This window comes from Methylovulum psychrotolerans, assembly GCF_002923755.1.
GTDB classification, from domain to species: Bacteria; Pseudomonadota; Gammaproteobacteria; order Methylococcales; family Methylomonadaceae; genus Methylovulum; species Methylovulum psychrotolerans.
Genome location: NZ_PGFZ01000016.1, coordinates 1 through 52,837, shown reverse-complemented (window position 1 = coordinate 52,837; position 52,837 = coordinate 1). Strand labels below are relative to the sequence as shown.

The following is a 52,837-nucleotide window of genomic DNA, read 5'->3' as shown; positions in this document are numbered from 1 at the left end:
ATTCCCCTTTGATTTTGATGTACGTCTCGTCCATACGCCAAGAGCCGGCAACCGTCCGTTTGCGGCTTTTTGCCGCCAAAGCGATCAGTGGCGAATAGCGGACAACCCAGCGGTTCAGGGTCGCATGGTCCACGGCGACACCGCGCTCCGCCAGAATTTCTTCCAGGTTGCGGTAGGAAACGCCATACCGGACATAGAAGAAAACCGCGTGCAGGATAACGTCTTTCGGATAGTGGGTGCCTTTAAAGCTGATCTTCATAGTCTGGCAACAAAAATTGGCGGATTATCCCCCAAAATTAGAAAGTTTGCGACAGAACCGAGCGGTGTACGAGGCTCCCCGCGTAGCCGTAGAGGCCGGGCGTGTTGACGGAGTTGGAGTGCGAGCGGAAGCGCAGTCAACATGCAAGGCCATCTCGAAACGGCATCAAGTCATTTGCGCAGACCAGTGGTGCACAGCGTACCGAAGGGGAGTTGTGTACCGCGGCCGGAGCAGGACGAAGGCGGGCAGCCGAAGGCAATAATCGCCAGGAAAATTTTTCGCCGCTAAAATCGGATGGATCCCATTTTAGCTTTCGCGAAAAATCCTGGCGCGCTTGTTACGTTTTTCACAATGCCACCTTTGGATAACCCGGATAATTGGGTTTTGCCAGGATGTTGAATTTTAAAATCGTTTTTCTTTGGCGCAGTGTAATTATATTTCGCAAAAATACTTGATATTAGCGATAATACATAAAAATATAAATAGGGGCGGGGGCGTACCGTCAAGTGTATAACTGCTGGTTAAGGGGATGGTGTCATGCCCTGAAAACCACAGGGTTTGGCAAAAGTCTCCCCCTGACAAACCACAAACAAGGGGTTTTGTGGTTTATTCGCCTACTTCCAGCCTAAAACTGCCCATTAATCATAAGCCATCCAATCCCCGTTTCCTGAGCGTCGCCGAAGGGCGGCATGGGCGGGTGTTCCTTTGGCCTTACCTGTAGCGGCTAAGACGCTTGCGCCCTTGTTAATGGGAAGGCGTGTGGCATTGAATTTATTAGTATAGTATTGAAATAAAAAGATATTTTTAATGGTGGTTAGGGCGGTGGGTGCGGTTAAAACACGCTTTGGTGTTGGGGTGTATCCTTTATGCAGACGGCTTGACTGAGCTTACAAAAATAATAAACGCCTACTGAAAGGGTCTACGCTTTTATCGGAAACGACAACAATGAAAAAACGACTGGATTATTATTGGCGTTTGTTTGCTACGGGTCTGAGCTTTAGTGTTTTTGGCATAGGTGGTTTTTTATTATGGGTGCTGGTTTTTCCTGTACTTAACGCCATTCCTGGTAGCCCTCTTAAGAAAAGGGGGCGGGCGCAAAAATGTGTGCATTACAGCTTTGGCATTTTTATCGGTTTGATGCACCGGATCGGGATTATGACTTATGAAGTTAATGGCTTGGAGAGGCTGAACCGGCCAGGCCAATTAATTTTGGCTAACCACCCGACCTTGATCGACATTGTATTTTTGCTTAGCCGCATCCCTTATGCGAGCTGCATTGTTAAAAGTAAGCTGTGCCATAACCCTTGTATGAAAGGGTCTATCATCAATGCCGGTTATATCAGTAATGAGGATCCCCAACAGATGATCGACCGTTGTGTGGCGTATTTGATGTCCGGCGGCATTATGATTATTTTCCCCGAAAGTACGCGGACAGTACCCAATACCGAATACCATTTCCAACGGGGTGCGGCGGCGGTCGCATTGCAGGCTAATGCTATAGTGACACCTGTTACGCTGCATTGTTCCCCCAGTACCTTAACGAAGGCGGAAAAATGGTATCAAATACCTGAGCGGCGGTTCCATTTGTCGATGACGGTAGGCGAGGATATGGTGCTGGATGATTTTCGTGCAATAACGCCAAAAAGCATTGCGGTGCGCCGCTTCAACCATTATTTACAAGATTATTTTACTCAACAACGGAGCAAACATGAGTAGCAGTTTGGAAAATGAGCTAAAGCAAATGATTATTGACACTTTGTCTTTAGAGGATTTGAGTGTTGCCAGTTTTAATAGCCATGAGGCTTTGTTTGGTGGCGGTTATGAGCTGGATTCAATTGATGCTTTGGAGTTGGGTTTGGCCATAAGAAAAAAATATGATGTCAAAATCGATGCGGAAGCCGACAACGTTAAGGATATATTCGCTTCGGTTTCCCATTTAGCCGCTTTTATTTATTCCAAACAACTTGAATTAAAACGGATTTGAATCGGGGGGTGGTATGAAAGATCGCGATGAGATATTGGGCGTTATCAATAAAATAATGTTGGAGATGTTTGAAATTGAGGCGGAGCAGGTAACGTTGGATGCCCGTCTGTACGAAGACTTGGATTTTGACAGTATTGATGCGGTCGACATGATAGTGAAGCTGAAAGAAATTACCCAACGGGAGCTTAAGCTTGAGGATTTTAAAGCCGCTAGGACGGTGGGCGATGTCGTTGAGTCTATATTCAGGATCATGAATCCCTGATGCTTCGGGTTATTTTGGCTTGCGCCTTGTTGTTGTATCCCTTGGCGGTCTATTTGGGTATTCAGGTGTTGGCGCCTTGGAAAATGGCTCTGGCGTTGCTAGTAGTGTTAACGGCGCGTTTTTTCTTGTCCCCTGCGGACAGGCAGTTGGGCTGGCCTTTAATGGGTTTTGGCGTTTTATATTGTGCTTTTGCCATTTGGCAAAATAGTGCGTTGGGTTTGCGGCTTTATCCCGTAGGGGTGAACGCTTGTTTTTTCTTGTTGTTTGCGCTGAGTTTGTTATATCCGCCGCCTATTGTTGAGCGTTTGGCTAGGATGCAAGATCCTAATTTGTCGGCTCAAGGCGTTATCCATACCCGAAAAGTAACCCAAGTTTGGTGTGTGTTTTTTATCGTCAATGGCCTGATTGCCGCAGGCACGGCGTTATGGGGCAGTTTTTTCTGGTGGAGCCTCTACAATGGCTTCATTTCCTATATGTTGATAGGTTTGTTAATGGGGATTGAATATCTTATCCGCATCAGGATGCAAGCGCGTGAGCAATGAATTGAAACCGACACCGCTTGCCGAATGTGCTTTGGGCTTAAGCCCTAGGGCCCCGGTCGTTTTTTATCAAGGGCAACAGATCAGTCATATCGGTTTTTGCCAGGATGTGGCGGACAGGGCGGGGGTTTTTGCGCGGCAAGCACAGACGGATTATGCCTTGTATTATGAAGAGGCTTATCCTTTTGCCGTCACGCTGTTTGCCTTATGGCATACCGGCAAGGCGGTTTGGGTTGCCGCCAACAACAGGCCGGCGACCGCTGAGACGCTGATGCGGCAAGGTTGCGCTTTGTTGGGCGATTGGCCTTCATGCCATCTGAAACCATTGTTTGAGTCAGAGGCTGAGGTCTCACAGGTTTTAGTGCCATTGGATTTGCGGCAGTCACGATTAACCTTTTTTACCTCTGGTTCTACGGGCCACCCGCAAGCTATCCAAAAGGAATTATGGCAGTTGCAAACTGAGGTGGATACTTTAGAACGGCAGTGGGGAGAAGGCTTGGCGCAATCCCAGGTGTTGGCGACAGTCAGCCATCAGCATATCTATGGTTTGTTGTTCAGGGTATTGTGGCCGTTGGCGGGCGGGCGTTGTTTCCATAGCCAAACCTATCTAAGCCCGGAGTCGTTGTTAAAATCCGCAGTGCGGTCTTTATGTCCGTCCTATTGGGTGGCTAGCCCCGCCCAGTTAAAAAGGCTTGATGAAGATTTGACACCGTGGTCAGAAATGCGTCTTTTAAAAGCCATTTTTAGTTCCGGCGGTATGTTGGATGCGGATGTCGCAAGGCAAATTGCCGCGCATGGTGGCCCCAAACCGATAGATATTTACGGCAGTTCAGAAACGGGCGGCATCGCTTGGCGCGAGCCGGCGACGGAAGGGCGTTGGTTGCCTTTTCCTGGTGTCGGCATAACGGCCATAGGCGAGCGGCATTTGTTGCAATCCCCTTATTTGCCTCCCTCCCCGCCTTATTTGTTGCAGGATAGGATAGAACTGCATCAGGATGGGCGGTTTTGTCTGTTAGGCCGAAATGACCGCATCGTAAAGATAGAAGAAAAGCGTTTGTCGCTGACAGAAATGGAGCAGGCTTTACAGCAGTCAGACTGGGTGGATCAAGCGCATTGCCGCCTTTTTGGGGATGGGCGGGTACGGGTTGCCGCTCTGATTGTTTTAACCGCCAAGGGGTTGGGGCATTTAAGGCAAGAGGGGCGGGGCGCTGTTATCGGACAGCTGAAAATGCGTTTGTCTGATACGTTTGAAAATCTTGTCCTGCCGAAAAAATGGCTGTTTATGGACAGTTTGCCTTTGTCAGCCCAAGGCAAAATCGATCATGAGATGATCGTCGGTTTGTTGGCTTTGGACAGACGGATATTCCCAGAACTGCAATTGCTCAGCCAACAGGACGGCGCTGTGGAGCTTTCTTTGCGTATGCAAGCGGGCTTGTTGTATTTTGCCGGGCACTTTCCCGGCCAACCGATTTTGCCGGGTGTTACCCAGTTGGTCTGGGCGGAAAAGTATGGCAAGCTGTTTTTTCCTATTGCCAAAGGGTTTTTATCCATGGAAGTTGTCAAATTTAAAAAGATAATCCGTCCTAACGATGAATTGATTTTGCATCTGAGTTGGAATGCGGACAGCGGCAAATTGTATTTCGATTTTAGTTCCCGTATCGAGTCGCATAGTTCCGGCAGGCTTTTATACGGGGCTAGTCTATGAAAACGTGCATTGTCATTCCGGTTTATAACCATCATGAGGCTATTGGCCAAGTGACGGAGGCGTTGCGGCCTTTCAAGCTGCCTTGTTTGTTAATTAATGACGGCAGTTCGGCGGCGTGTGGGGCGGAATTAAGGCGGTTGGCCGCGCAGGACAGCACTTGGCTGACTTTGCATGAGAGGGAGAAAAATGGCGGTAAAGGCGCGGCGGTTATCACGGGTTTGCAGTTGGCCTTGGCAAAGGGTTTCACCCACGCTATCCAAATCGATGCTGACGGCCAACACTGTTTGGACGACATTCGCCTATTTCTGTCCGCCAGTGCGGCAAATCCCGATAAATTGATTTTGGGCGCGCCCCGTTTTGATGGCAGCGCTTCTAAAAAAAGGCTGTATGGACGGCAGTTTACTAATCTGTGGATTTGGATTAATACGTTATCTTTCGATATTAGGGATGGGATGTGCGGTTTCCGGTGCTATCCGCTTGCCGCTGTCGGTAAGATAGTGCAAACGACGGCTTTGGGCCAGCGTATGGATTTTGATATAGAAATTGCCGTGCGCCTACATTGGGATGGTGTTGGGGTGGTTAATATAGATACGGATGTCCGTTATCCTTTGGATGGCGTTTCCCATTTCAGGATGCTGGACGACAATTTGCTGATTTCCAAAAAGCATGCGCAATTGTTTTTTGGCATGTTGTGGCGCTTGCCCAGGATTTTGGCGAGGCGGATCCGATGAGCCATTGGGCGCAGATTGAAGAAAGCAGCTTTGTTTGGGGCATGAAGCTGCTGTTGAAGATTTACCTGTTGTTTGGCAGGCGGCTGTTACAGTTTTTTTTATATCCAGTGGTGAGTTACTACTGGTTGGTAAACCGGACGGGGCGGCAAGCCAGCCGACGCTATCTGGAAAAGGTGGCGGCGTATTTGCCGGACGCGGGTTTGCAAGGGGGAAATTATGACAGCTATCGGCATTTTCTCAGTTTTGCCAATGCCATTATCGATAAGTTGGCGGCTGTGGGCGGGGCAATATCGCTCCAAGACATTGGCTATAAAGGCCGGGAGGCCATTATTGGGCATGTCGATAACGGGCAAGGCTTGGTGTTGCTGGGTTCCCATCTCGGCAATATAGAGGTGTTACGCGCCATTGCCGGTTTACGCAAAGATGTGAACGTCAATGTATTGGTGCATACCCGCCATGCCGAAAAATTTAACGCCTTATTAAACAGCGCGGCCGGATCTAGCCGTGTCCATTTGATTCAAGTGACCGACATCAATGCCGCGACTACGATGCTGTTGATGGATAAGGTTGATGCAGGGGAAATTGTGGTGATTGCGGCGGACAGGACACCCGTGGGCGGACAAAACCGCGTTTCCAGCGCCGTTTTTTTAGGCCATCCTGCTTTGTTCCCGCAAGGGCCTTACATTTTGGCATCTTTGCTTAAGTGTCCTGTGTACACGTTGTTTTGTCTCAAACATCAGCGTTGCCAAACCATTTATTTCGAACATTTTAGCGACACTATCGTTTTGCCGCGTAAAAACCGGGACGGCGCCATAACAGAGTATGTTCAGGCCTATGCCGACAGGCTACAGTCTTATTGCTTGAAAGAGCCGTTGCAATGGTTCAATTTCTATGATTTTTGGCAGGAAGGCCATGGCTAATAATACGGTGCTTGTCGATGGCGGACAGTTAACGATAGAAGACATTTGTCATATCGCCAAACAAGCCAAGTCCCTTAAGCTGGACGATACAGCCTTCTTTAAGGCGAGGATCAATAAGGGTGCGGAGTTTATCAATACCTTATTGCGTGAAGAGGGTTTTGTTTACGGTGTCACCACGGGCTATGGCGATTCTTGTACCGTGTCTATCCCTATGGAGCATGTCGCCGACTTGTCACGGCATCTTTATACGTTTCATGGCTGTGGCTTGGGCGCGCATTTTGACCCCGCCCAAACCCGGGCGATTATGGCGGTGCGTATCAATAGCCTGGCGCAAGGGTTTTCTGGGGTACGTTATACATTGTTGGAGCGCATCAGCGGTTTGCTCGACCATGACATCCTGCCGTTAATCCCGCAAGAAGGTTCGGTCGGTGCAAGCGGTGATTTGACACCCTTATCTTATCTGGCGGCGGTGCTGGCGGGGGAAAGGGAGGTTTGTTACCAGGGGCAAGTCCGGTCGGCGGCCAGCGTTTTTAAGGCGTTGTGCATTACGCCGCTTACGTTAAACCCAAAAGAAGGTTTGGCGATTATGAACGGGACGGCGGTCATGACCGCCCTCGCTTGTTTGGCGCATCAACGGGCGGCTTATTTGGCGCAGTTGAACACCCGCATCACCAGCTTGGTTTCGATTGCGCTGCAAGGCAATGCCGGGCATTTCGACGAACGTCTGTTCGGCGTCAAACCCCATGCCGGACAGATTAAGGTTGCGGGGCGTATCCGTGGCGATTTGCCGGTTGCCGCGCTAACTGGCCGCAATGACACCCGTTTACAGGACCGTTATTCTTTGCGCTGTGCGCCGCATATTATTGGGGTATTGGAAGACGCGTTGCCTTGGTTCCGCCAGTTTATAGAAAATGAACTCAATAGCGCCAACGATAACCCCATTATTGATGCCGAAAACGGGCGGGTGTTGCATGGCGGGCATTTTTACGGCGGCCATATCGCTTTTGCAATGGACAGCATGAAAACCGCCGTGGCCAATCTGGCCGATTTGATGGACAGGCAATTGGCGCAACTGGTCGACCCCAAATTTAATCAAGGTTTGCCCGCCAACCTTTCCGGGGCGAAAGCCGAACACGCCATGTTGAACCATGGCTTTAAGGCGGTACAGATTGCCGTTTCCGCATGGACGGCGGAAGCCCTGAAATTGACCATGCCCGCGAGCGTGTTTTCCCGTTCCACAGAATGCCATAATCAAGATAAGGTCAGCATGGGGACTATTGCGGCGCGTGATTGCATACGGGTGCTGGAGTTGACCGAGCAGGTGGCGGCCGCGACGTTGATCGCCGCCGTTCAGGCGGTTGAGTTGCGGGGCGCAGGCCAACCGCTGGTGTTGGGGGCCAATGTCAGCCTGACCCTATCCCAAGTGAGGGAACATGTGCCTTTTTTGGAATCCGACCGGGCATTGGAACAGCCATTGCGCTTATGTTTGGGGCTGATACGCGACGAGTACTGGAGTTTGTATGAATAAAAGCATTGTAAGCTCAGAGACTGAAATTGACGTGCCGTTTTTTGATGTCGATTTAATCGAAATCGTTTGGCACGGCAATTACGCCAAGTATTTTGAAATTGCCCGGTGCGACTTGCTCGACAAAATTGGCTACGGTTACATGGCGATGCGGGATTCAGGCTATGCTTGGCCAGTCATTGATTTGCGCATCCGCTACGCTAAGCCGGTTATCTTCAGACAAAAAATTATTGTGCAGGCGGATCTGGTCGAATGGCAAAACCGCCTGAAAATTAACTATCAAATTATTGATAAAGTATCCGGTGTCCGGTTATCGCGCGGCTACACTTCTCAAGTCGCCGTCGATATGGCAAACCGTGAGATGTGTTATGAAAGCCCGGCGATATTATGGCAAAAATTAGGTTTTGAAAAATCTTGAATACTTACGATATTATCATTGTCGGCAGCGGGATTGGTGGCCTGACCTGTGCTGCTTTATTAGCCAAAGCTGGTAAATCGGTGCTGGTGTTGGAGGCTCATGACCGCCCAGGCGGCTATGCCCATGGCTTCAAGCGGAAAAAGTACCAGTTTGATGGTGGCGTGCATTTGGTCAGCGGCTGCGGCCCTACAGGGTATCAGGGCGGGCAAGTCATTTATAAGTTGCTACAAGCGCTCGGTGTTGGCGATGAGCTTGAATTTATCAATGCCGACCCGTTCAGCCATGTCTATTATCCGGGGTTTGCCAGTGCTTTGCCGCAGTCGGTAGCGGCGTTTGTCAATACGCTGGCCAAGCATTACCCCCTGCAACGGCAAGGCTTGGCAAATTTAGTGCGGCTTTGTTTGCAAGTCACTGAAGAAATAGCCTTGGCCAGCGAAATGGCGTTAACGGACTATGATACCGCCAGCCGATTAGTGCCCGCCTTATGCCAATACCGCAAATCGACCTTGGCCGAGGTGATGGCAGAATATATCGACGACCCCCAATTATGCAGCGTTTTTGCCAGCAATTGGCCTTATTTGGGGTTGCCGCCTTCCAAGCTGTCCTTTATTTATTGGGCGGCCATGCTGATGGGTTATATGGCTGACGGCTCATACTATTGCAAGGGCGGCTTTCAAAATTTTGCCGATGCCTTAGTTAAAGGTATCCGTCAGCACGGCGGCACTGTGCGGCTGCGTTCGCCTGTCGGAAAAATCATTATTGAAGACAAGCAAGTGGCCGGCGTTATGGTTAATGACACCCGGTTCGACGCGCCTGTGGTGGTTGCCAACGCCGATATGCGGCAAACGGTTTTCGATTTGGTCGGCGAGCGGCACTTCCCGGAACGGTATGTGCAAAAGATTAACAAAATGCAGCATTCCGTGTCCATTTTTGTGGTTTATATCGCGACCGATTTGGATTTGGTGCAGTTGAATATGGCCCATGAATCCTTTTATTATCGGGATTTTGACCATGACCGAAATTTTGCGCAAACGCTCAATGGCAAAGTGGACTGGATAGGCATCACAGTACCGACTTTGTTGGATCCGGGATTGGCCCCTGCTGGGGAACATTTGCTGGTGTTGACCGCGTTGTTGCCTTATAGCGTTAAGGATTCCTGGCAAGAGGCTAAACAGGGGTATATGGATAGTATTGTGGATATTGCCGCGGACTACATCCCTAACTTAAAGCAACATATTAATTTTATTGAAGGCGGGTCGCCCGCCACATTGCACCGCTACACACAGAACTACCAAGGCGCGGCCTATGGCTGGGATGTCATACCCTGCCAGATAGACCCTGTCCGTATCAGAAATGCGTCGCCTGTGGCAGGCCTGTATTTTGCCGGGCATTGGTGTTCCCCTGGTAGCGGTATATACGGCGTGAGCATATCGGGTATGCAGGCCGCACAGCACATTTTGGGCATAAAAAGGCCGTCGGAATTATGGCAAGCGCTCTTATGACCGCCCGGAAAGGGATTTAAGACAACGCCAGTCGCTCCGCTCTGTTCCTATTAACGATAAGCGGCTGATTTTATATTATTTTGTTAATTATAGAGGAGTTAAGCGATGCGTCTATTTTTTCGCGGCATGATTGTTATCATGCTCAGTTTGTCATTGGCGGCCTGCAAAAAAAAGCTAGAGGCGGACGAATTAGGTGTTGCTATCACAGAGGGCGGTATTTATTACACCCAGGTCTTTATGCACTATGAAAAAAATATTTATCCGACGACCAATTACCAAGTGGGTGTCCCTGTCCCTGTCAATACCCAAATTAAGCTGTTAGGCATTGATGATGCGACCATCAATATAGAAATCGGCAACCCCGGCCAAAAAGTGGTGGTCAAAAATATACAAAAGCATACTGGCGACACTACCCAGCAGGCATTTGGCAAATTGTTCGCTAAGCAACAAGTCAACCTGAACCAATTCAGTGCTTTGGAAAAAGAGAACATCAATAAGGGCACGGTTAGCGTAGGGATGGGCAAAAAAGCGGTGACGACCGCCATCGGTTATCCGCCGATCACGCGGACACCGAACTTGAGCGCCAATGCGTGGGTGTTCTGGCGGAATAAATTTAATACGTTTATCGTTAACTTTAAAGACGGCAAGGTCTCTGATATTATCGATTAAGCAGGCTTACCCCTATAAATTAACGGCGATGTTGCCGGTACTTAAAGGCGTTGCCGCCTCAATCTTGTTTATCAGTTACCCTTATATGGTTTATAAGGGGATGGAAAGCGGCATAGATTGGTTGGCGCCATTGATCTTTTCGGGCGTTTTTTTACATCGGGCGTGGTTTGCCCGGACATTGCCCAAACGGGTATTGAATATGCTTGTTGCGCTGGCCTTGTTGTTGGGGGCTTATTATGTGCAGAGCGTCACGGCTAAGATTTTACCCGTGTTGGTGCAGTTGGCACTGATGGTTTTTTTTAGCCGCGGGCTGTTCGGCGTGAAGGATCTGACTTTTATTGAACGGGTGGTGCTGTTGCAATTTCCCGAATCCCCCCCCGCAATTAGCGGGTATTGCCGACGGCTGAGTTGGGTATGGTCGGCTTTTTTTGCCTTCAATGCTTTGGTGTCCGTACTACTGGCGACGGCGGGAGCCGATTATTGGTGGGCTTTGTACAATGGTGTGCTGATCTACGTTTTAATGGGCGTGTTGGGCATTGGGGAATATATTTACCGGCGCATCTATTTTGTTGGCCCCCGTATTTTGCATCAAGGCATACCGGATCCGGTAACAACAATGAAAGCGCTGTTTATTAATGGCCGAAAGGTTTTTCTGGAAATGAAGGAACGTTAAATGCGAACAACAAACACGATTGTTTTTAGTGTGTTTGCCTTATTTTTGCTGGCTATGGGCAACGCTTATGCCGAAGATTCCCTGCTAAAATTAATGCAAAAACTCAAATCCGAGCCCATGTCTAGGGTTGCTTATCAGGAAACCCGAAACCTGAAGTTAATGGCGGAACCTTGGCATGGCAGCGGTTATTTGTATGCGTTGCCGCCGGAGCTGATGATTCGGGAACAACTGCAACCCGAACGGGTACTGATGGGGGCTAAAGGGAACCAAGCCTATTATTTTGATCCGGGTAAAAGTGAACGGCATCAGGCAGATTTGAATGACGGCAATGAATTAAATGCGCCGCTTACCGTATTTAAGGCTTTAGTGACCGCCGACGAAGCATTGTTACGCAGTGTATACCATATCGTTTTTACTAGCCATCCTCAGGATTGGCTGATGGAATTGTCCCCTAAGCAAAAAGCAGGAACCGTCGCTAAAATTTTTGTTTCGGGACGGCCAGGCGGGCAAATCGATAAGATCACTATCTTGCAAGAGGAAGGGGACAGCAGTGAATTTACCTTGCAGCCTACCCCAGGCGGCGGCCAAAACAATGCCGCCATAACGGGCCTGTTTCAAGAATTGGCCGGAGAATAATTTGTTTAACTGGCGCACAACGGGCTTTTATCTGCTGCCGCTCTTATTGGCATTGGCGGTGATGGCGGGCGTTAATTTCAAGACCGACCTGTCGGCATTCATTATTGCCGGCGACAATGCCGAAGAAACCCTGCTGGCCAGTGAAATGCAGTCCGGTGTCTTATCGCGGCGTTATCTGCTCGCCGTTGATGCGCAGCAGCCGGACGGTGTGCCGGCGGCGCTGATACAAACGCTGAAAAACCAGTTAAAAGCCATTGACGGTGTGACTGGGGTTTGGTCGCCGGAAGACAATACAGAAACCCCGGAATCCTTGCTGGCGTTGTACGGCCCTTATGCGGGCGCGTGGTATAGCCTAGATGACCAACACGGGTTGGCTGAGCTCTTTTCCGAAGCGGGCTTGCTGGCCCGCGCCGGGTTACTGAAAGAGGCTTTACTGTCGCCACAAGGCCCGGCAGTTAAAAAAATGGTGCTTCAAGACCCCTTGTTGTTGACGTTAAATGCGGTGAAAACGCAGGACATGCCTAGGCGGCAAGCCGGGTCGGCGGCGTATCGGAATCTAATTTTGGAAACGGCGATGTCAGGCTTGGACGTGCCGCAACAAAAGCGTATCCAAAAGGCCATTAATGATGTTTTTAACCGCCTTGATAAGCCTAACCATGTCTTGGCAGCCCACTATCGGCTGTCCATGACCGGGGTGCCGGTATTTGCCGTCGCGACGCAAGTGCTGATCCAAGGGGATATACAATGGGTCAGCCTGTTATCCGTTATCGGCTTACTGAGTTTGTTTTTGGTGGTTTTCCGCTCATTCCCCGCATTGTTGCAGGTGTCCGCCATGTTATTGATCGCCATTTTGGCGGCGATGCTTACGACACAGGGGGTATTTGGTTATGTGCATGGCATGACGGTTGCCATAGGCGCTACCTTGGTCGGGATTTGTATCGACTATCCCATGCACGCCATCGCCCATGCCCAAACCGTTAAGTCCGGCCAAAGGTTGGCGGTGATAGCCAAAATATGGCCCAGTATGGTGTTGGGCGGTATCACCACGTTGATCGGGTATATGGCGTTAGGCGCATCGGGTTATCCGGGCTTTAAACAGGTGGCTGTTTTTGCGGCCAGCGGCATTATTGTTAGCCTGTTGCTGACCCGGTTCGTGTTGCCGGGGTTGGTGAAAAACCAAACGGATAGGCCGTTGAACGTGCCGTTCGTAGGGGCGTGGGCGGTATTTTGCCAACGCTTTAGGCCGGCGTTATTGGCGGTGTCGGCAGTCATCTCGGTGGCCTCGCTGTTTGGCGTTTCATCGTTGCATTGGATGGCGGACATGCAAGCGTTAACGCCCGAATTGGATTATCTTAAGCAAAATGACCAGCGTATTCGGGAACGTATGGCCAATATAGAACCCGGACGCTTCGTATTGGTTACTGATAGTACGGCCGAAGGGGCTTTGCGGCGTAGCGAGGCGGTTTATAAGGTGTTGGACACGCTTAAGCAAGCCCGGCATTTGACCGGCTATTACGGGCTTTATCCTTGGGTTTTGTCACAACATCAGCAACAACTTAACCAGAACGTATTGCAGGATTATCTTACCACTGATAACTTGTTACGTTGGCAACATGCCTTAACGCAACAAGGGTTGTCGGTTGAAAAGCTGGGGTATTTTAATTATCCTTCTATCCAACCCATGACATTTGGGCAAGTGCTGGCAACCCCGGTAAAAAAATGGCTCGATAACCGCATCATTCAAGGCAAAGACCAAACCCTTATCATGATCTGGTTGTCAGGACACGATCCTGACGCGGTCAAAGCGGCCTTGGCGCATCAGGAAGGTGTGCGGTATTTTAGCCAACGCGACTTGCTCAACACGATGATGCGTGATTTTACCGGGCGGGCGCAGCACTTGTTGTCGGTAGGGTTAATCATCATCTTCCTCTTACTGATGGGTCGTTACAAAAGCCTGTTTAAAACCGCGCAAACCTTGTTGCCGGCGGTTTTGGCCGCCGTCATGGTGTTAGGGTTTTGGTCATTTACCGGGGTTGCCATCAGTTTTCTGCATTTGGTGGGTTTTTTGTTGGTGGTCGCCATCTGTGTCGATTACGGTATTTTTTATCAGGAAAACCGGGGCGGCGACAGCGCTTTGACTTACCAAGCCATGGGTGCGGCAATGCTGACCAGTGCCTTAGCTTTCGCCTGCCTGATGGTGTCGGACAGTACCTCGCTCAGAATTTTGTCGGGCGTGGTGGTGTTGGGCGTGGTGCTGGGGTATTTGCTGTGCCCAATCATTATTAAACCTCAACAGCCGTCCATAACATGAACCATACCCAGCTCCATACCCTGTTTGTGCAAATTAGCCTGATGTTGGCGGTTGCTTGCCTATTCGGCTATGTGATGAAAAGGCTGGGGCAACCTGTCGTGCTAGGCGAAATCATCGGCGGTATCCTGCTCGGCCCCACTGTTTTCGGCGCGGTTTTCCCTGACATTCATGCGGGCTTGTTTCCGGCCGACAAAACGATTGCCACGGGCATTGATACCCTGCTGAAGGTTGGGATGATGTTTTTTATGTTCGCGGCGGGGTTGGAAGTCAACTTAAGCCACTTTAGAAACGGCAAATGGCCTATTATATTTACCAGCCTGTTTGGCGGCGTATTGCCCTTCGCCTTAGGTTTTGGCATGGTGTTTCTGTTCCCCAGCTTGTGGGGGCAAGCCGCCCCGCCCACTGACAACCTGTTGCTGGCACTCTTTATGGGGACGGCTTTGGCCATTTCCGCGTTGCCTATCATTGCCAGGATATTAATGGAAATGAATTTGCTGGGCAGCAGGGTCGGCATGACAATTATGACCTCGGCGATGATTAACGATTTGGTCGGCTGGGTGCTGTTTGCGTTCCTGTTGCGCAACTTTGGGCGCGAAACCGTGGGCGGAAACGTTTTTACCGCGTTGGCCTTGGTGCTGGGCTACGCACTGCTGATTTTGGCGATAGGCCGCTGGTTGTTGCGCCCGATATTGAAAAGCGGCTGGCTGTTCAAAAACTGGCCGGGGGGCGTGTTGACTTTTATTGCCTTGCTCATTATGTTGGCGGCGGTCGGGGCGGAACATATTGGCATACACGCCATTTTCGGCGCGTTTCTGGTCGGGATGGCGCTCAGCCAAGGCCACGACCCCGAACAGGAAAAAACCATTAATGCGATCATCCAGCCGTTTGCCCTCAACTTTTTTGCGCCGCTTTATTTTGTGTCCGTAGGTCTTAAGGCGAATTTTAGCAGCCAATTTGATGGCCCTTTATGCCTGCTGATTTTTGCGCTTGCCTGCGTGGGGAAAATTATCGGTGCGGGTTTGGGCGCAAAATTGGGCGGGATGTCTTGGCGGGAGGCGGCGGCTGTTGGTGTCGGCCTAAATTGTCGGGGGGCGGTAGAAATCATTTTGGCATCGGTGGCCTTAGAATATCACCTGATTGACCAGCGCATTTTTGTGGCGTTGGTGTTGATGGCCTTTTTGACGACACTGTTAAGCAGCGCCTTATTGAAACCTTTGTTGAATAAAGGCCGCCAGTTTTCATGACCGATAGCACGCCGGGCTTACGTTTTGTCTTAAAGGCTTGGGCGGCCTGGCCGCCATTACCCGCACCGGATGATATGGCATTGGCAGCAACGCAAAAAAACCTCTTGTCCGTTATCCCTAATCATTTAAAACGGCGTTTGTCGCCGTTGGCAAAAACCGTTTTTTGCGCGCTTAGCCAATGTGCCGGCACAAAAAGCCAGTCGCCCGTGGTGTTTAGTTCCACACACGGTGAATTGGGCAGGTCTTTGGAAATGATTAAGTTGATTGAAGCGGGCGAGGAGATTTCGCCTACGGCATTCAGCCTGTCCGTACACAATGCCATTGCCGGCCTGTTCTCGATTGTTTACGGCAATACCTGTGAAATCACGGTCTTGGCATCCGGTGAGGATGGTGTGGGATCCGGGTTCCTTGAGGCATTAGGCTTACTGCAAGAAGGTGCGGCGGAGGTGTTGCTGGTGTTTTACGACGAACCGCTACCGGATTTTTATCCTGCCGCCCCGTTTCGCTTGAGCGCCGACAGCGCAAGTGCGCTGGTATTGGCTATCGGTAAAGACGGTGACGGGCAAGCGATGCAGTTCAAACGTGATGGGCAATGCGGCTATGCAGGTGAACAGCCGGTGCAGCTCCCCCTATTGCTAGCCTTCTTATCCGGTGCGGACACCAGTTTACAGATTACAACGCCCAGACAAACTTGGCATTGGCAAAAGTTGGCAAGCTTGGCCGAAATCACCTGATACCTAGGGTCGCCCAAGCGAATAAACGGCCTAAAACCTCCACAGCTTAAGAGAATAACCATGCCTTCTATAAAAAATGTCGCCATTATCGGCGGCGGCCCTGCATCCAGTGCCTTAGCGATACATTTGTGCCGCCAAGGCTGCAAGGTAGCCATTTTCGCCATGCCGGAACGTGCGTCTATTTTAGTGGGGGAATCGTTAGTGCCTATGATCGTCCCCTTATTGCAAGAATTGGATGTGGAAGCGGAAGTTGCCAGTTATAGCCAGTATAAACCGGGCGCCTGTTTCACTTACAATGCCGATGAAGTCTTTGAGTTCCGCTTTGCCGACACCCCCAGCGACTTGCCGTCTTATTCGTATAATGTCCCTAGGGACCGCTTTAATGCGACCTTACTTGCCGCCGCGCAACGGGCAGGCGCGAAACTGATTGCGCATCATGTGCAGTTAAGCCGCGTGGCCGACACTGACTGGCTTACATTCGATGCACAATCCTTGGCCGCAGCGGCGGGTTGTTGGGATGCGGCAGAACCGGATTTGATTGTTGATGCCGCAGGCCGCGCCAATCTGATTGGTAGGCTGCTCAATATCCCCATGCAAAAAGGGTTACGGCAAGATGTCGCGCTGTTTGCCCATGTGGACAAAACCGAATTGGTCGATCCGGGGTATGTGCATAATGACCGGATGGATCAAGGTTGGTGTTGGCGCATCCCGTTGCCGGGGCGGGTGTCTTTTGGCTTTGTGGTGCCGGAGGCTTACGCCTTCCAACACGGGGAAACGCCTGAAGAGCAATATGAGCAGCTATTAAAAACCGATACGGTGCTACGGCGTTTGGCTCCCGAAGCCAAGCGGGTAACGGAGGTGTTGTGCTTTAGGAACTACCAATCTATCTCGGACAGGATATGCGGTGAAAATTGGGTCATGTTGGGCGATGCGGGCGGCTTTGTCGACCCGGTGTTTTCCAGCGGCATGTTAATCGCACTGGACAGCGCAAAGAAATTGTCGGCCATTTTATTGGCCAACAAACCCTTGGCGGATTACGAAACGGTCACCCGCCGCCATTTGGCGGCGTGGTTTGAAATCGTCAGCTATTACTATGATGGCCGCTTGATGGGCAGCATTAAGGCCGGGCAAACGATGCCCGTCAACCGTTTCACCCGCTGGTTGCTGGCTTGGGTCAGCGCCCGTGTCAGCCGGATTTTTAGCGGTGCGGCGGCAAGCAACCCATTCTGCCTAAATTTGCTGCGTTTCTTGGTGAAGTACACGCTAATAGGACTGAGTCCTGAACGTTATAAAATCAACTAGGTGTGTTGGCTAAAATGACGGCCCCTTATTAAAAAAGTTGGCTCTATATGTGTTTCAGGGTCTTTTGCTAAGGGTGTACGGTAAGGCGTTAGTAAGCATGGCAACCTCTAAAATACCCGTCATTCCGGCAGGGATTGCCGGAGCCGTTAGACCGCGTAAGCGAATCCAGATGCCATGGATGGCATCTATGCAATTTTTATGTGTCAAAAATAGCCGAATATCTATTTTTTGACGTAATTGCAATCGTTCACATCCCTGTAAACTGGATTCCGGCAATCCCTGCCGGAATGACGGGTAGATTTATGGTCGCTATATTTATTAACGGCAAAAAGACCTTGAACCCCATATAGAGCCATTAGAGATTACTATGACGTTATTATTTTGCAATGTTGGTTGGATGAACAATTACGATGGAATTGATGGTGATTCCATCGTTCGGGGCGGTGCATACAACCAACATTCAGTTGGGTCGGAAGTCTGCAATTTCACCAATATTGACGGTACTGTATATGGCTATGTACAGCTTAAGGGAGAACAAATAAGGATTGAACGACTAGGTGCCAGTAAAAATGACAACTCAATAGATGGAATAACCGTTGTCTGGTTAGCCAGTTCAGATAGCAGCGGCACTGTCGTTATAGGGTGGTACAAAGACGCTACGGTATATCGCTATCCTCAAAAAATAAAATCGCCTACAAAACTACAGAAAAACAACCGATTGAAATTCTATCGCATTAAAGCCCAGACCGATAAAGCCCTACTCCTTCCTGTGGAACAACGGGAGCTTACTATTCCACGTGGTGTTAAAGGCGGTATTGGACGAAGCCATGTCTGGTACGCAGATAAAGAGGAAAATAAAAAAACCGTAAACGCCGTAACAAACCTGATTGAGAATGGCGATAAGTTTTACTTGCCTGATATTGATGGTTATTTATTTGGCTTTGAGGGCAATCCCCGTCTAGCGGCACATCTTAGGCGTGAACGAAATGCAGCACTTGTCAAGGCAAAAAAAGAATCCACACAAAAAGCAACAGGAAAATTATGTTGTGAAGTTTGCGAATTTGATTTTTCAGTAACCTATGGCAAATATGGAGAAGGTTTTTGCGAAGTTCACCACCTTAAGAAACTAGCAAAATCTGATGGCGTAGTTAAGACTGAATTACAAGACTTAGCGGTTGTATGTTCAAATTGCCATCGAATTATTCATCGCACTGAGCCTATGCTTAATATTGCAGATTTAGTAAACATTGTTCGGCCGAGGCGCGTCTAACTTAAATTTCTTGCATAGGTTCCATTGCACTACCCTTTACATAACTTTAAAAGAAACGAGAAATGACCACTAACCCTACCCAAGATGACATAGAAAGCCAATTGTGCGAATTTTTACGCACCAATGTATTGGCGGGCGATGTGGCTGTTTCTCCTGAAACCCCCTTGTCGTTAATCGGTGTGGATTCGTTTGCACTGATGGAATTGGTGTTGTTTATTGAGCGCCGTTTCGGCTTGGAACTGCCGGCGGAAGCGTTGACTCCCGAAAATATTGCCAGTGCCGGGGCATTGGCCGGGTGTTGCGTGGTTTTGCTGGCGCAAAACCGCCATGCTTGAAACCGCTAACCCTTTGCCTGAACATATCGTCCTGAATGGGGCGGATTATTTCTGTTTGCAGTTGGACAGGCTCATGTGGCAAACCAGCGGCAAACGCAATGTCTGCGTTTTGGTGGTGACGTTGGCGGAACGGCTGGCGCTGGCGGATTTACAGCAACAGTTGGATCAGCGTCCGGCTTATCAATGGCTTTGCCGCTTGCGTTTGCGTGAAGGTCTGCCGTTCAGTTTGGCACAATGGGTTTATGAGCCCAAGGCGGCTATGCCGGTCGTGAGCGAATATCCGCTGGCGGCTTCCGGTAAGCTACCTGACGGCCTATTGTCGGGAGGGCTGGACATTAAAAAACAAGCCCCCTTTAAAATTGATTTGTTACAGTCAGGTGATGCGGGGTCGGTGTTGGTTTTCACTTGGCACCATGTCTTAATGGATGCGCACGGTGGCGAGCTGTTTATCCGGTACTTAGGCATGCCGCCCGCCGTAAGGCAAGCTAGCTGGGTAGCGCCTGAAGAGCCTAAGCTGCCGCTAAAGGTTCGGGGCAAGATTGCTTCGGATATGAAGCAATTCCTTTACGACACCTCGTCTTTGCCCTTATTGTCGCTGTATAAAAGCAATCTGGACAAACCGCAGGCGTGTTACCGCGTCCTGTCGTTCACGCCCCAGCAAACGCTTATGGTTAACGGAGAGGCCAAGCGCTTGGACGCGGGCTTTTTACCCAGTGCGTTTTATCTGGCCGCCACCACTTATGCAGTGGCACAAGTCCAGAAAAAACGCGGGGAGATTGACGGTGACGCGCTGGTGCCGGTTCCCGTTGACCGCCGCAAGCGGGGCGCGCCCGGGGCAATCTTGGGGAATCAGGTCAGCTTTCTTTTTTATCGCCTGCCAAAGGCCATTTTAGAAGACGTGCCGGCCATGACGGGGGAGTTAATGACGCAAATGAAAGCGCTGATGCGTGCCGAAAGCCCCGCACACTATACCGTTATGATGGATTTTTTGCGGCGGCTACCGGGCTTTATCTATCGCCGCGTGTTAAAAGCCCCGACCCAAGGGCTGATGGCGAGTTTTTTTTATTCCGATACCGGGGATTCATTGCAGGATTTTACCGGGTTGTTCGGCCAACCGGTCAAGGGTGCTGTCCATTATCCGCCCAATATGTACCCGCCCGGCCTGACCTTTATTTTTAGCCGTTACCAAGGCGCGTTGCAAATCACGTTGTCTTATATGCACGCGGATCTCACGGAATTTGAGGCGCAACAGTTGTTGGCGACGGTGCATAGCGTGTTGCTGGGTGATAAGGGCTAAGTATGCGCTGCGATGTCGCGGTGATAGGCGCGGGGGCTGCCGGTATTGCCGCTGCCGTGGCGGCGGGGGAAGCGGGGGCTAATGTTGTCCTTGTGGAACGCCACGGTTTTACTGGCGGTTTGGCCACTGCCGCCTTGGTGGGGACTATTTGCGGGTTGTTTTATCGCCACCCGACCACGGCGCGATATGCCGTGCAGGGGTTTGCGCGGGAATTTGCCGACGCGGTGCAAACGGCCAGCCAAAGCCAAGTCGCCACTTTTGGCGAAGGCTTACATTTTTTGCCTTACCGCCCTTCCGCCTTCCATCACGTGGCGGTAAGGCGGCTACAACAGGCTGGGGTGCGGATAGTGTTGCAAGGCTACGTTAGCGGCGTTTGCCTGAGCCAAAAGCGGGTAGGCGAGCTGCGCATCCAAACCCCGGCGCAGATACTGAGCCTTTATCCGGCGGCGGTCGTCGATTGCAGCGGCGGCGCCCAAATCTCCCTGTTGGCGGGGCTGGACAGGATAAGGCAAGCGCATTACCAAGCCGGGGCGTTGGTGTTTCAGGTTAGCGGCTTGCCTGAGATAGCGCCTGACGCACTGTCTTTAGCATTAATTCGCGGGCTTAAGCGGGGCATTCAATCGGGATGTTTAGACCCGTATTGCGACCGCCTGTCTATTATTCCGGGGTCAAATGCCCAAGGCCAAACGCTGCTCAAATTGGGGATGCCGGTACCGTTCGACGGCTCTATCGGTTGCCTAAGCCAGTATGAGTTGGAGGCGCGTGAACGCAGCAGCAATATTGTGGATTATCTGAGCCGCAACGAACCGTCCTTGGTAAACTTACGCATCACGGCTATGGCGGCTGAAGTGGGTATACGCACCAATGAACGCTCTCAAGGGCTCGCGTTATTAGATGAAAACCATGTCCTGGCTTGCCGAAAACCTGACACGGGTGTGGCTATCGGCGCTTGGCCTATCGAATATTGGGGGGAAGACCGCAAACCGACGCTACGTTATTTTCCTATAGATGACGCGTATTGGATAACGGCAAAAATGCTTGTGTCCTGCCATTTGGACAATCTTTTTTTTGCAGGCCGGGGCTTATCGGCGACAGAAGCGGCGATAGCCTCGGCGCGTGTGATCGGCACTTGTTTAAGCACAGGCTATGCGGCGGGTGGGTTGGCCGCCGAATTCAGCGCGACAGGCGGCTGGCAAACTGCCGTTAACAATATCCGTCACCGACAAATTATGGCTAAAAACTTATAGTAGGCCATTGTTTTTTAAATTATTTTAAATGTAGCCATTTTATGGATTCTGCCTACCAGTTACTTGAAGCCGCCGCCCAGGCTTGGCCTGACCGCCCGGCGTTAGTTGATGACTATGGCACGATGCGTTATCACGAATTATATGCGCAAACGGAAACCCTAAAAGCCCAGTTGCTGCAAATGGGAATAAGCAAAGGCTTGGGCTTGGCGGTTATGGGACGCAATGGCCGCGCCTTTGTCGCCGCCATGTTAGCGGGGCTGGGATGTGGCGCGGTGGTCGTACCGTTATCGCATCAACTGAAATTGGCGGAAATAACCCAACTATTGCAGGATACGGGCGTACACGCCGTATTGGACGATCAAACGGGTGTCATGCCAACGGGGGGCAATAGCCTGCTGATAGCTTTTTCGGCGCAAACATTACGCTTTGCCTGGACTGGCGCAGACACTGGCCAAGCGATGACCCCCTTACCAGACGCGGCTTTTATCCGTTATACCTCAGGCACGACGGGGAACAGCAAAGGGGTCGTGCTGAGGCACCACAGCATTTTGGCGCGGGTCGAACACGCCAGCAAGGCTTTGCGGCTCAGTTCTGAAGACGCGGTGTTATGGGTTTTGCCGATGGCATTTCATTTTTTGGTCAGCATTTTGGTTTATATCCGCGTCGGGGCGAAAATTATCGTTTGTAAAGATATATTGGCAAGCACGTTACTTCAGGATGCCGACCGACACCGCGCCACCCTGCTGTATGCCGCCCCCATGCACTTCCGTTTGTTGGCGGCGGATACATCGGGGATGCTGATGCCCGCCCTTAAAGCGGCCATTTCCACATCATCGGCCATACCGCCCGCGATTGCCGAGGCTTTTACCCGGCGTTTCCGGGTACCGGTGAGCCAGGCCTACGGCATTATTGAAGCCGGATTGCCATTATTGGACAGCCTGACCGGGCTACCTGACCCGCACAGTGTAGGCTTTCCGACCGATGGCTTTAATGTGGCGGTACTGGACGATAATGGCTTGCCGATACCTGACGGGCATATCGGGCGGTTGGCCGTTTGTGGGCCAGGCTTATTTGACGCTTACCTAAAACCTTGGCAAACAGCCGGGGAAGTCATGCGGCAAGGTTGGTTTTTAACTGGCGACCTTGCCGTATGCGGGGGTGATGGCCGCATCACTATTTGCGGGCGCGAAAAGGCTATGATTAATGTGTCAGGTAACAAGGCTTTTCCTGAAGAGATCGAAGCGGTATTAAGCACGCACCCTGACATTGTCGCCTGCCGTGCTTTCGGGCAAGCGCATCCTTTGTTTGGGGAAGTGGTTTGTGCCGAGGTGGTCTTAACACAGCAGGCTGCATGGGATGTGGAAGGGCTGTTGCAATTTTGCCGACAACGGCTGTCCACCTATAAAGTGCCGCAATACTTGCAAAGGGTGGCCCAAATAAACCACACGGCAAGCGGCAAGGTAAAAAGGTAAGGGCTTAATTTTTAGTGAGACGGTGTTTCTAAGTACGCTATAATCATAACCTATTAAAAATAGGTGTTTGCCGTTAATACACCGGACTTAAGCACAATATTTTTATAAAAACGTAATACCACTACTCGGTGCGGACAATAATGGATCAAAAAAAAGTAATTATTATCGGGGCAGGGCCATCGGGCAGCATCGCGGCAGCTTTATTGCAAAAAAAAGGCCATCAGGCCATTATCTTGGAGCGGGAAGTCTTTCCGCGTTTTAGTATTGGTGAAAGCCTGTTGCCGCAGTGTATGGCATTCATTGAAGAAGCCGGGATGTTACAGGCGGTTATTGAGGCCGGTTTCCAGTTAAAAACCGGCGCCGATTTTTTATGCGGCGACAAACGCTCAGAATTTTATTTTGCCGACAAATTTAGCCCTGGCTTTGAGACGACGTTTCAGGTGCAACGGGATCGCTTTGATGCCTTGCTGGCTACCGAGGCGCAAGCGCAAGGCACGGTCATTCAATGGCAGCACCAAGTATTAGGCGCGGATTTTTCGGGTGCAAAACCCGTTTTGACCGTATGCGACGAACAGAAGGCGACCTACCAAACCGAAGCGGATTTTGTTTTAGATGCCAGCGGCTTTGGCAGGGTGTTGCCGCGTTTGTTAAATCTGGAAAGCCCGACCAACTTCCCGGTCAGACAGGCATTGTTCACCCATATTGAAGACCGGATTAGCGGTGCAGATTATGACCGTAAACAAATAAGCATCGTCATCCATCCCAAAATGGCCGACGTTTGGTACTGGCTTATCCCGTTTAGTAATGGCCGTTGCAGTTTAGGGATTGTCGGGGAGCCCCGCTTATTCGACGGCTTTGCAGATAACCAACAGGCTTTCCACGCTTTAGTGGCGGAAGAGCCTAATTTGTCGGCCTTACTGGCCAATGCCGTTTACGACACGCCCATTAACGGTATTAAAGGCTATAGCGCGAATGTCAGCGCATTACACGGCAAAGGCTACGCCTTGCTGGGTAATGCCGGCGAATTTTTGGATCCGGTGTTTTCTTCGGGTGTGACCATCGCGATGAAATCGGCGAGTTTGGCCGCTGACGTACTGGACCGCCAATTTAACGGCCAAGCAATCGATTGGCAACGTGACTATGCCCAGCCGTTACAAAAAGGTGTGGACACGTTTCGGACTTTTGTTACATCATGGTACGAAGGCGGTTTACAGGATGTGATTTTTTACAACCAACAACAGCCTAACATTAAAGCCATGATCTGCTCTATTTTAGCGGGTTACGCTTGGGACGAACGTAACCCTTATGTTAAAAATTCACAAAACCGCTTGAATACCTTGGTGGAACTTTGCAGAATAACGGCTTAATGGATGAAGTTTTACCTGAACGACCTTGGTATAGTATCGCCTTTAGGTGATTCTAAAACAGAAAATCTCAAACGCGTTTTAGCAGGCGACCAGACCGGGTTTGTGCTGGCAGAGCGTTTGTTTGCCAAAAGGCCTGCTTATGTCGGGGAAGTGCAGGCAAACTTACCCAGGGTCGATACATCTGCCCACGTTTACTATGATTGCCGCAATAATCGGCTGTTGCTGGCCGCACTCGACCAAATTAAGGGTACGGTAGATGGCATGATCCGCCGCTTTGGGGCAAACCGGATCGGCGTGGTGATAGGCACCAGCACTTCCGGGCTTAGCAATACCGAATCGGCTTGGGCGGGGGTCGCCCAAAACGGGCATAAACCGGACGCATTTCATTATAAGCAACAACAGTTGGCAGGCGGCGCCGACTTTCTGGCGGCGTATTTAGGCCTTACAGGGCCTGCTTACGCGATTTCCACGGCCTGTTCATCCAGCGGCAGGGCTTTAGTGTCGGCACGCCGCCTGCTGGCCTTAGATATATGCGATGCGGTCATCGTCGGCGGGGCGGACAGCTTGTGCCGCTACACGGTGCATGGCTTTGCCGCCTTAGAATCGGTTGCGGCGGGCTTATGCAAGCCATTTGGCCTAAATCGGGACGGCATCAACATAGCGGAGGCCGCCGCCTTATTTGTGATGAGTAAAGAGGCGGGGCCGGTGCAGTTATCCGGCATCGGCGCGAGCAGTGACGCATACCATTTCTCCGCCCCGGCGCCTGACGGCAAATCTGTCATAAAAGCGATGCGCATGGCCTTGCAAGAAGCCGGAAAAGCGGCGGGCACTATCGATTACCTCAACCTGCACGGCACCGCCACCCCATTGAACGACGCAATGGAAAGCCGTAGCGTGTTTGACGTTTTTGCAGACGGGACAGCGGCCAGCTCGACTAAAGGCATGACCGGACACGCATTAGGGGCCGCCGCCGCTCTGGAACTGGGGTTTTGTTGGCTGTTACTGACCGCCGACGACCCTTCCGGGGAATTGCCGCCCAATATCAATGGCGACGAATTCGACCCGGCATTAGCAAAACTCAACTTCGTCAAACCAGGGCACTATTTGGGACGTAAGATCAATGCCTGCCAAAGCAATTCCTTTGCTTTTGGCGGCAATAACCTATCCATTGTCGTAGCACGTACATGAAAGGATATACACTGGGCGAATTATTGCCCCATGATGGCGGCATGATGCTGTTAGATAAAATCGTCAGTTTTGACGGGCAGTCCATGGTGTCTGAGGTCATTGTCCAAAGCAACGGCTTATTTGGCGACGGTGACACCGTGTCCGCGCTGGTAGGCATAGAATACATGGCGCAAACCATATCGGCGCACAGCGGGATGATGGATAAAATAGCGCAACGGCCTAGTTACTTGGGCTTTTTACTGGGGACACGCCTATACACCAGCAACGTAGGCAGTTTCTTGATGGGGTCGCTATTGACGGTGACTGTCAAAATAATATTACAGGAACAAGGGCTAGGTGTGTTTGATTGCAAAATTACCGCACCTGGCGTGTTGGTCGAGGCCAAATTAAATGTTTATCAACCACAATCAGAACATAATCGTGTACTTACAGAATAGATGGCCGGATGTTGCACAATGAGTGAAACCATTTTAGTGACAGGTTCCAGCCGCGGTATCGGCAAAGCGATAGCCTTGTACTTAGCTGACAAAGGCTTCGATATTGCCGTCCATTGCCATAGCCGCAGAGCCGAAGCCGAAACCGTCGCAGAGGCCATTTCAGCAATGGGGCAAAAAGCCCGCGTCTTACAGTTTGACTTGGCCGACCGCCAGCAATGCGCCGATTTGCTGACACAAGATATTGCCCTGCACGGCGCTTACTACGGCGTGGTCTGCAATGCGGGCATCACCGCCGACAATGCGTTTCCGGCATTGACCGATACCGACTGGGATACGGTGATTGCAACCAATTTGGACGGCTTCTACAATGTCTTAAAACCGTTGGTTATGCCCATGATCCAACGGCGCAAACCCGGACGCATCGTTACTGTGGCTTCGGTTTCCGGCCTCATGGGCAACCGCGGGCAAGTCAATTACAGCGCCGCCAAAGCCGGCATAATAGGCGCCACCAAGGCGCTGGCCTTGGAACTGGCAAAACGCCATATCACTGTGAATTGCGTTGCGCCCGGCCTGATTGAGACCGAGATGCTGGAAGGCTTGCCGCTGGAAGACATTAAACAACTGATCCCACTAAGACGGGCGGGGACAGGCAAAGAAGTCGCCGCCGCCGTCGCCTTTTTAATGTCCGAGGATGCCGCCTATATTACCCGCCAAGTCATTTCGGTCAATGGGGGGTTATGCTGATGAAACGGGTAGTCATTACGGGCATGGCGGCGATTACGCCATTGGGCGACAACTGGGCCTGCGTGGCTGAAAAACTCAAGTCCCAGACCACAGGCATCCAAAAAATGCCCGACTGGAGCAAATATAAAGGCCTTAACACCCAATTGGCGGCACCCACAAACTTTGTCAGGCCGGAACATTATTCGCGTAAACAAATACGCGGCATGGGGCGGGTGGCGATGCTGGCGACCTACGTCACCGAACGGGCGTTGCAAGATGCCGGGCTGTTGGCCGACCCGATATTGAAAAGCGGCCGCGTCGGCATTGCCTACGGCAGCTCTTCCGGGAGCTTTGACGGCCTGATAGATTTCACCAAAATGCTGCTGAACTGCGATAAAGGCAGTTTGGACGCGACATCCTATATCCGCATGATGGGCCATACCTGCCCGGTCAATATCGGGCTGCATTTTGGCATTACCGGACGGATTATCCCGACCTCCAGCGCCTGCACGTCCAGTAGCCAAGCGCTAGGTTATGCTTATGAAACCATTAAGCACGGCATACAAACTATTATGATAGCGGGCGGCAGCGATGAATTGTCCCCCTCCCAACCTGCCATTTTCGACACGTTATTTGCAACCTCGCAACGCAACGACGAGCCGCACCTTACCCCAAGACCTTTCGACAAAAACCGCGACGGTCTGGTCATTGGCGAGGGCGGGGCAAGCCTCATCCTCGAAGAAAGGGATTACGCCCTTAGCCGAGGCGCACCCATTTATGCCGAGGTCGTCGGCTTCGGCACCAACTCCGACGGCCTGCACATTACAAAACCGGATTGCCAAAGTATGCAAACCGCCATGAAGCTGGCTCTTCAAGACGCGGATTTGGCAGCCAAAGCCATAGGCTATGTCAGCGCCCACGGCACGGCCACCGAGTTGGGCGATATTGCCGAAAGCCATGCGACAGGGGCTGTTTTTGGGCATAACATCCCCATCAGTGCAATGAAAAGTTATACCGGGCATACCTTGGGGGCGTGCGGCGCCATTGAAGCATGGGCGGCAATACAAATGATGAACGAAGGCTGGTTCCACCCGACCGCCAACCTGGACACGATAGACCCGCTGTGCGCCGAACTGGACTATATAACGGCGGCCACGCGTCTGCTGGAATGCGAATATCTGATGAGTAACAATTTTGCCTTTGGCGGCATTAACACATCGCTTATTTTTAAACGCTGCCTGTCCTAGGCAGATGGGAGATGTTTTTTTAACCCCCGTGAATTCAACCCTTTGCCAGCCGCTTCCCCTGGCAAAGGAAAAGCCGGGATGGGGGTGCCTGCTTGACCATACCACAATCTTACCCACTCTCTGGCAGATACCTGTTATAGGGGCTGACATTAACGCACAGGCCCAAAATGGGCTTTGAAGCCAGAAAAGCTGGTTTAATTTTAGTTGACACCATGCTACCAAAAATGACGATCCCATACAGCCGTTTCTTGCCTCTCAGTTTCTGCATTAGCGCCCTATTGGCAGGGTGCGCGCCAACCAGACAACTTGCCGTCAATTATCCCAGTACCGATGAGGGCGACCCTAAGGCCGCACAAGCGACTAAGACGCGCCCGTTTCAGGCCTTGCCTAATTTTCCTTCCATAGACGGCGACGATTATTATGTAAAGCTGATTGCCGAATTTGCTTTTAAAGGCGACACCGCCTTAAAAAGCGGATGTAACAGCTTAATCGCGTCTTTTAGCAAAAATGATTTGTCGTCAGCGCTGATTTTTAACGTCCGAAACAGCATCCTAAAACTGGATACCGAAGCTGTCGGCTATTCTTACCAGTCCACAACCGGAAAATGCAATTTTAAATTCGAGGCCAAAAAGCAAAACTTAACCCCTTGGATGCGCTTAGATTCGGGTACAGAAACCCAAGTGGACTACAGCCTTTATTCTAGCGCCAATAGCGATGTCGATGTGGCCGGGTTGGTCAGCAAAACCACAGCGGCCAGCAGCTTACTGGCATTCACCGGGGTGGGTTTGGGCGTTGCCGTGTTGGGCCAGTTTACGGGCCAATTGCTCAACACAAGCCAACAAACTCCAGCCTCACAAGCGGTAACGCCGCCCGCAAACCAAAGTGCGGAAACCCACTCCTTACCCGCCTTTGTGAGCTACACCGATAAAAGCGGCACGCTCAAGGAAACCGCATTTAAAGTTAATGCGGTCACTGAAGGCGGCGTTAACCCACTGAATGAAGACATCAAACCTATCGGCGAATTAAGGGTTTACCCAGAAATTACCCCCTCTTTGTTGCTAAGGACAAAAGCCGACGGCTTACCTGATGCACGCGATGTTTCCTGGATGGAAATCAGCCAATCACCGATGAAATCGGCGACAGGCGACATCAAACTGCAACAAGTGATCGAACAGTCCAAGCACCCCGAAAAACCTAATTTGCAGCCAAACTGGAACGATTACGAAGATGTACAAGTCAATTGCCGCAAAATAAAAGTGGTCATGAAAGACCTGGGATTTAATAAATTCGACCGTAACGCGTATATTTACTACTTTCTCTTAAACAGTGCCGATTGGAAAAACTACAACATCCCGGCACAAAAAGCGCAAGCCGAATCCGTCAACACCAAAACCCTGCAAAACTACCGCCGCAACAATTTTGGCGCTTGCCTGATCTCCGACGACATTGCCGCAATGAAAGCTATGGGGCTGCCCGTCAACACGGAATCCGATTGGGCGCAGATGGGCGATTCCAGCCAAAAGAAAGAACAGTTCTTCATGCCGCTTAAATCCATTGAACGCCAACTTCTCACCGTACTAAAAAATACTAACCAGGCGAAAATGGAAAGCCAGATATACCCGCTATTAACCACCGCCGGAAAAGGCGATGGTACGGTGCTGTTGCAAAATCATCTCGGCGATTTTGGCCTGGAAAAACTGTTGCAGCAACCTGCGGCCCCTGCCGCGCCGACATCGGAGCCGACACAAAATCCAGAAGCCGCCACCAACGCAGTGACAATAGCACCCTCAGCGCCACTCCCCCCCCCCATTCCCGGCGAAGGCATAATTATTACGGCCCATCAGCTAGTACAAGTGTTTTTAGGTTTGGCTTTCAACGAATTCAGTTGCGCCAGGATTATCCCGGAACAGATGGGCAAACCAACGGCGAACGCTGGCATACTGCTGTTCACCACCCAGGCAGGCGGCCCGCGCGCCAAGGGCGGCGCTATGGAATTTGAGTTTTCGGGCGGCAAAATTAACCGTATTGCGTTCCAGTCACCCAGCTACCGCGACTTTGAACAAGATACCATCGACCATCCAGAAATGGGGGGCTGCCGTATCGATGCCGAATTATTGACAAAAGTACGTTAACCGTTACTATTGTGTTCGGCAATGAGCCAAATTTATCCCATAAAAGGAAAATATCATGCGTAATACACTACTTAGAATTAATCTGTTCTTATTGGTCGGCATCATAACGGCTTGCGCCTCTTCAGGCAGCAAAACCAATACCCAAAGCAACACCCTGCCCGCCGGCAACAGTGCGGCTTCGCAGACCGCCGTCAATATCCCGTCAAACAGCCCGTTCGCTAAAGTAAAAGTCGGAATGCCGTACAGGCAAGTCCATGATTTAATAGGAGAGCCTACGGACACCGGAAGCCATGCAACCGGAAAAGCCTTTGTGCCTTTTTATTTCGGCGGCGATGTGATGCGCATGGAAGATTTTTATAAGGGCTTAGGACGCATTGTTTATACGGGGGCAGGAATGGGGGGCGTACATTTTAAAGTTCACGAGATCATTTACGACCCCAACGAAGACGGCTATAAAAACTGATGCTCCACCTATTTACCTTAAAACCCATCAGATAAAGCGGCAACGGTTGCGGCCTAAAATGCTTCGCATAACATTGATTATGTTAAATTTAATGCCTTATACTCGATCATCAAGTTTTTAACATTCGCCCAGACCGCTTTCAAGCGGTCATCCGGCAGCCCTATACTTTAGTGAAGGGGTTGTTTCCATCCGCCCCAAATCCCTGCCGGCAAGGTGCTTTTCGGAAGGCATCAGTTAAACACGTCCCCTATCATTTGGGTCAAACTGTTGAGCATCCCGGCGGGGTCGGGGTGTTCCAATGCCCTTTTGATAAAGGCCAACAACACGTCCATCTGTGATTTCCTTTGCAGGCTGCCGACGGTATGCGCGGGCAGTTGGTTTTTTAAGCGGGCCGTCTGCTCGGGGTGAAGGAGGAGGCAGTGGTCAAACAACAGACTCAGGATCAGGCCCCTGCTTGACCCCTCTTCGTCCAATTGTTTGGCCTCCCGCCCCCAACCTTCATAAAGCTTCCAGTCCTCGAAAAAAACTTCCACAAGCCACCGCAGCGAGTAGGTTTGGAGGATGTCCAACGCACGCCATGTCATATCGGTGGCCACCAGATAGCGGTAGCCGGTTTCGCCCTCATATTTGAGGGCGACCACAAAACGTTTTGGGGGATTGAAGTCCAGTGGTACGAAAACGTACGCTAAGCAAAATTATTGACTTTTATAGCAAAAAACATGGGTGAATCTGTCTCTTAAATCGATTAATAGACAGATTGTTTATTAATCTGGTGAAAAACGATTTAGTAGACATGATTTATTAGTGCAAATTTATGTCCATAAACTTGTAATTTATTAGACACTTATAAAACATTGCCACTTACTTTAGATGCTAACGTACGTTTTCGTACCAATGGACTTCAAACCCCGTTTTTACCTATCCTTCCGCAGCGAGGGAAACGACTTTTTCACGCAGGTCATCCGGCACTGGCTTGCGGCCTTTGTACTTACCGGCCGTTTTGGCTTTGGCGACACCTTCTTTCTGCCGTTCCAGCATCATTTCGCGCTCGAATTGGGCGACACCGCCCAGGACAGACAGCATGAGCTTTCCGGTTGGGGTCTGTGTGTCCATCCCAAGATTTAGAATATGCAAGCCAACCCCTTTTTCCTCAAGCGTTTTGACGGTCGCCATCAGGTCGCCCACTGACCTGGCAAGGCGGTCGAGTTTGGTCACGACCAACACGTCCCCCTCCCGTACAAATTCCAACGCCGATTCAAGCTGCACGCGGACGGCAACCGATGACACCTGTTCCCTATAAATTTTTTCGCAATGGGCGGCCTCAAACTCCTTAAGCTGGGACTCAAGTCCGGCCATTTGTTCCGCGGAGGAGGTTCTGGCGTATCCAATGATCATTTTCCGCTCACAAGAGCCATAGATGTTGTGATAGAGTGCCGATCATAAATTAAAACAGATGCCATTGATAGGCTTTTGGGGCCTTATTTCACCTATCAATGGGCCTTGCCCTAATGATAAGCCCGGCCGGCCAGAAAGCCCGCTTTAGCCGCCATCACAATCCGCACGACCAATAAAATAACGCATGGCACGGCTGACCATTTTGACCCAAGAGGAAATCTACGCGCTTTATGCGATAACCCTGAAATGGCAAAACAGATACTCCGGTTTTCAACGGTTGCCTGGCAGCATATCAATTTCATTGGTAAGTATGAATTTTACAACAGGGCAGATATGCCTACTATTCAATAGGTTATCAAACAGTTTATCGTCGACATTGAAACCGATATTTCGGCTGTAAGCCACTGATACCAAGGGCTTCAGGGTGCGCTCAGGACAAACCGTTCTTTTGGTTAAATAACCCCTTATTGATTGCGGGAGCCGCCTGTTGGCGCAATTGCTGGCTCAGGCCGGCCAAACGCTGCCGTCAGTGCCGCCGCCGGATGCGGGGAAGGCTTTTCCGTTGCCCGCCGACAGGATGCCGGTTCTGATGACGCTTAAGTTTTTTTAGGGCTTTCCTTTTCCCTTCATGGGCCGTAAAAAAGGCAGGGTTGCCGTTGTGTATTGTTCCCGCTTTGCGTGCCGGGGGCTGTTTGCCCGACCAAGCGGTGAGAATCCTCGGTTTTGTATGCTTTTTAATGGCTTGGGTTAGCCGAAAAATCACCCTTCATCCATCGCCAAAATTGGCGATGGATGAAGGGCAAAAATAGTTAACTGGTTTGAATAGGGGGAAAAATTGGTTAATTATCCCCAACAAATCGCCCATGCCCGCAAACTTATAGAGCAAGGCGGACACCACGACATTGTGGCAAAATCCCTAGGCGTTTCACAGCGGACGCTTTACAGGTGGTTAGAAAAATAAGCTTTATTCGGTTCTCGGAACAAGCTTTATCAACCGTCTGTTTATGACATCATCAAGCTTGCTCTTCACTTGCTTAAACAATTCATGCGGCAAAAGTCCATAACATGCGCTGTTTACATCGCCATATTTGGCCTACCGTAAGGATTCGTGCGTAAATTGATAGTTGAGCAGTATTAGGTCTAAACAAAAGACCAATTCAATCTGTCCGAAAGGGATGTACGAACTATAGCAGGTGTACGAAATACATTTAGCCTACTTTCGTACACCACAAAAAGGCCTGTCCGAAACCGTTCGGTTTCGGACTACATAGTGCGGTTAAAACGGCAGGATTGTAGGCGGGATGCGGGCCACTACTATCAATCTACGCACGAATCCTTACGGTCGGTCTAGTAGGCCTGAAGGGGCATACGGACTGCACGGGCGACTGCATTTTTGTCTATCGCTATTTCATTTTTCATGTTCATGGTCTCCCTGATTATTCAGCTAAATCGCTAACTGGCGCAGTAGGTAAAAATGGGGTCTGCCAAGCAGCCTACTCGAAAGCCGTCGGCCGCGACCGCCTGCTCCTGGCCGTTCTGAAACATTCAGCTACCCAACGTTTACCAATTCCCAAATTGGCTGATTTGACTATTTTACATTCCAGTATCGTAACGGAATTTGCAAACTGAACAGAACGTTCGTCCAGGCCGCCATCAGCATGAAAACCCCTCGCGCCGCCTTTTTTCACTTCAGCAAGTCACGAGAAACTTTCGGGATTTCAGCCACAAGCTTTTGTGCATTACCGCATTGCTGCAAAATAATATCCCCTATCCCCTCCAACACAGATGGATTGGCCCCGGATTCCAATAGATCGTTCTGCAACCTCGGCCAGACGCTGCAAATGTTGTCCGCCAGTTGTTTTAATTCACGGCTGACCAGTTTGGGATTGAGCTGGCATTCGTAGGCCATCAACGCCCAGTCATACGCCGTCAATGTGGTAGGGTTAAAATTGTCGCCAATAGCCATCGCCAAGGTATCGGAAATGCCGTCTCCGGCATAGAGCAAACAACACACTAAATCATAGGCCGGCGCCAAGCTCAAGCCGCCTGCGTCCATAAAGAACGACAGGTTTTTGCCATGGGCATCGGTATTGCCTATCAAAACCTGGAAGATCGCCCAATGCAACAAGGCCAAGCGGTCGATGGCGGGTTTTGAACTGGCGTGGGTCAATAAGGCAAACAACTTGGGCAAAGACGCGCCATCGCGCAGATGTTGCACATCCCGACTATCGCCATAAGGGCGCTCATATTTCATGCTGACACCGAACCCTAAGGCTTGGCAACTATCTATGCAGTGGAGCCGCTGCACGCCATCGGCTTTGCTGATCCGGTCAAAGCGGCAGATTAGCACCACAGGTTCGGGTAGCCATTCCAAGCGGATGTCCGCCGTCGGCAAACCCACGGTCTGAGCCAGCCGCATACAAGCCAGTTCATTGCTGGTCATGCCTTGCAGGCGGGTGCGTAGTGGTTCGGGTTTGAGGATATGGGTAGAAGCCAAGCGGTCGCCGTCGACCAGATACCAGCACTGGTTTTCTTCCAGCACGGCAATCTTGTCCTGGTGTCCGGCAATCGACAGCCGGACTTTGCCGTCCCAGACCGTGAACGCCTCTTGCGGGCGGGAGCGGATGCGTTCGGACAATTCATCCCGGCTGAGCAAGCGTTTTGTGGTTTCCCGGTGGGCGAGCAATGGCGGATCAGCCAAGCTGAGCGACAACGCCCCGGCGGTTTCTTGCCCCAAGGCGATCAGCAAACCCATCAGATTGGATTTCGACACTTTGTTGGCTTGCGCCGCATCATCCAGTGCCTGGCCTTCCGGCAACAAATTCTGGAAAAACTGCCGGACAGTAGCGCTGTGTTGTTCGAGTGGGATCGCTCCGGCATCTAAAGGCAAGGCCGGGCTTAACGGGAAGCGGATGTCTTTTGCCAGCCAATCCGGTGCATAAGCAAAAGCAAACAGGCCGCTAGCGCTGTCTAGGCTGAGCCAACCGAGCAAATCCCCGTTGACTGTCACATCCAGCTTCATAGTGGCGGCTGGGTCAGGTCAGCCAAACGCCGACGGGCATTATCGCGTTGTGACGGCGGCAAGACGAACAGCGACACGCCCAAGCCTTGCGCCACTTGCAGGATTTTACCGATACTGACTCCTGGTTGGCCGGTTTCAATATCAATCAAAGTCTGCAAGGCAACACCAATGCTTAAGGCCGCATCGACTTGGCGCATACCCGCTTGGGTGCGGGCGGCACGGATCGCCGCACCCAAGGTGGCCGGGTTGTCAAGACAAGGGTCGGCAGGAAAGGCCGTAGGGATGACACGCTTCATATAAACCTCCAATACTGGATTTATAGAGGCAATGCCTGATCGTGTCAATTAAAAACTACCATAATAGAGTTTATTGGTTAAGGTAGGCTTTCATTTATTAAAATCCATTATAGAGGATTTTATTGATAGCCGGATGATCCTCCTAAGTGTAACGGCTTGCAATTGAAATCGGGCGGGCTCGCATTTATCGACTCCAGCTTGCATTCCATTGGCTTGAGCTCAAATTATCCGCAAATGAAAATCGGGCAGATCATCGACCGCAAGATATGTATTTTATGGGTATAGCCTATTTACCATGATCAAAAAAACGAACGTATTTTTGGTACTGAAGCTTATTGGCCAAAAAAACCAGATTTTGGCAGATTTAAAGCCATTTTTCATACCATAAAATTCATATACGAAATCAAAGTACCAAACATGAAAATGGAGTTGAGTTTCGTTGCACAACTTTCAAGAAAATGGACGTAACATTTACAACGCCATGAATTGCAATAGGCTTAAAATTTTATGGCCTCAAAATTAAGGAATCGTTGTCGTACCCCAATATCGGTGAGGCTACCGTCTATAGAATCCTGGCTGCCAGAAAAAAAGCTGACGCGTGAATGTTTCAGCCATAGAGGAAATGAAGCGGCGGCATGTTCATCCGAACATGAATTTTAAAACAGAATCGATGTTCTTAACATTCAATGTGTTACAAATTATTTTATTGCCTGTTTTAAAATCGGTATTTCGTCTGTAAGCCACTGATACCAAGGGATCCAGAGGTGCCTCAGGACAAACCGTTCTTTTGGTTAATTAACCCCAAGCAGGCTGTTTTGCTTGGTAACAATGCAGGCTTCCTTTCCAAGAGTTAAAGCCTAATGGTTGGCGATCAGCCAGACAAGATAGAAAAATATTGAATATTTGCCGTAATTTTTGCTCGCCTGCGGCTTTTTCCGTGTCTGTGGCTACGTCTCTAGCTTAAAAATGCTTTTTCGCTTCCTTGGCCTGTTTATGGGGCTTTTAGGGGTCTTGCAAAAAATGATTTGTATATTCCTCGTTTTATTAAAAATCAGCCCAACCGGAGCAATCCCCAGGGATGGTGATTATGTAGGGCGGGAGCCTTGGTTTTTTACAGGCTACTGTTTTTCTGTACGGACGTTGTATGCTTGGTTATCGGAAATTTGTCAGCTTTGTTTTGATTTATCCATAAGCCGTTGCACGAGTAAGAAAAGAATAAATAAAAGAATAAAAGAATAAGAAGAAAAATAGTGCTTTTTTTTTTAATTAAATCAATTTGATAACAAAATGAAGCGCGACCTATTCCACCTGCGAATGGTGAGAAAGTAGGCATTTTTTGATGTAAGAAGTGCTTTTTTGAGGGTGATTTTTAGTCAAAAATCTGACCCGCGACCTATTCCACCTGCTTTTTTGGCGACCCGCGACCTATTCCACCTGCTTTTTTGGCGACCCGCGACCTATTCCACCTGCCGGAAAGCTTCACCCGCGACCTATTCCACCTGGAAAAATGCGACCCGCGACCTATTCCACCTGCGACCCGCGACCTATTCCACCTGCAAAAAGCCCTGACCCGCGACCTATTCCACCTGCCTTTTTTTCTTTTTATCAAACTTATCCACAGGCTACGTTATTTTGCGCGTTGACTTAGGTTGATCCATAAATAATTCAAGTGTTTGTTGTTGCGCCGTGTTGTTCTTGGTTCGGTCGTCATTTTGGCGGCGGTTTGCAGCTTTTTGTTCGGCGGCAAATTCTACGGATGGATGCAATGTGTAAATAACATCTTCCAGCTTTGCGCGACCGCTCCGTTGTTCCGCCTTTCTAAAGCTAGTCAATACGCCTAACGCTTTTACTTCAGCCCATGCACCATCAAGCGCGGCGATTGCGTCGCGTCCGCGTGTATAGCTTTCCAGTAAAGCACTATCGCGCTTGATGGTGCTGTATTTCATATCGAAAGTGTTTGTAAGCGAGGCATTTGTGTATTTCAGCACGAGTTGGCCGATAAGCCAGCGGGCAAGCTGAGTTCGGCAATTCATTAGGCGTTTATAGTTGAATTGCCGATAGGTTACTTTTTGGATGCTGTCTGTTATCAGTGGATGAAACTGCACTAACCATTTTGAATCGGGGTCTGCTTTAATGTCTTTGCGATTAACCCGAGCAACCAAGGTTATATAATTTCCGCTACCTGTTATGTCTTCTTGATCGCCTTCCCCTTTGATCTCAATACTGCTGAGAGCCAAAATTTCCAGCCCTTCGATCAATTCATCGTAACGCAAGGAATGGCCTTGCTCGATCAGATGGGTACGGAGTTGGTGGAGAGAAAAGCGGCAACCGGAGCGAAAATCTGGCTTATCGAAATACCCCGCTTGTTCTTCAACGGCGAGTTTCCGCAAGGCGTGTTCTATCAGTTCTTCCCGCGCACTGGGATAATACTCAATGGTTTCGCCTGTTGGTTTGCCGTCTTGTCCGTATAACTTAAACCGTGCTGGTCGTATGTCTGCTGTGAAGGGGAATCTACGATATTGAAAATTTATTGTGCTGATGGGTAAAAATCCGCCAGCCAGCCTCAATTTTTCTTGTTTTCTGCGAGATATTGAAAAGCGCGGGGTATTGTCCCAAAGATCAACGGCATTTGAAAGCTCGTCCTTTTCACCGAGAAACGTTTGAAATAGGTTAAGTTGCTGATTTTTGAAAGCCTCGGAAGGAACGGGCTTAACTGTTTTTCGGAGTGGTTTCTTTTTGGCTGTATCAGTCATCACTTCCCCTTCCCTCTTCATGCTACTGCTTTTAAATCGTGTTCTTGTTGCGGTTTGGTATGGGTATCATAATTTTCGGCCATCAGGTTAAAAGCGCGGCGGGCGGCGTTCCGCACGGGGGTTGATGGGGAATCGAGCGAAGCGGCCAGCAACTCGGCGGCAGAATTGACAAAGAAAATCGGCTTCGTGATAACCCGCAATGGAAAAGCCTTTTCCAGCCCATCAATAAAATACTGCGCGGCCTTTTGGGCGTGGCGATTGGTCGGCCATGCGGAAGGCCACGCCACAGCATACGGTAAGGATCGCATATCGAGTGCGATAGTGTCTAAATCTTCCTCCGAGGCGCGAAACGGCAGAATACATAAATCTGCCTGCTCGGTTAACTTTTCATCGAAAGCGGGGCGGTTGCCTCCGCCGTCAACGATTAGCCAGCCGTTTTGTGTGTTGTAGCTTGCTGTGATGATCTGCGCGAGTTTGTGCGGATCACGCCCATCTAAAACAGCGTAAGGGCGGCCTTCTGATTTGATCTGACGGTTTGGGTCGGTTAAGACATAGGCGGCGGGTTCGCCACGCAAAATGGCCCCAAGGCAGAGCAAGTGCGCTGTCGTGGTTTTGGTTGTGCCGCCCTTCTGTCCCCCTAAATAAACAAATTTGCTCATTGGACGCTCTCCAACTGTTCAATAATGACTTGTTGCACCGAAACCCCCCGCCCCGTCTCCTTGGTGCGTGCGATGGCAATATCATCATAATGTTTATACATTGCGGCTGGAAGTCGCAAAAATACTGGTATCGCATCGCTTTTTTGCTTCTTTTTCTGCGCAGATGGTACAGGTGGGTCAATGATTTCCGGTGGCGGTGCGGCTACTGGTGTACTTTTATGTAAAGGGGTCGCGGCGGCAGTTGTCAATTGCTTGGCGAGTTCGTCAACGTCATGGCGTTTTTTCATATTTTAACCTCGTGATAGTTTGAAACCATGATAGCAAGAAATTAAGATTTCATGAAAACAAAATATTTTGATAGCAAAATATCAAGATAGTTAAATATTTTAATATCAAAATATTTAACTATCTTGATTTTGTGAAAGGATGCTTGTGGTGAGCTGTAAAGCGTAGCAGGGAAGGGGCTTCGAGGGGGCAGTTAAAATTGCCCTGCAATCCACCCGTCAATGACCTGGACGGCTTCCTGCATAAGCCGCTCGAATGCCAGAGCGTCAGGGGTGGTGTCACGCCACTGAAATCCGAAAATATGCAGATTGTCCGTGTCGTCGTCGCTGCCTAGATCGCTCCAGCACTGTTCAATGCCTTCTTTTTGCCGTTCCTTAATCAACGCCCGTTCGAATTGCGCAAAAGCCCCCAGCATCTGTAACATCAGCTCTTGCATCGGGTTGGCCGCACCGGAAAACGCCATGTTCTCTTTGTGGAAATGGATGCAGACCCCTTGTCCTGCCAAGTCGGTGACGATCTGTTGGAGGTCGAACAAGTTCCTCGCCAACCTGTCAATGCTGTGGACATGCAAGGTGTCGCCTTCGCGGAGGTGGTTGAGGCAGGCCTGTAGTTGCGGACGGCTGGTGTCTTTTGCCGACACCTTGTCTTCAAAAGTTTTGTCCAGTTTGATGTCCGCCAATTGCCTGTCCGTATTTTGTTGTGCGGATGAGACGCGGATATAGCCCACCTGTTGGCCTGTCATGATAGCCCCCTGATTGTAAATTAAGTTTTAAGGGTTATCATAACACATGTAAAATAAACCGATAATAGGATATTGTTTACACGGTGGGATGCGGGTTTGCGGGGGGCTTGGGATATGTAAAGGAAACTCCACTTTATGAGACAAGCCGATCGCGTGTTATGAGGCCTGATCACTGGCCATTTTTTCGGATGGCTTACCCGCAAGAGAAAAATATTGGTGGCTAATCGCATTAGCCATTAACTCACTGACTTCCCTCCCCCCGTAAAAATGCAGGCGATACGAAATCGCAGCAAGTCATTGGAGAGCATGTGGGCTACCCATTCACTGTCTACCACGATTGATTTGTGAGCTGGGATTGCGATGGCTTGAGCTGATATTTTTGCATATTGTTTTTTAATGCGCTCAATATTGACGGATTGGCTTTTTTCTGTAGAATGGCTTCAGAATATCAGCATTAAAAACATTATTGCACAAAAAATGAATACCATAGGGCAGTTGGCTTCCTTAACAGCGGGGCATCCTTTTCGTGAAAGCATCGAAAACGCTTTGGATGGGGATGTCGCCGTTGTGCAGATGAAAGACGTTGATCCTGAAAAAGGCCTCGACAATGGCAAGCTTTATCATGTCCGTCTAACGGGGCGTAAGAAACCGGATTATTTGCGGCGCGGGGATATTTTGTTTGTGGGCCGTGGTTACCGGATTTTTGCCGTTCTGGTGGATGAGGATTTGGAATGTACGGTTGCCTGTTCCCATTTTTTTGTCATTAGGGTCAATAATGCGCAGGATGTGATGCCCGGCTATTTGGCATGGTATATCAATCATACCCAAGCACAACGTTACTTTTCCCAGCGGGTTGCGGGTACGGTATTACCTTATGTCAACCGTAAGGTGCTTGAGGAGTTACCGGTGGTTTTGCCCCCCTTGGCTGTGCAACAGGGCATCGTTAAAGCGCATTGTTGCGGATTAACAGAGAAGGCCTTGCTGGAGAGCCTGATTGAAAAAAAGAAACAGCTTTTAGAGGGCTTATTGGAGAAAACATTGGAACAGTATCAAGGTGATAGGGTATGAGTACGAAAATAAATCAGGACGAAATCAACGGCATACTCTGGAAGGCTTGTGACACCTTTCGCGGCACGGTTGATGCGGCGGAGTATAAAAACTACATTCTGGTGATGCTGTTTGTAAAATACATTTCCGATGTCTGGCAGGAACACTACGAAGGCCTAAAAGAAAAATACGGCAATGATGAAGACATGATCCTGCGCCGGATGCAGCGCGAGCGTTTTGTGCTGCCCAAAGGATGCAGTTTTCAGGAGCTTTATAATCAGCGCAACGAAGCCAATATCGGCGAGATTATTAACATTGCCTTGGAGCATGTCGAAGAAACCAATAAACAAAAGCTGGCCGGCGTGTTCAGAAATATTGATTTCAATTCCGAGGCCAATTTGGGGCAAACCAAAGACCGCAATACCCGTTTAAAAATGCTGTTGGAAGATTTCCACGACACCAAGCTGGATTTGCGCCCTTCGCGGGTCGGCAATCTGGATGTCATCGGCAACGCCTACGAATACCTGATCGCTAAATTCGCCGCCGGAGCGGGTAAAAAAGCCGGGGAGTTTTACACCCCCGCCGAAGTGTCCGAACTGGTCGCCGAACTGGTCAACCCCCAAGCGGGCGAACGTATTGCCGATCCGGCTTGCGGCTCCGGTTCCTTGCTGATCAAATGCGGCAATCAATTGCTCAAAAAAGGCATCAAAGACTTTGCCCTGTACGGCCAAGAAATCACCGGCGCAACCTGGGCATTGGCGAAAATGAACATGTTCCTGCACGGCATGGACAACGCCCGCATCGAATGGGGCGACACCATCCGCAGCCCCAAGCTGATTGAAGACGACACCACCATGAAATTTGAGGTTGTGGTCGCCAATCCGCCATTTTCCTTAGACAAATGGGGCTACGCGGAAGCCGGGAACGACGCTTACCAACGCTTCCATCGCGGCTTGCCGCCGCAATCCAAAGGCGATTATGCCTTCATCACCCACATGATCGAAACCACCACCAAAGATTCGGGGCGGGTCGGTGTGGTCGTGCCGCATGGCGTGCTGTTCCGGGGTGCCAGCGAAGGCAAAATACGCCAGCAACTGATTGAAGAAAATTTGCTCGATGCCGTGATCGGCTTGCCGTCCAACCTGTTTTACGGTACGGGCATTCCGGCGGCGGTGTTGGTGTTCAAGCGCAACAAACCCGATACCAACGTCATCTTTATTGATGCCAGCCGCGCCTATCAGGACGGTAAAAACCAAAACCGGCTACGGCAAACCGACATTGATAACATCGTCGCCACCTATCAGGCCAGGGAGACGGTCGATAAATACGCTTATCTGGCCAGCTTTGACGACATCAAAGACAATGATTTCAACCTGAACATCCCGCGCTATGTCGATACCTTTGTCGAAGAGGCAGAGATTGATATTGACGCAGTACAAACCGAAATTGACCAGTTGGAAATAGAACTGGTTGCAGTGAAGCAGGAAATGGCGGGGTATTTGCGAGAGTTGGGTTATGGCCGATGACATTATCAGCACCGAATTATTAGGCAATATCCGCCAAGTCATTGAGCAGGCGAAAGCCAAAGTCCACCAATCGGTTAACAGCGTCATGGTGCAAACCTATTGGCATATAGGGAATTTGATTGTCGAGCATGAACAACAAGGCCAGGAACGTGCCGCTTACGGGACAAAGCAACTGGAATCGCTTGCCAAAAAACTAAGCCATGAATTTGGTAAAGGTTTCGACATCAGTAACTTACGGAGTATGCGGCGTTTTTATCAGGCTTTTCCAATTCGAGACGCAGTGCGTCTCGAATTGGGTTGGACGCATTACCGGATTCTGCTGAGGGTCGATAAGCTGAATGCCCGTGCATGGTATATGCAGGAAGCTATCGAACACAACTGGAGTGCGCGGGCACTAGAGCGGCAAATCAGTGTGCTTTATTATGAACGGTTGCTGGCCAGCCAAGATCGGGCGACCGTTGAGCAGGAAGCCCAAGAAAAAACGTTGCCTTTACAGGGTAGGCCAGAAGATTATCTACGCGACCCTTATGTGTTGGATTTTCTTAATCTGCCTTCACAAACGTTTCTTGAAAGCGAATTGGAGCAAGGCTTAATTGATAATTTGCAGCAATTCTTATTGGAGTTGGGCAAAGGGTTTGCTTTTGTTGCCCGCCAGCAGCGCATCAGGACAGATGACCAAGACTTTTATATCGACCTGGTGTTCTATAACTTCAAACTCAAATGCTTTTTGCTGATTGACCTTAAATTGGGCAAATTGACTTATCAGGATGTCGGGCAAATGGACGGTTATGTGCGCATGTATGACCAACATAAAAAAGACGATGATGACAATCCGACCATCGGCCTGATTTTATGCAGCGAAACCAGCGAAGCCGTTGCGAAATATTCGGTGTTGGCCGACAGCCAACAACTGTTTGCCGCCAAATACCTACCCTATCTGCCCACGGAAGCGGAGCTTAAACAAGAGCTGGAACGGGAACGGCGCATCGTGCAACAACAATTGGGTCATAATGATGGACAATAAACGGTTAAAAGCAAAATTTTGGGGGAACGCTCATGAATAAGGCTTTTAAGGAGTTGGGTTATGCGGTTGCCTGAGGGTTGGAAACTTGTCCCAATTAAAGAAATATGTAGTTGCATTGTCGATTGTGTAAATAAGACCGCGGCAGTCGTTGATTACGAAACACCCTATAAAATGATTCGGACAACGAATGTTCGTCATGGTCGTGTCGATACAAAAAATGTCCGTTATGTAACTAAAGAAACTTACAAAATATGGACTCGTCGAGGAAATCTTGAAAATGGCGATTTGATTTTTACCCGTGAAGCTCCCGTGGGTGAAATTGGGATTCTTGAAGATGCAAGTGGTGTTTTTCTTGGGCAACGCACAGTCATGTATCGTGCACACCCATTAAAAAGTAATAACCTGTTCATTTTGTATTCGTTGCAAAGCCTTTATTGTCAAAAGCAAATTGAAGATTTTAGTAATGGCGGAACAGTTGCACATGTTCGCGTTCCAGATTGTAGTGAAATAATTTTAAAAATGCCCCCACTCCCCGAACAACAAAAAATCGCCCAAATCCTTTCCACTTGGGATAAAGCCATTGAAAAACTGGAAGCGTTGATTGCCGCCAAGCAAAAGCGCAAAAAAGCCCTGATGCAGCAGCTTTTGACTGGCAAGAAGCGGTTTGCTGGGTTTGATGAAAAATTGAACCTCAAGCACTTGGGGGAAATTGGAAAAATTGATGCTAAAAACCTGAGCAATGCAACCGATCCAAATTACAAATTCAAATACATTTCCTTATCTGATGTACAAGCAGGGAAAATAAATAATCAATTGAAAACGTTTACTTTCAAAGACGCACCTTCACGAGCCAGACGTGTTGTTTACCCTTGTGACATCATCATTGCTACGGTTCGCCCAAATTTGCAGGGATTTGCAAAAATAGCCGATAATGGCGGCTATCCTTACATTGCATCTACTGGTTTTTCAACGATTACAGCAGAAGCAGGTTATTCGTATGACTATATCTTTCATTATATATTTAGCAATCATATTACTTTTCAGATTAACTCTTTAGTTGTTGGATCAAACTATCCTGCTATTAATTCTTCTGATGTAAAAGGATTATTCATTTTGTGTCCGACTCTTCCAGAACAACAAAAAATCGCCGCAACCCTCTCTACCGCAGACCAAGAAATACAAGTCCACCAAAATCAGCTCACCGCCCTAAAACAACAGAAAAAAGCCCTGATGCAGCAGCTTTTGACCGGCAAGAAGCGGGTCATGATAGCAGAGGCGGCCTAATGATTTACGACAAGCCTTGGAAAAGCTATCAAGACCAATTGGATCAATTAACCAGGCGGGGGCTGATGGTCACCGATGAGGCAAGAGCGTTGCACCACCTTGAGCGTATCGGCTATTATCGGTTGAGCGGTTATTGGTTTCCCTTCCGTGAACGCAGCGGATTTTATTGTCCGTTGCCCACAACTGATGGGAAAAAATTCAAACGCGGCAAAACTGACCGGATGGTGCTGGATGAATTTAAAACCGGGGCAAGTTTTCAAAATGCCGTCGAGCTGTATGTCTTTGATAAAAAACTGCGCTTGCTGGTTATGGATGCCTTGGAACGGATCGAGATTAGTTTACGGGTCGATATTTCCCATTCGCTAGACAAGCAAGACCCCTTTGCGTATCTCAATCCCGATTTGTTTTTTGAAGGTTTTGCAAAAAAGCTCGATGAGCAAACCAGTTTAAGCGGACATCATCAATGGCTGACCAAGCAAGCGGCTTTAATTTCCCGGTCAAAAGAAGATTTTATAAAGCATAACAAAACCAAATATGGTTTTCCTTTGCCCATTTGGGTTGTCTGTGAAATTTGGGATTTTGGAACGTTATCCACTTTATTTGCCGGGATGAAAGAAGCCGACCAAGACGCGATAGCCAGTAAATATGGGGCTAGTAATGGCCGGATTTTTGCGTCCTGGCTGCGTAGCCTGAATTATCTGCGCAATGTTTGTGCACACCATAGCCGTCTTTGGAACCGGAATATCGTTGACCAACCGAAATTGCCCCATGCCGGGGAAGTAAGCTGGATTGATCACTGTCAAGGCAATACCCATAGCCTCGCCCGGCCTTTTTTGTTGCTGTGCATTGCCAAGTATCTGTTAACCATTATCAACCCAAGCTCTGAATGGGGAAAGCGATTGAAAAGCTTGCTGTTAGAATTTCCTGATTTACGGCATTTGGAACTTAACTTAGCAGGTATGGGCGCGATAGAAGGCTGGGAACAATGGGATTGGTAGCCCTAAAAAGCACTGCCAAGAACAACAAAAGTGACGGGCAATAAAAAACCCCTTAGCAGTTTAGCCATCAAAGTAGCTAAGCCGAAAGAGGCCGTGTTGGGGCTATTTTCAATTAAGCTTAAGCGGATGTCAAATTTAAACGTTAACTTAAGTAGGGCAGGTTACTAAAACACATCAGAAAAATCCAACACCTAACACTATACTCAACTCGGCCATTAAGTGAGTTTTTGCTATACTATCCATACCTGTATTTTCACCTGATTTTGCCCCGCTTCCCCGGCAGGAGGTTTGCCATGACCGTACGGCTTGAATTCCCCCATGACACCCTATCCGTTTTGAAGGACGAAAGGTACAGCCATCCCGTACCGATCGTCCAACGGCGCATGGAGGCGCTGTGGCTGAAAAGCCATAACTTGCCCCATGCCCAGATTGCCGCCTTGGTGGACGTGTGCGAGAACACCCTGCGGGATTACTTTGAGCTGTACCGGGAAGGTGGGGTTGAGGCCTTGAGGGCAGTCCGTTTCCACCGGCTGGGCAGCGACCCGGATGCCCATGCCGCTTCGCTCGAAGCCCATTTCAGGGAACATCCGCCGGCCACCCTTAAAAAAGCCCAGGATGACATTGAAGCCTTGACGGGCATCAGGCGTGGCCGGACCCAAGTGGGGGTCTTCCTAAAAAAAAACTCCATCTGCGTTGCCGAAAAATCGGCATGATCCCCGCCAAGGCGGATCCCGACAAGCAGGAGGAATACCTCGTACAGACCCTAGAACCCCGCTTGGACGAGGCGCGTGCCGGACAAAGGGCGGTGTTTTTCGTCGATGCCGCCCATTTCGTGCTGGCGCCGTTCCTCGGTTTCCTGTGGTCGGCGGCACGGCTGTTCATCCCCGCCCCCGCCGGACGGCAACGCTTCAACGTCCTTGGCGCCCTCAACGCCATCACCCATGAACTCATTTCCGTCACCAACGACACCTACATCACCTCGAAGGAGGTCTGCGCTCTCCTGCAAAAACTGGCCGACCTGAAGCCCGGCATTCCCATCACGCTGTTTTTGGACAATGCCCGTTACCAGAAATGCGCCCTTGTCATCGAAACGGCCATCCGCCTGCAAATCGAACTGTGCTTTTTGCCGCCCTATTCGCCCAACCTGAACCTGATCGAGCGGTTATGGCGGTTCGTCAAAAAGGAATGCCTGTACTCCACCTATTACCCGAGCTTCGGCCCCTTCAAGGCCGCCATTACAGAGTGCCTGGAGCAGACCCATTCAAAACATAAGCCCGCCCTTGACACTTTGCTTACTTTGCGTTTCCAGAGGTTTGAAAAAACGCAAATTATGGGCGTTTGAAGTATATATATTGATGATATTTCTTATTAATAAACCATACATGGTTTTTTAGGTTGTATTTACTCTTTTTCATATACTTCAACGGGTAACAAAATCGAAGGGTTAAATATGCCTGCTTACGACTATCTGGAAGACTTGTCCTCGCTGTTGCCTGCCGTCACCTTGTTGAACAAGCTGGGCTACCAGTATCTTTCCCCTTCCGAAAATATCGCCTTGCGCGGTGGACGCACTTCCAAGCTGATTTTGGAAAGCGTGTTGAAAGCCCAACTGCAAAAACAGAACACGATCACTTTCAAAGGCCAACGCTATCCGTTTAGCGACGGCAACATCCAAAAAGCGGTGCGGGCGTTGGCGGATATTCCTTTCGATAGCCTGATGAACACCAGCGAACAGGTTTACGATTTGCTGACCTTGGGCAAAAGCCTGGAGCAAACCATTGACGGTTATACCAAGAGCTTTTCCCTGCGATATATCGACTGGCAGCGGCCAGAAAATAATGTCTATCACGTTTGTGATGAGTTTGTCCTGGAGCGGCGCAACAGCAAGCAAACCCGTAGGCCGGATATTGTCTTGTTTGTGAACGGCATTCCGTTGGCGGTAATCGAGTGCAAACGCCCGGATTTAAAAGATGCCGTTGAGCAGGGCATCAGCCAGCAGTTGCGTAATCAACGTCATGATGAGATTCCAGAGCTGTTTACTTACGCGCAAGTGTTGTTGTCGGTAAGCCAAAACAAAGCCCTGTACGCCACCACAGGTACGCCCGCCAAGTTTTGGGCGATCTGGAAAGAAGAAGACCCAGACGCGCAGGAACAAGCCTTGCAGGCCTTAGTCAATCAGCCAGCCGATGGGGCGTTTAAAGCCCGGTTGTTTGCCGAGCGTGATGATCGGCAACGCCGGACGCTGGAAACGCTGTGGCAATCCGGGCAATGCCAGCCGTCGCCGCAAGACCAAGCCATCCATAGCCTATTAAGGCCGGCGCGGTTGCTGGAATTGGTTTACCAGTACATTGTGTTCGACAACAAAGAAAAGAAAGTCTGCCGTTATCAGCAGTATTTTGCGGTGGCGGCAACCTTAGCGAAGGTGACGCAACGCAAAGGCGACAGCCCCAGGCCGGGCGGGGTGATTTGGCATACCACCGGTTCCGGCAAATCGCTGACGATGGTGATGCTCGCCAAGGCTTTGGTGTTAGCCACCGATATTCAGAATCCTAAGATTGTCTTGGTCACGGATCGGGTGGATTTGGATGACCAGATTTATAAGACCTTCCATGCCTGCGGCAAGCCGGTGGTGCAAGCCAAGACGGGCGAACATTTGTTGGAGCTGATTGAGCATAATAAGGCCAGCATTATCACGACGATTATCGACAAGTTTGAGTCGGCCAGCCGCAAGCGCAAAATCTGCGACACCAGCAGCAATATTTTTGTTTTGGTGGATGAGTCGCACCGTTCGCAATACGGGGTTTCCCATGCCAAGATGCAGAATGTCTTCCCGAATGCCTGTTATATCGGTTTTACCGGCACGCCGTTGCTGAAAAAAGAGCAGACCACGGCCAAGAAGTTCGGCGGCTTTATCCATAAATATACGATGAACCAGGCGGTGGCGGATGGCGCGGTCGCGCCGCTGTTGTATGAAGGCCGTGTGAGCGAATTGCACGGCGACCAGGCGCAGATTGATAAATGGTTCGAGCGCATTACTGACGGCCTAACGCCGAAACAAAAAGCCGATTTAAAGCAGAAGTTCCGCCGCGAGGAGGAGTTGAGCAAATCTGACCAGCGGATTGCGGAAATTGCCTACGACATCGGCCAGCATTTTAAAACCACGTTCAGGGGCACGGGCAAAAAAGGCCAACTGGCCGTGTCCAGCAAGGCAATGGCGTTGCGTTATAAGAAATATTTCGATGAATTTGGCGAGGTGGCGGCGGAGGTGGTGATTTCGCCGCCCGACACCCGCGAAGGCAATCAGGCGGTCGATGAAGACACGTTGCAGGATGTGCAAGTGTTCTGGAAGGCGATGATGGCGAAATATGGCAGTGATGAAAAATATCAAACCAGCATCATTAAGGCGTTTAAGCATTCCGATGAGCCGGAAATCCTGATTGTGGTGGATAAGTTGCTGACGGGGTTTGATGCGCCGCGCAACAGTGTGTTGTATCTGGATAAACGTTTGAAGGAGCATAACATTTTGCAGGCGATTGCCCGCGTCAACCGTTTGTTTGATGGCAAGGACTTTGGTTTGGTGATCGATTATCGGGGCATTTTCGGTGAACTGAACGAAGCCATCGACACTTATGCCGCCTTGGAAAACGAGGGCTTTGACCCCGAAGACATTGCAGGCACGCTGACCGATGTCGCTGAGGAGATTAAGCTGTTGCCGCAACGCCATACCAATGTTTGGGAGGTATTTAAGGCGGTGGGCAACCTTAAGGATTTGGAGGCCATGCAACGGCATTTGGAGCCGGAAGATCGGCGGCAGCCGTTTTATGAGCGCGTGTGGGTATTTGCCAAAACCCTGCAATTGGCTTTAGCCAACGCCAAGTTTCAGGATGACACACCCGTACAGCGTATCGCCCGTTATAAGGATGATCTGAAATATTTCCTCAATCTCAGGCAGGCGGTCAAGCAACGTTATGGCGAGTCGGTGGATTATTCGTCTTATGAGCAGCAAATCCGCAATATGGTCAATAAGTACATCGGAGCCGATGCGGTCAAGCAGCTCATTGCCCCGGTGAATGTGTTTGCCTTGGACGCATTTGACAAAGAGATTGCCTCGATTGAAGGCGATGCCGCCAAAGCCGATGCGATTGCCTCGCGGCTAAAAAAGACCATCACCGAGAAGATGGAAGAAGACCCGGCGTTGTATAAACGCCTCTCCGAACTGATTGATGAGGCGATTGCCGAACACCGGGCGAAGCGGCTGTCTGACAAAGACTATCTGGAGCGGATGTACGGCACGTTAGATGCGGTGCGCGGCAAAACGGCTTCTACCCTGCCGGACATGTTAAGTAACCGCGATGAGGCGAAAGCCTATTACGGTGTCATCCAGGAGCCGTTGGCAAATTATGCGGTGGCGGGCTATACGCCGGAACGCTTTGCCGCCGAAACCGCCGTGCGCCTTGACGAGATTATCCGCGAACATAAAATCCGCGATTGGACGAAGAATCAGGACATTAAAAACCAGATGCTGAATGAGCTGGAAGACTATCTCTACAGCTTGAAAGGCCGCTATGAACTGGCAATGGGCTTGGAGTCTATCGAGCGTATCACCACGCAGGTGCTGGCTATCGCCGAGCGGCGGGATGGTTAATGGGTAGGCTTGCGCAATCGTTGTGGTTTGGCGAGACGGAAATTGTTTATGCCGTCAACGCGTGCGACCGCAAAACCTTGGCCATTCATGTTTATCCCGATGGGGCGGTGGTGGTTGATGCGCCGATGACGGCCAGTGCGGAAGCGATTGCCGCCAAGGTCAAAAAAAACGCCGCGTGGATTTTTAAGCAGCAAAGGCAGTTTGCGGCCTATCCGCCCGTTTTACCGCCCCGGCAATACGTTTCCGGCGAAACGCACCGTTATTTGGGCAGGCAATACCGGTTGCTTATCCTTCATGGGGAGGCTGAACAGGTCAGGCTTTCCTATGGCCGGTTGGCCGTCGTGACGGTTGACCCCAACAATACCGGAAAGGTTAAGGCATTGCTACAAAACTGGTATCGGCTGAGGGCGAACACGGTTTTCTTAGAGCGTTATGACGTGTGCCTGAAACAAGTTGCCAAGCTGGGCATTGCGCATGACCAAGGCTTCCAATTGCGCTTTATGCCCAAGCGTTGGGGCAGTTGCACCAGCCAAGGCCATATTATCCTCAACCCCGAACTGATCGCCGCCCCGAAGGATTGCATCGATTATGTCATCACCCATGAGCTGTGCCATTTGCAAGAACATAACCATAGCCGGGCATTTTATCGCTTGCTGGCGGCTGTCATGAAAGATTGGGAATTGAGGCGCAAACGGCTCAATGAGATGGTTGAAGTTAGGTTTGTTTAAATGATGGCCTTAATCTCTCGTGCTATACTTCTACAACAACCTAAAAAATTAGAACACAAAACACAATAAATACCAATTTTATATGACAAGACAAGCTCAAGTAAATGGATATGTATTCATAGTGCGGTTAAAACGGCGTGATTGTAGGTGATATGCGTGTTGCAGGCCGCTACTATCCATTTACGCACGAATCCTTACGGGCAGCCTATATGTATCGAAACATCTGTCAATTTTCTAACCGTCGATTTTAATCATGAATATAAAACACTTAACACCCTTATTACTCTCAAGTTTGCTGTTATCAGCTTGCGATAAACAAACGCCCGAAGCAAGTTGTTCATCTGAGGCGGCTTATACGTTAATCAGCCAGACAATTATTGATGCCGTTGAAAAAAAGACATCAGACGAAAAATATACCGATACTGGCGAATTTATTTTCGATAAGGCAAAAATCAGGGCTTCATTAGGGCAGTTACAAATCGCTGTTGAAAGTGTCAGAACGACAAAAGAAGATCCAAATAGCAGTAAAAAATTTTGTAGCGGTGTATTAAAAGTCACAATTCCTGCCAGTATGCTTGCTGATGCCGACCAAGCCAAAGGGCTTCAAAATAAGTCCAAAATTTCAGAAGACGCAAGAGAGCTTGATATAGATAACAATATCAATGTGTTTACTAAAAAAGATTTTGAATATAGCGTACAACCTACTGATGATGGCAAAGAATTATACGTTGAATCAGAAAATACATTATGGGTCAGTTTACTTAATGACATTGCCTCTTCTGCGTTACTAAAACCAATATTAGAAGTGAAAAAAGCTGAACAAATTCGGCAAAATGCGCAAGAAAAACAAGAAGTCGAGAATTTAAAACAAGAGGCGGAGGCTTCTAAACTAGAAGCAGAAAGGCTTAGTGCATTGCAGGAAAAACAAGAGGCCGACCAACTTAAACAAGATTTGCTCGCCAAACAAGCCGTTATAGCACCAGAACAGTCTGCGGATAATAACCAAATGCAACAACAAGAAGTGGCAAAATACAAGGCCAAAGACGCGCTTGATGAGGCAAACAAACAAATCAACATTGTTTGGAAGTCCGCAACAAAAAACACTAGAGCGGTACTTTTGTCAGAACAAAGAAAATGGTTAAAGCAACGAGAAAATGAGTGTGAACGTAAAGCTTCAATCGAAGAACCCGATAATAGCATTGTGCAGGAAACTATTAAGCTATATTGCATGGCAGCCATGACAAATGAAAGGACTGACACGTTAAAACAGAAAATCGCAAGCATTCCATAGAATGGGGTGCATTTAAACAAACGACACTAAAGTCCCATAGGATTTATTGAAAAGCCACAGACGGCGTGGCCTTATGCCATTTCAGGCTTCCCAATTTTAACCCTGTTAACCTGCCATTTTTTGGGAAGCCTTAACCATCATTACTCAGTAGCTCAAAAAGCATAGAAAAAACGAACGTTTACACAATAAGGAAGATTAGATAAAAAGGCCTAATATTCCTATGTCTTTTCTTATTAAATAAGCTGTAATTTATGGTATTCATCGAATAATTCAACACCTGCAAGGCTGATGGTAAGGATTCCTTCGTAAATGAGTAAAGTCAGAAATCTTTAATGCAAAATCTTCGTCCCAATTGAAGCTTACTTTAAACTGACCACTATTTTTTACAGGTAGAATGCGGGTTACAGGGGTATTTTGCGTGGATGGTTCAATTGATACAGATTACTGCTATTCACCTCTGTAGTCTATGGAATTGCGCTTAGATTCTAGGTTTGACGCGGGGTTCCGGGCGACTTTACGCATTTACGAAGGAATCCTTACGGTCGGCCTT

At 49.7% G+C, this 52,837-nt stretch carries 48 protein-coding genes and 2 pseudogenes; 41 read left to right on the top strand and 9 right to left on the bottom strand.

Annotated elements, in window-relative coordinates; genetic code table 11:
- A pseudogene (locus AADEFJLK_RS21040) lies at positions 1-259 on the bottom strand (IS6 family transposase); the annotation flags it as partial.
- A 945-nt stretch (positions 260-1,204) separates the two neighbouring features.
- On the opposite strand from AADEFJLK_RS21040, the gene AADEFJLK_RS21035 reads away from it, so the two are divergent.
- The 29 genes from AADEFJLK_RS21035 to AADEFJLK_RS20895 all read left to right on the top strand — a co-directional run bounded on the left by AADEFJLK_RS21035 (position 1,205) and on the right by AADEFJLK_RS20895 (position 30,592).
- Complete coding sequence (locus AADEFJLK_RS21035) at positions 1,205-1,975, top strand: lysophospholipid acyltransferase family protein (protein ID WP_103975658.1); 771 nt, start codon at positions 1,205-1,207, stop codon at positions 1,973-1,975.
- Positions 1,968-2,243: a phosphopantetheine-binding protein gene (locus AADEFJLK_RS21030; RefSeq protein WP_103975657.1), complete on the top strand. Its 276-nt coding sequence runs from the start codon at positions 1,968-1,970 to the stop codon at positions 2,241-2,243. The genes AADEFJLK_RS21035 and AADEFJLK_RS21030 overlap by 8 nt, the downstream gene beginning before the upstream one ends.
- A gap of 13 nt (positions 2,244-2,256) precedes the next feature.
- Positions 2,257-2,505: an acyl carrier protein gene (locus tag AADEFJLK_RS21025; protein ID WP_103975656.1), complete on the top strand. Its 249-nt coding sequence runs from the start codon at positions 2,257-2,259 to the stop codon at positions 2,503-2,505.
- Positions 2,505-3,047, top strand: a complete 543-nt coding sequence (locus AADEFJLK_RS21020; RefSeq protein ID WP_103975655.1) for a COG4648 family protein — start codon at positions 2,505-2,507, stop codon at positions 3,045-3,047. Before AADEFJLK_RS21025 ends, AADEFJLK_RS21020 begins: the two co-directional genes overlap by 1 nt.
- Positions 3,037-4,749 carry an ApeI family dehydratase gene (locus tag AADEFJLK_RS21015; protein ID WP_103975654.1) on the top strand — a complete coding sequence of 571 codons (1,713 nt, stop codon included), beginning with the start codon at positions 3,037-3,039 and terminating at the stop codon, positions 4,747-4,749. Before AADEFJLK_RS21020 ends, AADEFJLK_RS21015 begins: the two co-directional genes overlap by 11 nt.
- Positions 4,746-5,480, top strand: a complete 735-nt coding sequence (locus AADEFJLK_RS21010) for a glycosyltransferase family 2 protein (RefSeq protein WP_103975653.1) — start codon at positions 4,746-4,748, stop codon at positions 5,478-5,480. The genes AADEFJLK_RS21015 and AADEFJLK_RS21010 overlap by 4 nt, the downstream gene beginning before the upstream one ends.
- A complete protein-coding gene (locus AADEFJLK_RS21005; RefSeq protein ID WP_249028107.1) occupies positions 5,441-6,400 on the top strand; it encodes a lysophospholipid acyltransferase family protein in 960 nt (319 codons plus the stop codon). The genes AADEFJLK_RS21010 and AADEFJLK_RS21005 overlap by 40 nt, the downstream gene beginning before the upstream one ends.
- Entirely contained in the window at positions 6,393-7,928 is a 1,536-nt protein-coding gene (locus AADEFJLK_RS21000) for an HAL/PAL/TAL family ammonia-lyase (protein ID WP_103975661.1), read from the top strand. The genes AADEFJLK_RS21005 and AADEFJLK_RS21000 overlap by 8 nt, the downstream gene beginning before the upstream one ends.
- A complete protein-coding gene (locus tag AADEFJLK_RS20995) occupies positions 7,921-8,343 on the top strand; it encodes an acyl-CoA thioesterase (RefSeq protein ID WP_103975651.1) in 423 nt (140 codons plus the stop codon). The genes AADEFJLK_RS21000 and AADEFJLK_RS20995 overlap by 8 nt, the downstream gene beginning before the upstream one ends.
- On the top strand, positions 8,340-9,845 hold the full coding sequence (locus AADEFJLK_RS20990; RefSeq protein WP_170065199.1) for a phytoene desaturase family protein: 1,506 nt from the start codon (positions 8,340-8,342) through the stop codon (positions 9,843-9,845). The genes AADEFJLK_RS20995 and AADEFJLK_RS20990 overlap by 4 nt, the downstream gene beginning before the upstream one ends.
- A gap of 105 nt (positions 9,846-9,950) precedes the next feature.
- Entirely contained in the window at positions 9,951-10,514 is a 564-nt protein-coding gene (locus AADEFJLK_RS20985) for a hypothetical protein (protein WP_146054691.1), read from the top strand.
- Between the two features lie 28 nt (positions 10,515-10,542).
- Positions 10,543-11,187 (top strand): COG4648 family protein, encoded by a 645-nt coding sequence (locus tag AADEFJLK_RS20980; protein ID WP_103975648.1) that lies wholly within the window; start codon positions 10,543-10,545, stop codon positions 11,185-11,187.
- Complete coding sequence (locus tag AADEFJLK_RS20975) at positions 11,188-11,823, top strand: LolA family protein (RefSeq protein ID WP_103975647.1); 636 nt, start codon at positions 11,188-11,190, stop codon at positions 11,821-11,823.
- 1 nt (position 11,824) lies between these two features.
- Positions 11,825-14,134 (top strand): MMPL family transporter, encoded by a 2,310-nt coding sequence (locus AADEFJLK_RS20970; protein WP_103975646.1) that lies wholly within the window; start codon positions 11,825-11,827, stop codon positions 14,132-14,134.
- Complete coding sequence (locus tag AADEFJLK_RS20965; RefSeq protein WP_103975645.1) at positions 14,131-15,378, top strand: cation:proton antiporter; 1,248 nt, start codon at positions 14,131-14,133, stop codon at positions 15,376-15,378. The genes AADEFJLK_RS20970 and AADEFJLK_RS20965 overlap by 4 nt, the downstream gene beginning before the upstream one ends.
- Positions 15,375-16,112 (top strand): beta-ketoacyl synthase chain length factor, encoded by a 738-nt coding sequence (locus AADEFJLK_RS20960; RefSeq protein WP_103975644.1) that lies wholly within the window; start codon positions 15,375-15,377, stop codon positions 16,110-16,112. Before AADEFJLK_RS20965 ends, AADEFJLK_RS20960 begins: the two co-directional genes overlap by 4 nt.
- A gap of 60 nt (positions 16,113-16,172) precedes the next feature.
- Positions 16,173-17,414 carry an NAD(P)/FAD-dependent oxidoreductase gene (locus AADEFJLK_RS20955; RefSeq protein ID WP_103975643.1) on the top strand — a complete coding sequence of 414 codons (1,242 nt, stop codon included), beginning with the start codon at positions 16,173-16,175 and terminating at the stop codon, positions 17,412-17,414.
- Between the two features lie 367 nt (positions 17,415-17,781).
- A complete protein-coding gene (locus tag AADEFJLK_RS20950; RefSeq protein WP_103975642.1) occupies positions 17,782-18,684 on the top strand; it encodes an HNH endonuclease in 903 nt (300 codons plus the stop codon).
- 62 nt (positions 18,685-18,746) lie between these two features.
- Positions 18,747-19,019, top strand: coding sequence for an acyl carrier protein (locus AADEFJLK_RS20945; protein ID WP_103975641.1), 273 nt, complete (start codon positions 18,747-18,749; stop codon positions 19,017-19,019).
- On the top strand, positions 19,012-20,316 hold the full coding sequence (locus AADEFJLK_RS20940; RefSeq protein ID WP_103975640.1) for a hypothetical protein: 1,305 nt from the start codon (positions 19,012-19,014) through the stop codon (positions 20,314-20,316). Before AADEFJLK_RS20945 ends, AADEFJLK_RS20940 begins: the two co-directional genes overlap by 8 nt.
- Positions 20,317-20,318: 2 nt before the next feature.
- On the top strand, positions 20,319-21,563 hold the full coding sequence (locus AADEFJLK_RS20935; protein ID WP_103975639.1) for an FAD-dependent oxidoreductase: 1,245 nt from the start codon (positions 20,319-20,321) through the stop codon (positions 21,561-21,563).
- A gap of 41 nt (positions 21,564-21,604) precedes the next feature.
- On the top strand, positions 21,605-23,035 hold the full coding sequence (locus AADEFJLK_RS20930; RefSeq protein WP_103975638.1) for a class I adenylate-forming enzyme family protein: 1,431 nt from the start codon (positions 21,605-21,607) through the stop codon (positions 23,033-23,035).
- Between the two features lie 140 nt (positions 23,036-23,175).
- The gene (locus AADEFJLK_RS20925) at positions 23,176-24,402 is read left to right on the top strand and encodes an NAD(P)/FAD-dependent oxidoreductase (RefSeq protein WP_103975637.1); all 1,227 of its coding nucleotides are present in this window, start codon (positions 23,176-23,178) and stop codon (positions 24,400-24,402) included.
- A gap of 3 nt (positions 24,403-24,405) precedes the next feature.
- A complete protein-coding gene (locus tag AADEFJLK_RS20920) occupies positions 24,406-25,590 on the top strand; it encodes a beta-ketoacyl-ACP synthase (protein WP_103975636.1) in 1,185 nt (394 codons plus the stop codon).
- The gene (locus tag AADEFJLK_RS20915; protein WP_103975635.1) at positions 25,587-26,027 is read left to right on the top strand and encodes a hotdog family protein; all 441 of its coding nucleotides are present in this window, start codon (positions 25,587-25,589) and stop codon (positions 26,025-26,027) included. Before AADEFJLK_RS20920 ends, AADEFJLK_RS20915 begins: the two co-directional genes overlap by 4 nt.
- Positions 26,028-26,045: 18 nt before the next feature.
- Complete coding sequence (gene fabG, locus AADEFJLK_RS20910) at positions 26,046-26,771, top strand: 3-oxoacyl-ACP reductase FabG (protein ID WP_103975634.1); 726 nt, start codon at positions 26,046-26,048, stop codon at positions 26,769-26,771.
- Entirely contained in the window at positions 26,765-27,997 is a 1,233-nt protein-coding gene (locus AADEFJLK_RS20905) for a beta-ketoacyl-ACP synthase (protein ID WP_211299296.1), read from the top strand. Before fabG ends, AADEFJLK_RS20905 begins: the two co-directional genes overlap by 7 nt.
- A gap of 224 nt (positions 27,998-28,221) precedes the next feature.
- Entirely contained in the window at positions 28,222-30,129 is a 1,908-nt protein-coding gene (locus tag AADEFJLK_RS20900) for a hypothetical protein (protein WP_103975659.1), read from the top strand.
- Between the two features lie 55 nt (positions 30,130-30,184).
- Positions 30,185-30,592, top strand: a complete 408-nt coding sequence (locus AADEFJLK_RS20895; RefSeq protein WP_103975633.1) for a hypothetical protein — start codon at positions 30,185-30,187, stop codon at positions 30,590-30,592.
- A 230-nt stretch (positions 30,593-30,822) separates the two neighbouring features.
- On the opposite strand, the gene AADEFJLK_RS20890 is transcribed toward AADEFJLK_RS20895, so the two are convergent.
- Together AADEFJLK_RS20890 and AADEFJLK_RS20885 are read right to left on the bottom strand one after the other, a co-directional pair.
- Positions 30,823-31,233, bottom strand: coding sequence for a hypothetical protein (locus AADEFJLK_RS20890; RefSeq protein WP_103975632.1), 411 nt, complete (start codon positions 31,231-31,233; stop codon positions 30,823-30,825).
- Positions 31,234-31,510: 277 nt separating this feature from the next.
- Positions 31,511-31,987: a recombinase family protein gene (locus AADEFJLK_RS20885; RefSeq protein ID WP_103975631.1), complete on the bottom strand. Its 477-nt coding sequence runs from the start codon at positions 31,985-31,987 to the stop codon at positions 31,511-31,513.
- Positions 31,988-32,474: 487 nt separating this feature from the next.
- Here AADEFJLK_RS20885 and AADEFJLK_RS25945 point away from each other — a divergent pair, with 487 nt between their 5' ends.
- Positions 32,475-32,597 (top strand): hypothetical protein, encoded by a 123-nt coding sequence (locus AADEFJLK_RS25945; RefSeq protein ID WP_282957375.1) that lies wholly within the window; start codon positions 32,475-32,477, stop codon positions 32,595-32,597.
- 225 nt (positions 32,598-32,822) lie between these two features.
- Positions 32,823-32,948, top strand: a complete 126-nt coding sequence (locus tag AADEFJLK_RS26130; RefSeq protein WP_146054690.1) for a transposase — start codon at positions 32,823-32,825, stop codon at positions 32,946-32,948.
- 723 nt (positions 32,949-33,671) lie between these two features.
- Here AADEFJLK_RS26130 and AADEFJLK_RS20880 read toward each other — a convergent pair.
- Both AADEFJLK_RS20880 and AADEFJLK_RS20875 read right to left on the bottom strand, forming a co-directional pair.
- Positions 33,672-35,009 carry a HipA domain-containing protein gene (locus AADEFJLK_RS20880; protein ID WP_088621218.1) on the bottom strand — a complete coding sequence of 446 codons (1,338 nt, stop codon included), beginning with the start codon at positions 35,007-35,009 and terminating at the stop codon, positions 33,672-33,674.
- Positions 35,006-35,305 carry a helix-turn-helix transcriptional regulator gene (locus tag AADEFJLK_RS20875; protein WP_019866506.1) on the bottom strand — a complete coding sequence of 100 codons (300 nt, stop codon included), beginning with the start codon at positions 35,303-35,305 and terminating at the stop codon, positions 35,006-35,008. The genes AADEFJLK_RS20880 and AADEFJLK_RS20875 overlap by 4 nt, the downstream gene beginning before the upstream one ends.
- 1,442 nt (positions 35,306-36,747) lie before the next feature.
- On the opposite strand from AADEFJLK_RS20875, the gene AADEFJLK_RS25285 reads away from it, so the two are divergent.
- Positions 36,748-36,948, top strand: coding sequence for a hypothetical protein (locus AADEFJLK_RS25285; protein WP_103975630.1), 201 nt, complete (start codon positions 36,748-36,750; stop codon positions 36,946-36,948).
- On the opposite strand, the gene AADEFJLK_RS20865 is transcribed toward AADEFJLK_RS25285, so the two are convergent.
- The 4 genes from AADEFJLK_RS20865 to AADEFJLK_RS20850 all read right to left on the bottom strand — a co-directional run bounded on the left by AADEFJLK_RS20865 (position 36,928) and on the right by AADEFJLK_RS20850 (position 39,744).
- Positions 36,928-38,058 (bottom strand): replication protein, encoded by a 1,131-nt coding sequence (locus AADEFJLK_RS20865; RefSeq protein WP_146054689.1) that lies wholly within the window; start codon positions 38,056-38,058, stop codon positions 36,928-36,930. The two genes, AADEFJLK_RS25285 and AADEFJLK_RS20865, sit on opposite strands and share 21 nt — an antisense overlap.
- Positions 38,059-38,075: 17 nt before the next feature.
- The gene (locus AADEFJLK_RS20860) at positions 38,076-38,717 is read right to left on the bottom strand and encodes a hypothetical protein (RefSeq protein WP_103975628.1); all 642 of its coding nucleotides are present in this window, start codon (positions 38,715-38,717) and stop codon (positions 38,076-38,078) included.
- Positions 38,714-39,004, bottom strand: coding sequence for a hypothetical protein (locus tag AADEFJLK_RS20855; RefSeq protein WP_103975627.1), 291 nt, complete (start codon positions 39,002-39,004; stop codon positions 38,714-38,716). Before AADEFJLK_RS20855 ends, AADEFJLK_RS20860 begins: the two co-directional genes overlap by 4 nt.
- A 191-nt stretch (positions 39,005-39,195) precedes the next feature.
- Positions 39,196-39,744, bottom strand: a complete 549-nt coding sequence (locus AADEFJLK_RS20850; protein WP_103975626.1) for a recombinase family protein — start codon at positions 39,742-39,744, stop codon at positions 39,196-39,198.
- A gap of 477 nt (positions 39,745-40,221) precedes the next feature.
- Between AADEFJLK_RS20850 and AADEFJLK_RS20845 the strand changes: the two genes are divergently transcribed.
- The 9 genes and pseudogenes from AADEFJLK_RS20845 (at position 40,222) to AADEFJLK_RS20805 (ending at position 52,287) form a co-directional block, all read left to right on the top strand.
- Positions 40,222-40,812, top strand: coding sequence for a restriction endonuclease subunit S (locus tag AADEFJLK_RS20845; protein WP_170065198.1), 591 nt, complete (start codon positions 40,222-40,224; stop codon positions 40,810-40,812).
- Positions 40,809-42,317 (top strand): type I restriction-modification system subunit M, encoded by a 1,509-nt coding sequence (locus AADEFJLK_RS20840; RefSeq protein WP_103975624.1) that lies wholly within the window; start codon positions 40,809-40,811, stop codon positions 42,315-42,317. The genes AADEFJLK_RS20845 and AADEFJLK_RS20840 overlap by 4 nt, the downstream gene beginning before the upstream one ends.
- Positions 42,307-43,341 (top strand): PDDEXK nuclease domain-containing protein, encoded by a 1,035-nt coding sequence (locus AADEFJLK_RS20835; protein WP_103975623.1) that lies wholly within the window; start codon positions 42,307-42,309, stop codon positions 43,339-43,341. The genes AADEFJLK_RS20840 and AADEFJLK_RS20835 overlap by 11 nt, the downstream gene beginning before the upstream one ends.
- A 60-nt stretch (positions 43,342-43,401) precedes the next feature.
- Positions 43,402-44,625 carry a restriction endonuclease subunit S gene (locus tag AADEFJLK_RS20830; RefSeq protein ID WP_103975622.1) on the top strand — a complete coding sequence of 408 codons (1,224 nt, stop codon included), beginning with the start codon at positions 43,402-43,404 and terminating at the stop codon, positions 44,623-44,625.
- Positions 44,625-45,623, top strand: a complete 999-nt coding sequence (locus AADEFJLK_RS20825) for an Abi family protein (RefSeq protein WP_103975621.1) — start codon at positions 44,625-44,627, stop codon at positions 45,621-45,623. The genes AADEFJLK_RS20830 and AADEFJLK_RS20825 overlap by 1 nt, the downstream gene beginning before the upstream one ends.
- Before the next feature lie 293 nt (positions 45,624-45,916).
- A pseudogene (locus AADEFJLK_RS20820) lies at positions 45,917-46,965 on the top strand (IS630 family transposase).
- Positions 46,966-47,073: 108 nt separating this feature from the next.
- Positions 47,074-50,268, top strand: a complete 3,195-nt coding sequence (locus AADEFJLK_RS20815) for a type I restriction endonuclease subunit R (protein WP_103975620.1) — start codon at positions 47,074-47,076, stop codon at positions 50,266-50,268.
- Entirely contained in the window at positions 50,268-50,996 is a 729-nt protein-coding gene (locus AADEFJLK_RS20810; protein WP_103975619.1) for a M48 family metallopeptidase, read from the top strand. The genes AADEFJLK_RS20815 and AADEFJLK_RS20810 overlap by 1 nt, the downstream gene beginning before the upstream one ends.
- 253 nt (positions 50,997-51,249) lie before the next feature.
- Positions 51,250-52,287, top strand: coding sequence for a lysozyme inhibitor LprI family protein (locus AADEFJLK_RS20805; RefSeq protein ID WP_103975618.1), 1,038 nt, complete (start codon positions 51,250-51,252; stop codon positions 52,285-52,287).
- Positions 52,288-52,837: the final 550 nt, after the last annotated feature.

Bases quoted from the DNA above. Each gene is read 5' to 3' on its own strand.
- AADEFJLK_RS21035 (WP_103975658.1), top strand. From the start codon at position 1,205: ATGAAAAAACGACTGGATTATTATTGGCGTTTGTTTGCTACGGGTCTG.
- AADEFJLK_RS21030 (WP_103975657.1), top strand. From the start codon at position 1,968: ATGAGTAGCAGTTTGGAAAATGAGCTAAAGCAAATGATTATTGACACT.
- AADEFJLK_RS21025 (WP_103975656.1), top strand. From the start codon at position 2,257: ATGAAAGATCGCGATGAGATATTGGGCGTTATCAATAAAATAATGTTG.
- AADEFJLK_RS21020 (WP_103975655.1), top strand. From the start codon at position 2,505: ATGCTTCGGGTTATTTTGGCTTGCGCCTTGTTGTTGTATCCCTTGGCG.
- AADEFJLK_RS21010 (WP_103975653.1), top strand. From the start codon at position 4,746: ATGAAAACGTGCATTGTCATTCCGGTTTATAACCATCATGAGGCTATT.
- AADEFJLK_RS21000 (WP_103975661.1), top strand. From the start codon at position 6,393: ATGGCTAATAATACGGTGCTTGTCGATGGCGGACAGTTAACGATAGAA.
- AADEFJLK_RS20995 (WP_103975651.1), top strand. From the start codon at position 7,921: ATGAATAAAAGCATTGTAAGCTCAGAGACTGAAATTGACGTGCCGTTT.
- AADEFJLK_RS20985 (WP_146054691.1), top strand. From the start codon at position 9,951: ATGCGTCTATTTTTTCGCGGCATGATTGTTATCATGCTCAGTTTGTCA.
- AADEFJLK_RS20980 (WP_103975648.1), top strand. From the start codon at position 10,543: ATGTTGCCGGTACTTAAAGGCGTTGCCGCCTCAATCTTGTTTATCAGT.
- AADEFJLK_RS20975 (WP_103975647.1), top strand. From the start codon at position 11,188: ATGCGAACAACAAACACGATTGTTTTTAGTGTGTTTGCCTTATTTTTG.
- AADEFJLK_RS20965 (WP_103975645.1), top strand. From the start codon at position 14,131: ATGAACCATACCCAGCTCCATACCCTGTTTGTGCAAATTAGCCTGATG.
- AADEFJLK_RS20960 (WP_103975644.1), top strand. From the start codon at position 15,375: ATGACCGATAGCACGCCGGGCTTACGTTTTGTCTTAAAGGCTTGGGCG.
- AADEFJLK_RS20955 (WP_103975643.1), top strand. From the start codon at position 16,173: ATGCCTTCTATAAAAAATGTCGCCATTATCGGCGGCGGCCCTGCATCC.
- AADEFJLK_RS20950 (WP_103975642.1), top strand. From the start codon at position 17,782: ATGACGTTATTATTTTGCAATGTTGGTTGGATGAACAATTACGATGGA.
- AADEFJLK_RS20945 (WP_103975641.1), top strand. From the start codon at position 18,747: ATGACCACTAACCCTACCCAAGATGACATAGAAAGCCAATTGTGCGAA.
- AADEFJLK_RS20940 (WP_103975640.1), top strand. From the start codon at position 19,012: ATGCTTGAAACCGCTAACCCTTTGCCTGAACATATCGTCCTGAATGGG.
- AADEFJLK_RS20935 (WP_103975639.1), top strand. From the start codon at position 20,319: ATGCGCTGCGATGTCGCGGTGATAGGCGCGGGGGCTGCCGGTATTGCC.
- AADEFJLK_RS20930 (WP_103975638.1), top strand. From the start codon at position 21,605: ATGGATTCTGCCTACCAGTTACTTGAAGCCGCCGCCCAGGCTTGGCCT.
- AADEFJLK_RS20925 (WP_103975637.1), top strand. From the start codon at position 23,176: ATGGATCAAAAAAAAGTAATTATTATCGGGGCAGGGCCATCGGGCAGC.
- AADEFJLK_RS20920 (WP_103975636.1), top strand. From the start codon at position 24,406: ATGAAGTTTTACCTGAACGACCTTGGTATAGTATCGCCTTTAGGTGAT.
- AADEFJLK_RS20915 (WP_103975635.1), top strand. From the start codon at position 25,587: ATGAAAGGATATACACTGGGCGAATTATTGCCCCATGATGGCGGCATG.
- fabG (WP_103975634.1), top strand. From the start codon at position 26,046: ATGAGTGAAACCATTTTAGTGACAGGTTCCAGCCGCGGTATCGGCAAA.
- AADEFJLK_RS20905 (WP_211299296.1), top strand. From the start codon at position 26,765: ATGCTGATGAAACGGGTAGTCATTACGGGCATGGCGGCGATTACGCCA.
- AADEFJLK_RS20900 (WP_103975659.1), top strand. From the start codon at position 28,222: ATGACGATCCCATACAGCCGTTTCTTGCCTCTCAGTTTCTGCATTAGC.
- AADEFJLK_RS20895 (WP_103975633.1), top strand. From the start codon at position 30,185: ATGCGTAATACACTACTTAGAATTAATCTGTTCTTATTGGTCGGCATC.
- AADEFJLK_RS20885 (WP_103975631.1), bottom strand. From the start codon at position 31,987: ATGATCATTGGATACGCCAGAACCTCCTCCGCGGAACAAATGGCCGGA.
- AADEFJLK_RS20880 (WP_088621218.1), bottom strand. From the start codon at position 35,009: ATGAAGCTGGATGTGACAGTCAACGGGGATTTGCTCGGTTGGCTCAGC.
- AADEFJLK_RS20875 (WP_019866506.1), bottom strand. From the start codon at position 35,305: ATGAAGCGTGTCATCCCTACGGCCTTTCCTGCCGACCCTTGTCTTGAC.
- AADEFJLK_RS20865 (WP_146054689.1), bottom strand. From the start codon at position 38,058: ATGACTGATACAGCCAAAAAGAAACCACTCCGAAAAACAGTTAAGCCC.
- AADEFJLK_RS20860 (WP_103975628.1), bottom strand. From the start codon at position 38,717: ATGAGCAAATTTGTTTATTTAGGGGGACAGAAGGGCGGCACAACCAAA.
- AADEFJLK_RS20855 (WP_103975627.1), bottom strand. From the start codon at position 39,004: ATGAAAAAACGCCATGACGTTGACGAACTCGCCAAGCAATTGACAACT.
- AADEFJLK_RS20850 (WP_103975626.1), bottom strand. From the start codon at position 39,744: ATGACAGGCCAACAGGTGGGCTATATCCGCGTCTCATCCGCACAACAA.
- AADEFJLK_RS20845 (WP_170065198.1), top strand. From the start codon at position 40,222: ATGAATACCATAGGGCAGTTGGCTTCCTTAACAGCGGGGCATCCTTTT.
- AADEFJLK_RS20840 (WP_103975624.1), top strand. From the start codon at position 40,809: ATGAGTACGAAAATAAATCAGGACGAAATCAACGGCATACTCTGGAAG.
- AADEFJLK_RS20835 (WP_103975623.1), top strand. From the start codon at position 42,307: ATGGCCGATGACATTATCAGCACCGAATTATTAGGCAATATCCGCCAA.
- AADEFJLK_RS20830 (WP_103975622.1), top strand. From the start codon at position 43,402: ATGCGGTTGCCTGAGGGTTGGAAACTTGTCCCAATTAAAGAAATATGT.
- AADEFJLK_RS20825 (WP_103975621.1), top strand. From the start codon at position 44,625: ATGATTTACGACAAGCCTTGGAAAAGCTATCAAGACCAATTGGATCAA.
- AADEFJLK_RS20815 (WP_103975620.1), top strand. From the start codon at position 47,074: ATGCCTGCTTACGACTATCTGGAAGACTTGTCCTCGCTGTTGCCTGCC.
- AADEFJLK_RS20810 (WP_103975619.1), top strand. From the start codon at position 50,268: ATGGGTAGGCTTGCGCAATCGTTGTGGTTTGGCGAGACGGAAATTGTT.
- AADEFJLK_RS20805 (WP_103975618.1), top strand. From the start codon at position 51,250: ATGAATATAAAACACTTAACACCCTTATTACTCTCAAGTTTGCTGTTA.